This window comes from Streptosporangium sp. NPDC000509 (assembly GCF_042898365.1).
Lineage (GTDB): Bacteria > Actinomycetota > Actinomycetes > Streptosporangiales > Streptosporangiaceae > Streptosporangium.
Map to the genome: position 1 here is coordinate 57,028 of NZ_JBIAYX010000030.1, position 44,900 is coordinate 101,927.

General features: G+C 70.4%; 38 protein-coding genes and 1 pseudogene (1 of these 39 running past the window's edge). 19 read left to right on the forward strand and 20 right to left on the reverse strand.

The genetic code is table 11. The annotated features are described in order from the left end of the window. The 4 genes in view from ACFY3D_RS37385 to ACFY3D_RS37400 are tightly spaced (at most 33 nt apart) and all read right to left on the reverse strand, a layout consistent with a single transcriptional unit that may run on beyond the window. Positions 1-395 carry the 5' portion of a hypothetical protein gene (locus ACFY3D_RS37385; protein WP_362898210.1) on the reverse strand. It extends 235 nt beyond the left edge of the window, so 395 of the gene's 630 nt are visible here — the first part of the coding sequence; its start codon is at positions 393-395; its stop codon lies off the left edge, out of view. Beyond that, complete coding sequence (locus ACFY3D_RS37390; RefSeq protein ID WP_389988986.1) at positions 382-2,139, reverse strand: VWA domain-containing protein; 1,758 nt, start codon at positions 2,137-2,139, stop codon at positions 382-384. The genes ACFY3D_RS37385 and ACFY3D_RS37390 overlap by 14 nt, the downstream gene beginning before the upstream one ends. Then, complete coding sequence (locus ACFY3D_RS37395) at positions 2,136-3,302, reverse strand: toxic anion resistance protein (RefSeq protein ID WP_389988988.1); 1,167 nt, start codon at positions 3,300-3,302, stop codon at positions 2,136-2,138. The genes ACFY3D_RS37390 and ACFY3D_RS37395 overlap by 4 nt, the downstream gene beginning before the upstream one ends. Before the next feature lie 33 nt (positions 3,303-3,335). After that, a complete protein-coding gene (locus ACFY3D_RS37400) occupies positions 3,336-4,448 on the reverse strand; it encodes a hypothetical protein (protein WP_389988990.1) in 1,113 nt (370 codons plus the stop codon). A gap of 211 nt (positions 4,449-4,659) precedes the next feature. Here ACFY3D_RS37400 and ACFY3D_RS37405 point away from each other — a divergent pair, with 211 nt between their 5' ends. Together ACFY3D_RS37405 and ACFY3D_RS37410 are read left to right on the forward strand one after the other, a co-directional pair. Next, entirely contained in the window at positions 4,660-5,520 is an 861-nt protein-coding gene (locus ACFY3D_RS37405) for a 3-methyladenine DNA glycosylase (RefSeq protein WP_362898202.1), read from the forward strand. Positions 5,521-5,907: 387 nt separating this feature from the next. Then, positions 5,908-7,356 carry an endo-1,4-beta-xylanase gene (locus ACFY3D_RS37410; RefSeq protein ID WP_389988992.1) on the forward strand — a complete coding sequence of 483 codons (1,449 nt, stop codon included), beginning with the start codon at positions 5,908-5,910 and terminating at the stop codon, positions 7,354-7,356. 126 nt (positions 7,357-7,482) lie between these two features. On the opposite strand, the gene ACFY3D_RS37415 is transcribed toward ACFY3D_RS37410, so the two are convergent. Then, positions 7,483-8,670 carry an endo-1,4-beta-xylanase gene (locus tag ACFY3D_RS37415; protein WP_350941702.1) on the reverse strand — a complete coding sequence of 396 codons (1,188 nt, stop codon included), beginning with the start codon at positions 8,668-8,670 and terminating at the stop codon, positions 7,483-7,485. A gap of 880 nt (positions 8,671-9,550) precedes the next feature. Here ACFY3D_RS37415 and ACFY3D_RS37420 point away from each other — a divergent pair. Further along, entirely contained in the window at positions 9,551-11,203 is a 1,653-nt protein-coding gene (locus ACFY3D_RS37420) for a cellulose binding domain-containing protein (RefSeq protein WP_389988994.1), read from the forward strand. A gap of 114 nt (positions 11,204-11,317) precedes the next feature. Here the strand turns inward: ACFY3D_RS37420 and ACFY3D_RS37425 are convergent, their stop codons facing one another. Next, entirely contained in the window at positions 11,318-12,229 is a 912-nt protein-coding gene (locus tag ACFY3D_RS37425) for a polysaccharide deacetylase family protein (RefSeq protein WP_389988996.1), read from the reverse strand. A gap of 670 nt (positions 12,230-12,899) precedes the next feature. Between ACFY3D_RS37425 and ACFY3D_RS37430 the strand changes: the two genes are divergently transcribed. Further along, on the forward strand, positions 12,900-13,892 hold the full coding sequence (locus ACFY3D_RS37430) for a glycoside hydrolase family 11 protein (RefSeq protein ID WP_389988998.1): 993 nt from the start codon (positions 12,900-12,902) through the stop codon (positions 13,890-13,892). 187 nt (positions 13,893-14,079) lie between these two features. Here ACFY3D_RS37430 and ACFY3D_RS37435 read toward each other — a convergent pair whose 3' ends face one another. Beyond that, entirely contained in the window at positions 14,080-16,920 is a 2,841-nt protein-coding gene (locus ACFY3D_RS37435; RefSeq protein ID WP_389989000.1) for a carbohydrate-binding protein, read from the reverse strand. Between the two features lie 897 nt (positions 16,921-17,817). Between ACFY3D_RS37435 and ACFY3D_RS37440 the strand changes: the two genes are divergently transcribed. The 3 genes from ACFY3D_RS37440 to ACFY3D_RS37450 all read left to right on the forward strand — a co-directional run bounded on the left by ACFY3D_RS37440 (position 17,818) and on the right by ACFY3D_RS37450 (position 20,215). Continuing rightward, entirely contained in the window at positions 17,818-17,955 is a 138-nt protein-coding gene (locus ACFY3D_RS37440) for a hypothetical protein (protein WP_389989002.1), read from the forward strand. 211 nt (positions 17,956-18,166) lie between these two features. Further along, positions 18,167-19,825 (forward strand): MFS transporter, encoded by a 1,659-nt coding sequence (locus ACFY3D_RS37445; RefSeq protein ID WP_389989004.1) that lies wholly within the window; start codon positions 18,167-18,169, stop codon positions 19,823-19,825. 192 nt (positions 19,826-20,017) lie between these two features. Further along, positions 20,018-20,215, forward strand: a complete 198-nt coding sequence (locus tag ACFY3D_RS37450) for a 4-oxalocrotonate tautomerase family protein (RefSeq protein ID WP_350941691.1) — start codon at positions 20,018-20,020, stop codon at positions 20,213-20,215. Between the two features lie 62 nt (positions 20,216-20,277). On the opposite strand, the gene ACFY3D_RS37455 is transcribed toward ACFY3D_RS37450, so the two are convergent. Then, complete coding sequence (locus ACFY3D_RS37455) at positions 20,278-21,042, reverse strand: SDR family NAD(P)-dependent oxidoreductase (protein WP_389989007.1); 765 nt, start codon at positions 21,040-21,042, stop codon at positions 20,278-20,280. 154 nt (positions 21,043-21,196) lie between these two features. On the opposite strand from ACFY3D_RS37455, the gene ACFY3D_RS37460 reads away from it, so the two are divergent. From ACFY3D_RS37460 to ACFY3D_RS37490, 7 genes are all read left to right on the forward strand, one after another. Next, positions 21,197-21,970 (forward strand): enoyl-CoA hydratase/isomerase family protein, encoded by a 774-nt coding sequence (locus ACFY3D_RS37460; protein ID WP_389989009.1) that lies wholly within the window; start codon positions 21,197-21,199, stop codon positions 21,968-21,970. A gap of 117 nt (positions 21,971-22,087) precedes the next feature. Then, on the forward strand, positions 22,088-23,518 hold the full coding sequence (locus ACFY3D_RS37465; protein ID WP_389989011.1) for an aldehyde dehydrogenase: 1,431 nt from the start codon (positions 22,088-22,090) through the stop codon (positions 23,516-23,518). A gap of 50 nt (positions 23,519-23,568) precedes the next feature. Further along, the gene (locus ACFY3D_RS37470; RefSeq protein ID WP_350941687.1) at positions 23,569-23,985 is read left to right on the forward strand and encodes a RidA family protein; all 417 of its coding nucleotides are present in this window, start codon (positions 23,569-23,571) and stop codon (positions 23,983-23,985) included. Further along, positions 23,982-25,550 (forward strand): amidohydrolase, encoded by a 1,569-nt coding sequence (locus ACFY3D_RS37475; protein ID WP_389989013.1) that lies wholly within the window; start codon positions 23,982-23,984, stop codon positions 25,548-25,550. Before ACFY3D_RS37470 ends, ACFY3D_RS37475 begins: the two co-directional genes overlap by 4 nt. Positions 25,551-25,571: 21 nt before the next feature. Continuing rightward, on the forward strand, positions 25,572-26,093 hold the full coding sequence (locus ACFY3D_RS37480; RefSeq protein WP_389775800.1) for a 3-hydroxyanthranilate 3,4-dioxygenase: 522 nt from the start codon (positions 25,572-25,574) through the stop codon (positions 26,091-26,093). Further along, entirely contained in the window at positions 26,090-27,703 is a 1,614-nt protein-coding gene (locus ACFY3D_RS37485) for a class I adenylate-forming enzyme family protein (RefSeq protein ID WP_389989015.1), read from the forward strand. Before ACFY3D_RS37480 ends, ACFY3D_RS37485 begins: the two co-directional genes overlap by 4 nt. Next, the gene (locus tag ACFY3D_RS37490) at positions 27,700-28,719 is read left to right on the forward strand and encodes an amidohydrolase family protein (RefSeq protein ID WP_389989017.1); all 1,020 of its coding nucleotides are present in this window, start codon (positions 27,700-27,702) and stop codon (positions 28,717-28,719) included. The genes ACFY3D_RS37485 and ACFY3D_RS37490 overlap by 4 nt, the downstream gene beginning before the upstream one ends. On the opposite strand, the gene ACFY3D_RS37495 is transcribed toward ACFY3D_RS37490, so the two are convergent. Genes ACFY3D_RS37495 through ACFY3D_RS37510 form a run of 4 tightly spaced genes read right to left on the reverse strand, consistent with a single transcriptional unit; the run spans position 28,691 to position 33,104 of the window. Next, positions 28,691-29,512 carry an IclR family transcriptional regulator gene (locus ACFY3D_RS37495; RefSeq protein WP_389989019.1) on the reverse strand — a complete coding sequence of 274 codons (822 nt, stop codon included), beginning with the start codon at positions 29,510-29,512 and terminating at the stop codon, positions 28,691-28,693. The two genes, ACFY3D_RS37490 and ACFY3D_RS37495, sit on opposite strands and share 29 nt — an antisense overlap. Positions 29,513-29,542: 30 nt before the next feature. After that, on the reverse strand, positions 29,543-30,925 hold the full coding sequence (locus ACFY3D_RS37500; RefSeq protein ID WP_389989021.1) for an MFS transporter: 1,383 nt from the start codon (positions 30,923-30,925) through the stop codon (positions 29,543-29,545). After that, positions 30,922-31,920, reverse strand: a complete 999-nt coding sequence (locus ACFY3D_RS37505; RefSeq protein WP_389989023.1) for an NADPH:quinone oxidoreductase family protein — start codon at positions 31,918-31,920, stop codon at positions 30,922-30,924. The genes ACFY3D_RS37500 and ACFY3D_RS37505 overlap by 4 nt, the downstream gene beginning before the upstream one ends. After that, on the reverse strand, positions 31,917-33,104 hold the full coding sequence (locus ACFY3D_RS37510) for a CaiB/BaiF CoA transferase family protein (protein WP_389989025.1): 1,188 nt from the start codon (positions 33,102-33,104) through the stop codon (positions 31,917-31,919). The genes ACFY3D_RS37505 and ACFY3D_RS37510 overlap by 4 nt, the downstream gene beginning before the upstream one ends. A gap of 129 nt (positions 33,105-33,233) precedes the next feature. Here ACFY3D_RS37510 and ACFY3D_RS37515 point away from each other — a divergent pair, with 129 nt between their 5' ends. Next, on the forward strand, positions 33,234-34,118 hold the full coding sequence (locus ACFY3D_RS37515) for an alpha/beta fold hydrolase (protein WP_389989027.1): 885 nt from the start codon (positions 33,234-33,236) through the stop codon (positions 34,116-34,118). Continuing rightward, positions 34,102-34,944: an alpha/beta fold hydrolase gene (locus ACFY3D_RS37520; RefSeq protein ID WP_389989029.1), complete on the forward strand. Its 843-nt coding sequence runs from the start codon at positions 34,102-34,104 to the stop codon at positions 34,942-34,944. The genes ACFY3D_RS37515 and ACFY3D_RS37520 overlap by 17 nt, the downstream gene beginning before the upstream one ends. 12 nt (positions 34,945-34,956) lie before the next feature. On the opposite strand, the gene ACFY3D_RS37525 is transcribed toward ACFY3D_RS37520, so the two are convergent. Genes ACFY3D_RS37525 through ACFY3D_RS37535 form a run of 3 tightly spaced genes read right to left on the reverse strand, consistent with a single transcriptional unit; the run spans position 34,957 to position 38,239 of the window. After that, entirely contained in the window at positions 34,957-36,507 is a 1,551-nt protein-coding gene (locus ACFY3D_RS37525) for an ATP-binding cassette domain-containing protein (RefSeq protein WP_389989031.1), read from the reverse strand. Further along, positions 36,504-37,310, reverse strand: coding sequence for an ABC transporter permease (locus ACFY3D_RS37530; protein ID WP_389989033.1), 807 nt, complete (start codon positions 37,308-37,310; stop codon positions 36,504-36,506). Before ACFY3D_RS37530 ends, ACFY3D_RS37525 begins: the two co-directional genes overlap by 4 nt. Further along, on the reverse strand, positions 37,307-38,239 hold the full coding sequence (locus ACFY3D_RS37535; RefSeq protein ID WP_389989035.1) for an ABC transporter permease: 933 nt from the start codon (positions 38,237-38,239) through the stop codon (positions 37,307-37,309). Before ACFY3D_RS37535 ends, ACFY3D_RS37530 begins: the two co-directional genes overlap by 4 nt. A gap of 146 nt (positions 38,240-38,385) precedes the next feature. Between ACFY3D_RS37535 and ACFY3D_RS37540 the strand changes: the two are divergent. Then, positions 38,386-39,578, forward strand: a pseudogene (locus ACFY3D_RS37540) (RNA-guided endonuclease InsQ/TnpB family protein); the annotation flags it as partial. Between the two features lie 39 nt (positions 39,579-39,617). Here ACFY3D_RS37540 and ACFY3D_RS37545 read toward each other — a convergent pair. The 4 genes from ACFY3D_RS37545 to ACFY3D_RS37560 form a co-directional block, all read right to left on the reverse strand. Next, the gene (locus tag ACFY3D_RS37545; RefSeq protein WP_389989037.1) at positions 39,618-40,808 is read right to left on the reverse strand and encodes a hypothetical protein; all 1,191 of its coding nucleotides are present in this window, start codon (positions 40,806-40,808) and stop codon (positions 39,618-39,620) included. Continuing rightward, a complete protein-coding gene (locus tag ACFY3D_RS37550) occupies positions 40,805-42,364 on the reverse strand; it encodes an ABC transporter substrate-binding protein (RefSeq protein WP_389989039.1) in 1,560 nt (519 codons plus the stop codon). The genes ACFY3D_RS37545 and ACFY3D_RS37550 overlap by 4 nt, the downstream gene beginning before the upstream one ends. 245 nt (positions 42,365-42,609) lie before the next feature. Next, positions 42,610-43,158, reverse strand: coding sequence for a hypothetical protein (locus ACFY3D_RS37555; protein ID WP_389989041.1), 549 nt, complete (start codon positions 43,156-43,158; stop codon positions 42,610-42,612). A gap of 124 nt (positions 43,159-43,282) precedes the next feature. Continuing rightward, positions 43,283-44,251 (reverse strand): hypothetical protein, encoded by a 969-nt coding sequence (locus tag ACFY3D_RS37560; protein ID WP_389989043.1) that lies wholly within the window; start codon positions 44,249-44,251, stop codon positions 43,283-43,285. Between ACFY3D_RS37560 and ACFY3D_RS37565 the strand changes: the two genes are divergently transcribed. Together ACFY3D_RS37565 and ACFY3D_RS37570 are read left to right on the forward strand one after the other, a co-directional pair. Next, the gene (locus tag ACFY3D_RS37565) at positions 44,235-44,444 is read left to right on the forward strand and encodes a Scr1 family TA system antitoxin-like transcriptional regulator (protein WP_389989045.1); all 210 of its coding nucleotides are present in this window, start codon (positions 44,235-44,237) and stop codon (positions 44,442-44,444) included. The genes ACFY3D_RS37560 and ACFY3D_RS37565 overlap by 17 nt on opposite strands. Then, positions 44,396-44,647 (forward strand): hypothetical protein, encoded by a 252-nt coding sequence (locus ACFY3D_RS37570; protein ID WP_389989047.1) that lies wholly within the window; start codon positions 44,396-44,398, stop codon positions 44,645-44,647. Before ACFY3D_RS37565 ends, ACFY3D_RS37570 begins: the two co-directional genes overlap by 49 nt. Here the strand turns inward: ACFY3D_RS37570 and ACFY3D_RS37575 are convergent. Next, positions 44,625-44,900, reverse strand: a 276-nt coding sequence (locus tag ACFY3D_RS37575; RefSeq protein WP_389989049.1) for a VOC family protein, incomplete at its 5' end; no start/stop codon positions are given. The two genes, ACFY3D_RS37570 and ACFY3D_RS37575, sit on opposite strands and share 23 nt — an antisense overlap.

The window sequence follows — 44,900 nt, forward strand, 5'->3', positions numbered from 1 at the left end:
CTGATCGTCTGCGACACGATGTGCAGGTGGTCGGGCGAGGAGGTGAGCGTGTCCGCCCGCCGGAGGATGTCGCGCAGCACCTCGGCGAGCGCGCCGACCCGCCTCACCACGTCGTCGGGGAACCGGTTCCCGTCGACCTTGGCCGACAGGGCGGCGAGGTCGGTTTCCAACTGCCGGGACTCCACCTCCGCGTGCGAGATGGTGAGCCTCACCCGGTCGGCCGGGGCCAGCAGCGCCCCGACGCCGTACAGCCCGGCGACCACGACGGGCCAGAACGTCCCGGCGACGCCGAGGAAGACCAGGACCACTCCGACCAGGGCGAGGACGCATCCGGTGATGTTCCTGGTCGACCCGGCGTAGGCGAGGATCCGCCTCAGCGGGCTACTGGTAGCCACGGATCTCCTTGAAGGCCGCGGCCAGCGACCCCTGCCGGGCGTCGAAGGTCGCTCCGCCGGTGAGTTCGGCGATCCGTTTCATCTCGTCGACGTCGCTGTCGCCGAAGAGCACGACGAACGTCCGGAACTTCACGGGCAGTGCGGCGTAGTAGTCGGCGAAGTCGTTGTAGGAGGCGCCGTCGGTGTTCTCGCCGTCCGTCATCAGCACGATCGAGGTGAAGTCCTCCGACGGCGACGACCGGATCTGCTCGTAGGCGGCCCGCAGGCTGTCGAAGATCGCGGTCCCGCCCTCGGCCCGCAGCCCCTCGCCGTACGAGCGGATCTGCCGGAGCACCGGTTCGGGGTCGCGGTCGGGCAGCGTGAAGGTCCGCGGGCTGCCGGGGGCCGTGTTGAACGGGATCATCGTCACCGTCTCGCGGTCGTGGAAGCGCGAGAACGACCCACTGGCGGAGGTGTCGGCGCCCGACAGCGCGGTCAGCGCCTGCTTGAGCGCGTCGATCCGCCCTCCTGCCATCGAGCCGGAGGTGTCCAGCACGAACAGGGTCCGCGAGGGCCTGCGCACCTGGTTGAGGTAGGCGCCGATCAGTCTGTCGGCCGCATCGCGCCGGTTGGGGAAGGGCAGCTCCACCGGCGACGCGGTCCCGAAGCGCGCCTCCGGCCTCACCTCGGGGACGATGGGCCTGCGATGGGTGGTGGTCATGATCTCCCGCTGGATCTCCGGCGTGCGCAGCCAGGCGGCGAGCTTCCCGTACAGCTCCTTCTTCTCCGGGGGTGCGGAGCTCAGGAGCGTGAGCGGGTAGTCGGCCGTCACCACCCCGTCGCCCGGGTAGACCAGCGTGAGCGGCTCGGAGAGTTTTCCCGAGGCGTTGAGGCCGAGCAGCACGGACTCGTAGTTCACCAGCCCGTCCACCCCGCCCTCCCTGGCGTACGCGTCCGCGAGCCAGCCGGAGGAGCCGGAGGTGAGCGTCTGTGCCGAGAAGAACTCCTTCAGCCTGGGGGTCACCGCGTCGATCTGGGCCTCCTCCAGGGCCTCGCCCGCGTCGGAGAGCGCCGCCGTCACGCCGACCAGCGCCGAGAATCCGGAGTTGGACGCCGCGGGGCTGGTCATGCCGAAGGTGAACCTCCCCGCGCGTGCGGCCGAGGCGATGTCGTTCCAGGTCACGGTCTTGCCGTCCCAGCCGAGTTCGCGGGCCTTGGACGCCTTCAGCCCGAGCAGCACGGGCGAGACCATGATCTTGGTCTGGGTCGAGAGCCGCGCGGACGCCCCTTCGATCAGCGACAGGTAGCGGTTGGAGGAGAACCAGGTCGCGTCGTACCGCCCGTCCGCGCCGCCGCCCGCCACCTGGTCGGCCCCGTCGAGCGTTCCGGCGTACGACAGGGCGACCCGCACGCCGACGGCCTCCCCGGCCCGCCTGAGCAGCGGTTCCAGGTCGCCGACCTCGCTTCCCGCGAGGACGCGCAGCACGTCCGGGCCATCCGCGGCGGTGCCGGGGGTTTCTGTGGTGCCGGTCCCGCCGCACGCGACCGACGCCGTCAGCAGGACGAGCACGGCGAGCGCCCACCCGAGCCGGCGGGCACCCGCCCGCGCGCCGGGTGCCCGCATGACACGGCGGGAGTCGCGCGGCGTCGGCGAGGTGGGGCGGGAGTCGCGCGGGGTGCCGGGTGCGGGTCCGTCCAGGTGGGGGGTACGTGGGATGCCGGGTGCGTGTCCCGCCGGGCGGGGGCCGGGCGCCGAGCCCTTCATCGCGGAAGCTCCTGCTCGTCGCCGCGCCGGGAGCGCTCCAGGTACGTGCGCGCGTGGTCGAGTTCGACGGTCAGGCTGTCCACGGTGATCGCCATGTTCTCCACGGCCTTGGCCTTGAACGTGTCGATCGTGTCCATGGTGGCGTAGATGTTGTCGAACGCCCTGCGCAGCGCGTCCATGTCGACCGTGGTCGACGCCGCCTGGGTCTGGATGTCGGCCGCCTGGGTGCGCAGCATCTCGCTCGTCGCCACGATCAGGTCCGAGGTGGTGGCGTTCAACGCGGTGATCTGGTCGAGCACGAGTTTCTGGTTGGCGAGGGCCTGGGCCACGGTCACCGCCGTGCGCAGCGCCGCGATCGTCGTCGTGGTCGCCCGGTCCACGCCTTTGATGAGTTCGAGGTTGTTCCTGCGGATCAGGTCGAGGGCGAGATACCCCTGGGCGGACACCGCGAGCTGCGTGAGCAGGTCCTGGTGCTTCTGCCGGATGCCGAACAACGCGTCCGAGCGCAGGGCGGTGGCCTTCTCCGGCTCGGCCGCCTCGACGTACATGATCTTTTCTTCCACCGCGGCGTCGAGGGCGGCGGCGAGCAGGGCGTACTCCTGCAGGCGCTTCATCGACTCCCACAGGTTGGTCTTCTCGCCCTCGATGGCCGCGTTGTCCTTGCGCAGCTCGTCCTGTCCGGACGTGAGGGCGCGGATGATGTCGTCGAGGTGTTTCTGCGCCGATCGGTACTTCGCGAAGTAGTCGCGCAGCCTGTCGCCGAACGGGATCAGTCCCAGCAGCTTCCTGGCCGGGGCGGACGTCTGCTTGGGGTCGAGGTCGACGATCGTCCGGCGCAGCGCGACGAGTTGTCCCGCCACCGCCGCCTGCGCGTCCCGGCCCTCGCCCTTGACGGAGGCCAGCGCGGCCACCGGCCGTTTCAGCATGCGGTTCGCCACCTGGGAGGAGGCCCGGATCTCCGAGTCGCCCATGGAGGTGATGTCGTGCACCTTCCGGGTGAACTCCGGCGACCTGGGGTCCAGGCCGCTCAGCTCCTCGGCGAAACCGCGGGCCTTCTCCGCGAGTTCCGCCTCCCGCCCCTCCGGGACCGGCAGCATGGTGGCGGCCTTCTCCGTGGGCACCTTGGCCACGGGTTCTGGCGGGCTGAGCACGAGATCGCTCACGGTGGTCTCTCCTCGAAGCGCTGGGAAGGTGAGTCAGGGGGTGGACGAGGGGACCGCTCCGGACCGGTAGCGCGTCTCGATCGCGGAGATCATGCCCTCCAGCCGCTCGTGGTCGGGGGGTTCCACCACGTCGACCAGGCCGGGAGGCAGCGGCGCGTTCACCTTCGCCACGAGGTCGTCGAACGCCTTGGCGGCGGCGGTGCGGAAGCCGTACCGGGCCGCGAGGCGTCCGAGTTCGGGGTCCTCCTGCAGGAGCCTGCCGACCTCGGTGCCCTGCGCGCTCAACGGTACGAGGGTGTGCTTGCTCAGGACCGTGGGCGAAGGGTAGAGCAGCCGCATGTCAGGACGGATCGAGCCGTCCCCGGCGAACAGCCGCGAGGCGTACTGCGCCTCGTAGATCATGACCATGGGCGTCTTCCCCATCCCCAGGGACAGGTAGTCCTCGAACGGCGCCTCGGTGGAGGTCTCGGAGTATCCCTGGTCGAGGAAGAGGGGGGCGACGGTCCCGGCGACCCTGGCGCCCTGCTCCTCGGAGGTGACCACGTCGTCGCCGTTGGCCACGTAACCGGCGATCGAGAGATACATCGCCGCGGAGTTGGAGGTGCGGATGTCGGTGGTGGTGAGCAGCACGCGTTTGCGTGCCGGATAAGCAGTATTACCCGGTAGTCGGTCCCAGCGAGTGCCTTTAGCCACCATATCCAGATATTTCCGGATATCGAGCACCTGGTAACCCTGCCCCGAGTCCCGTACGACGCCCGCCTTGGTGAGGACCTCCACGATCGGGGTGAAGGTGGCGACCGCCATGGGGGAGGAGAACGGCGCGAACGTGCGCGCGACCCCCCGGTCACGCCTGATCTTCTCGGCCGCCGGAGCGCTGGACGGGAACGCGAAGCCGTATTTCCCCAGGTCCACCGAGGTCGCGATCTGGCGCGACCCGGCGGTGTCGACCTCCACCCGGAGGCCGTGCCCGGCGAAGACCGCCCGCACCATCGGATCGTCGAAGAACGGCTTCTTCTCCGACCCGATCACCCCTCTGACCAGGGTGAGCTCCCGCGTCTCCGCGCCGCCACGGTTGCCCACCACGATCGCCGCCACCACGGCGGCACCGAGGAGCAGCGCCAGCCCGACACCGATCCAACGCTTCATGTGATTCCTCGAAGGCTTGCCCCGTATCGCCATTAATAGCGGCTGTAATCGAATTATGTGATTAATGACGACAGTGCGAAGCGCGGTACCCACAGTTGTATTGACAATTCATCTTCCGTTCACCGATGCGCCGTTCGGTGGGCGCTCACCGTCGCCCGCACCCGGATGGGGGGACGGACGGGCACCGTCCGCTCGCGCGTACCATTCAGCGGTGGAGGTTCTGGAACCGGAGGAGTGGCGGGCTCGGGCGGAGGCCCACCGCCGGCGGATCGAGGTGTGGGCGGAGCCGCACCTGGCGCGCCGGGCGCGGGGCGAGGCCCATCCCATCGAGGACTTCCTGTTCACCTACTACGGGCACCGGCCGGCACGGTTGCGCAGGTGGCATCCGGGCGCCGGGGTGCTTCTGAAGGGGGCGCGCGATGTGGGCCGCGGCTACCTCGACACCCCCGAGGGAGCGACGCTCGACACCGCGACGCTGATGAGCAGGCGCGGCCCCTCCGTCGAGTGGATCATGCGGCTGCTGGCCGCCACCGCGTCACGGCCGGGATACTTCGGCTGCTTCGGCCTGCACGAGTGGGCGATGGTCTACAAGGCCACGGAGGTGCGGCACGACTCCTGGCCACTGCGGCTCAGCGGGGAGGAGATCGCGCAGGTCGTGGAGGAGCGGGGTGTGCGGTGCGGCCACTTCGACGCGTTCCGCTTCTTCACCCCCGAGGCGCGTCCGCTCAACGCGCTGTGGCCGACGAGGGAGCGGCAGCCGGAGCTGGAACAGCCGGGCTGTCTGCACGCCAACATGGACCTCTACAAGCATTCCTACAAGCTCTCGCCCCTGGTCCCCTCGGAACTCGTGGCCGACTGCTTCGAGCTGGCCAGAGAGATCAGGACCCTGGACATGCGCGCCTCCCCGTACGACCTCACCGCGCTCGGCCATCGGGCGATCCGGATCGAGACGTCCGAGGGACGGGCCGAGTACGCCGCCGAGCAGCGGGGATTCGCCGAGCGGGCGAGGCCGCTGCGGCGACGTCTGCTCGACGCGTGCGAACGGCTGCTCGCCGCCGGCCGCCCTTCCTGATTCGCGGGGGCGGGAACGAGGATCTCCCGCCCTCGCGATCTTCGAGCGCGAGGGCCTCGCACTGAAACTTACATTCACCGTGTCTCGCCTCGCTGCGATGGGACCGCAAGGTTTCAGGAGGCAGGGACAGAGGTTGTGAGCATGGCCAGGGCGTATACGCCGAGCGGGGATCCGAAACTTTCTGTGCAGCCTTGACGTATTTCGGTGAGGTTTCCACACTGAGTCCCCAAGGCGTCCTCCTACGGCCAGGTCGGTGGCGCGCGCAGCAGGGCCGTCGCCTGCGACGCCCTGTGGTGTGCCTTTCCGGCCTTTCCGGCAACGGGCGTGACGTCGAACTCACGGGGATGTCCCCCGTGTTTCCCGTGATGCATTTATGGAGGCTCAGGCATGGGCACAAATGCCATCCCCCCACCCGGAGCCCGGCGACCCCTCGGTGGTCTCCGCCGGACCCTGGTCGCCGGTGCCCTCGGCACCCTCGTGCTCGGCACGTTCGCGGCGGTGACGGTGCCGGGTTCGGCCGGCGCATCGAGCTCCGCGAGTGCCGCGGCGACCACGCTCGGCGCGGCGGCCCAGCAGAGCGGGCGATACTTCGGCACCGCGATCAGCGCCGGCAGGCTCGGTGACTCGCAGTACACCACGATCGCGAACCGTGAGTTCGACATGATCACCGCCGAGAACGAGATGAAGATCGACGCCACGGAGCCGAACCAGAACCAGTTCAGCTTCGGCAACGCCGACCGCATCTACAACTGGGCGGTGCAGAACGGCAAGCGGGTGCGCGGGCACACGCTGGCCTGGCACGCCCAGCAGCCGCGCTGGATGGAGAACATGTCCGGCAGCGCGCTGCGCCAGGCGATGATCAACCACATCAACGGTGTGATGAACCATTACAAGGGCAAGATCTACGCCTGGGACGTGGTGAACGAGGCCTTCTCCGACAGCGGCGGCGGACGACGCGACTCCAACCTGCAGCGCACCGGCAACGACTGGATCGAGGTCGCCTTCCGCACCGCGCGCGCCGCCGACCCGGCCGCCAAGCTCTGCTACAACGACTACAACATCGACAACTGGACCTGGGCCAAGACCCAGGGCGTCTACAACATGGTCCGCGACTTCAAGGCGCGCGGCGTGCCGATCGACTGCGTCGGCCTGCAGTCGCACTTCAACAGCGGCAGCCCGTACAACAGCAACTACCGCACCACCATCCAGAGCTTCGCCGCCCTCGGCGTGGACGTGCAGATCACCGAGCTGGACATCCAGGGCGCCTCCCCGCAGACCTACGCCGCGGTGGTCAACGACTGCCTGGCCGTGCCCCGCTGCAACGGCATCACCGTGTGGGGCGTCCGCGACCAGGACTCCTGGCGCTCGGGCGACACCCCGCTGCTGTTCAGCGGCGGCAACAAGAAGCCGGCCTACAACGCCGTCCTGGACGCGCTCAACGCCGCGACCCCGAACCCCACCCCGTCGCCCACTCCCACCGTGACCCCGACCCCGACCCCGACGCCCACCCCGACCCCGACGCCGACTCCCACCCCGGGTACGGGGGCGTGTACGGCGACGGTCGAGACGACCAACAGCTGGCCGGGAGGGTTCCAGACGACGGTGACCGTTCGCGCGGGTAGCTCGCCGGTCAACGGATGGACCGTGCAGTGGGCCTGGCCGGGCGGGCAGAGCATCAGCAGCCTGTGGAGCGGCCAGCACACCGTGTCCGGTTCCAACGTGACCGTCCGCAACGCCCCCTACAACGGTTCCATCGCGGCGGGTCAGTCGACCACCTTCGGCTTCACCGGCAACGGCACCGCGGCCACCCCCACGGCCACCTGCACCAGTCCCTGATCCGATCCCGGTTCGGGCCGGGCCGCGCTATTCGCGGCCCGGCCCGTTCGTCTCGTCACCGAGTCCTCCACGGGAGGCTCGGCCGAGAAACGGCGGGGTGTCCGTGCTCGGACACCCCGCCTTCGCTCATCGCCGGGGCTTCTGCGGGATCCTCGGCAGGACGTTGGGCGGTCCGGTGAACGCCAGGTCGGCCTTGACGACGTTGTAGGCGAGCTTGGGCCGGTAGGACTCGTCGTACAGGGTGGCCAGGCCCTCCGGGGGGTCGGAGAACCAGCCGGGCACCCAGGAGTGCCTGTCGGTGAATCCCCAGACGGTGTAGGCCAGACAGTGCCGGTTGGCGAGGCATGCCTGCAGGAGCACGCTGAAGTTGGCCGCCGACGCCTGGAGGCGGGGGTTGACCTCGTTGGAGTCGCCCGCACGCACACCGTCGGTCATCTGGCTGCGCACGTCCACCTCGGTGAACGCCGTGGCGAGCCCGAGGTCGGAGAAGGCGTCGAGCACCTCCAGCGCCTGGAAGGCGTTGAAGTTGCCGTACTGGGTGCCGAGATGCCCCTGGCTGCCCACGCCGTCGATGGGGACGCCGCTCGCGCGCAGTTGCCTGACCATGTTGTAGACGTACCAGGTCTTGTCCGAGGCGCCGCGATCGCCGAACGCCTCGATGTTGTAGTCGTTGTAGAACAGCAGCGCGCCCGGGTCGGCCGCGCGGGCCCAGCGGAAGGCGTCGGCGATGTAGCCGGGGCCGAGGTGCTGCGCCCAGAAGCCCTTCAGGTGGATCGACGACGGGCTGTCCCACGGGTCGCTGGCCGCCTCGTTGACGACGTCCCACTGCCAGATCTTGCCCTTGTAGCGCTTGACGACGGTGGTGATGTGGTCGCGCAGGATGTCGCGGAGCTGGGTCTTGCTGATCGTCCCGTCCTCGACGCCCTTGGTGAGCCAGGTCGGCAGCTGGTTCTGCCAGACCAGCACGTGCCCGCGGACCTGCTGCTTGTTCTTGCGGGCGAATTCGATCAGCTCGTCGGCCGGCCCCCAGTTGTACACACCCCGGGTCGGCTCCAGCGACTCCCACTTCATCGCGTTCTCGGCGGTGACGGTGGAGAACTGCGAGGCGGTGAGCGCACGGTACTGCGGATCGCTCGCGTCGCGCAGCACGTCCATGTCGACGGCGGTGCCGATGGCGAGGTTGTGGCGGGCGGCGAGTGCGCGCAGGCTCTGCTCGGCGACCTTGGGGGGCCGCTCCTTCGCCTGCACGGGGACGGTGTTCAGCGCACCGGCCAGCATGAGCGTGGTGGTACCGACGATCAGTAAACGCTTCATCGAACTCCCTCGGAATCGGCCCCCGAAATTTTCGGTCAAATGGCGAAAACAATCGTATTAAATCTTTCCTCAAGGAGAAAGGTCAATGCAGGAACCCTGAAACATTTCAAAAGCCATCCAGCGGTTGGATGGATGCCCGGTGGCGATGGCGCGAACGGCATCCCGGTCGCCCGGTCCTGGACGGCCGGTGCATCATGACCGGGCGTACCCCAAGGCGTCATCGTCGGCTTCTCTGTCCCGCACCAGCGCCTCCGTCGTCAAACCTGGCTCGCCGCCGTCTTTCGGACCCGGCCGTACGTCAACGGGCCGGAGTCCGGGCATTGTGGGAAGTGAAACTTTCAGAATCGCCGGTCTTTCGGCGGTCAAGCGGCACCGCTGAACAACCTCGACCACGCAAGCCGAATTTTCGCCGATGAAGAGGCTGATATCTTCTGCGGCGGGAATGTGGTTTTCGCGGGCCACCGCATCCACACGGAAGCGAGAGGCTCGAAACTTTCAGTCACCTCCTTGACGCCTTTGGGGTCTTTTCCCACACTTGGGTGCCGGGCTGGACGCACCGCTTCACTCGATTGTTAGCGCGAACACACGGTGGTCGCCCTTCTCGGACCGACGCCGGCCGTCACGGCGATCACGCTGGGGCCGACGGCGGCCGAAAAGGGGAACTCCCGTCGGCGAGCCAGGTACGCAGCGGGACGAACAGCCATGGAAAGCATTGAGCCGTCTCAGTCAGACCAGCTTCACCTGCTAGAAGCATCCAGATGGCACGATCTCGGGAGGGTCCGTGATACGGATCGTCATGTCAGCCGCTCTTCTCGGCACATCACTGGTGGCCGTAGCCGGGCAGGTCGCAGCCGCGCCTGTGATCACCGTTTCAGACAATGTGCGTTATCAGGAGATGGACGGCTTCGGCGTCTCCACGGCGTTTCGCCGGGGTGAACTGCTGCGTAACCTGTCGACGGCGCAGCAGAACGACATCTTCCGCCTGTGGTTCGACCAGGAGACCGGCGCGGGGCTCAGCATCCTGCGCCTGGGCATCGGCGCCTCACCGGCCGGCAGTCCGTACGACAAGATGGTCTCCATCCAGCCGCAGAACCCCGGTGGACCTGACGCGCCACCGAGATACGTGTGGGACGGCGACGACGGCGCCCAGGTGTGGGTGGCCAAGGTCGCGCAGTCGTACGGCCTGAAGCGTTTCTACGCCAACGCCTGGAGCGCCCCTGGCTACATGAAGGACAACGGAAGCGAGAACGACGGCGGCACCCTCAAGCCCGAGTGGAGGGCGGCCTACGCCCGGTACCTGGCGCAGTACACGAAGTTCTACGCGCAGGAAGGTATCAAGATCACGGACTTGGGGTTCACCAACGAACCCGACTACACGGCGACCTACGAGTCCATGCGCTTCACTCCGGCCCAGGCCGCCGCCTTCGTCAAGGTCCTCGGCCCGGTCGCGACCGACGTCAAGATCGCATGTTGCGACTCCTTCGGCTGGGAACAGGCCAAGGCGTACACCAACGCCATCGAGGCGGACCCTGAGGCCCGCCGATGGGTGTCCACCTACACAGGTCATACCTACGCCAGCCAGATAACGAGCCCGCAACCCGGGAACAAGCGCAGCTGGATGTCGGAATGGGGCCCGGACGGAAGCAGTTGGAACGAGAACTGGGACGACGGGAGCGGCCAGGACGGCTTCACCATCGCCCAGAGCATCCATCAGGCTCTCACCGTCGGCAACGTGAGCGGTTACCTCTACTGGCTGGGGGGCTCTTCGGGAGCCACCCGGGCGCTGATCCAGATCGACCCGGCAGCGCGGACCTACCGCGTGTCCAAACGGCTGTGGGCGATGGCGGCGTACAGCCGGTTCATCCGGCCGGGCGCGGTCCGGCTCGGCACGTCGACGAGCAACTCGTCGCTGAGGGTGTCGGCGTTCCTCAACTCCGACGGTTCGAAGGTCGTCGGGGTGCTGAACACCGGTAACTCGGCCGTCACCTGGGACGGACTGCAGGGCGGCACCACCGCCTACGTCACCGACAACTCCAACTCGCTCACGCGCGCCACGGTCACGGACGGCGCCGTCACCCTCAGGCCGCGCTCCCTCACGACCGTCGTGATCGGCGGGCCCACCCCGACCCCGACGCCCACGCCGACCCCGACGCCGACGCCCACGCCCACGCCCACGCCGACCCCGACCCCGACGCCCACGCCCACGCCCACGCCGACCCCGACGCCGACGCCCATCCCCGGCGGGTGCACGGCGACGATCCAGACGGTGAACGCCTGGGGCGGCGGTTTCCAGTCCAATGTCACCGTGCGTGCCGGCTCAAGCGCGATCAACGGCTGGACGGTGAGCTGGGCCTGGCCCGGCTCACAGTCCATCACCCAGCTGTGGGGAGGCATACGGTCCGGCTCGGGAGCGGCCGTCACCGTCCGGAACGAAACCTGGAACGCCGGCCTCGCCGCCAACGCCACCACCACGTTCGGATTCACCGCCAACGGAACCGCCGCCACACCGGTACTGACATGCGGGGCCCCCTGACCTGACGACGGCGCGCCCCACTCCCCCCGCGTGAGGGGAGTGGGGCGCCCCCTCGTCCGGTTCGCGGCACGGTGGCGGTGCCGACACCGCCCCGCGGGGCCGGACACGAAAGTGTCAGCCCACCCGGCAGGAGACCGTCGGCCAGGTCCAGTCGCCGCCGTGCTGGACGGTGAAGCCGAAGGTGTTGCCGCTGCCGTTGGGACGCATCGTCATGACCTTGCCGCTGCCGTCCCAGGTCGGGCTGCCGTTCCAGGTGGCGGTGATCCGCTGCGCGTTGCGCAGGGTCACCGTGACGATCCAGCTGCTGCTCCCCGAGACGTTGACCGACAGGTTGAACCGGTCGCTCCACTGCTGGCCGGCGGTGATGCCGGCCGTGCAGCTGCCGGTCGGCGGGTTGGTCGGGGTGGTGCCGCCGTCAGGTGCCACGGCCCTGCCGGTGGAGGGGGAGATCATGCCGGCGCACAGGTTGCGGCTTCTGAGGTTCGCGGCGATCTGCGGGATCGCGTTGAGCGTTGTCGCGTACTGGTCGTGCATCAGGATGATCTGACCGTTCTGCAGCCGCCCGGCGGCCTGCACGATCTGGGCCGTACTGGCGCCGTTCCAGTCCTGGGAGTCGACGTCCCAGATGATCTCGGTGAGGCCGAGCTGCTGCGCGACCGATCGCAGGGTGGCGTTGGTCTCCCCGTACGGAGGCCGGAAGAGTTTGGGGGCGGTCCCCGTGGCCTGCTGGATCGCCTGCTGGGTCCGCTGGAGCTCCGACTGGATCTGGGAGCTGCTCATGTTGACGAGGTGGGGGTGGGTGTAGCTGTGGTTGCCGATCCACATGCCGGCGTCCTGCTGGGCGCGGACCAGGGCCTGGTTGTTCTGGGCGTTCTGCCCGGTGTTGAACATGGTGGCCCGCAGGCCGTTCTGCTTCAGGGCGTTCAGCAGGTTGGCGGTGTTGCCGGGGTTGGGACCGTCGTCGTAGGTGAGTCCGACATATCCGGCACTGCAGTCGGCGGCCTGCGCCGCGGGTGATGAGGTCACGGCGAACACCGTTCCGAGAACCACGAGGAGACTCATGACGAGTGAATTCCGGACGCGTGAGCGGCGTCTCCGGCCTCCACTGCCGATGGTCGCGTTTTCGATCATTCTGTTCCTCCACTGGAACATCGATCGGTGAGAACGGACACCGTACGGCTGCGGCGTAACACGTACGGAACGCACGGAACCGCGGTTCCGTCGTCACTCGCCCCGGGTGAGGCGAGCAGGGCCTGTTTGGTGAGTCATTCTGTGGATTGTTACGAAACCTGTCAAGGAAGCATCGAAACGTTTCGGAATCGCCGCCTTGTATTTGATCATCAGGGAGAAGCTTTCATGGAGCAATCCGGCCTCGCTTGATGACGCAATCTCTGCTACCAGGCAAAACGTTCTATCGGCAAAGCTCTAGCAAGATCAGATTTCCGATATGTTTCTGAAACTTATTGACAGTTCGGCGGAGGCGAACCCACACTCTCACCATCGACAGCCCGAAACGCTGCCGATCCGGGTCACTCGCCGCGCGGCCTGGTCCTCCGGCCGTCGACCGTACGACGGCCGGCCAGCCCTGCCGCGTTGTACGACCCCAACGCGTGGTGGACGTCCCCTCGGCCACCGCGAGCCCCGCCGGGTCGTATCACGCTGCCTGCCCCAGCCCTCACGAGGAGGAAGCACGCACATGAACGATGCCCCCCGCAAGAGGCGCGGACGCGGTCGCGTCAGGCTGCTCGTCGGCCGTGCCTGCGCCGTGGCCCTGGCCATCGCCGTGGCGGTACTGCCCGGCCCGGCCCACGCGGCCGTCACCACCAACCAGACCGGCGACAACGGCGGCTACTTCTACTCGTTCTGGACCGACAGCCAGGGCACGGTCTCCATGGAGCTGGGGTCCGGCGGAAACTACAGCACCTCGTGGAGGAACACCGGGAACTTCGTCGCCGGCAAGGGCTGGCGCACCGGCGGGCGCAGGGCCGTGAACTACTCGGGCAGCTTCAACCCGTCGGGCAACGCCTACCTCACCCTCTACGGATGGACGAGAAACCCGCTCGTGGAGTACTACATCGTCGACAACTGGGGCAACTACCGGCCCACCGGCACGTACAAGGGCACGGTCACCAGCGACGGCGGCACGTACGACATCTACCAGACGACGCGGTACAACGCCCCCTCCATCGAGGGCAACAAGACGTTCAACCAGTACTGGAGCGTCCGGCAGTCGAAGAAGACCGGCGGGACCATAACCTCCGGCAACCACTTCGACGCGTGGGCCCGTAACGGCATGAACCTGGGCAGCCACGACTACATGATCCTCGCCACCGAGGGATACCAGAGCAGCGGAAACTCCAACATCACGATCGGCGGCTCCTCCGGCGGCGACAACGGCGGTGGCAACAACGGCGGCGGCAACGGTGGCTGCACCGCGTCGCTCTCCGCGGGCGAGCAGTGGAGTGACCGCTACAACCTCAACGTCTCGGTCAGCGGTTCGAACAACTGGACCGTGACGATGAACGTCCCGTCCCCCGCGAAGATCCTCTCCACCTGGAACATCAGCGCCAACTACCCCAGCGCCCAGGTGCTGACCGCGAGGCCCAACGGTAACGGCAACAACTGGGGTGTGACGATCCAGCGCAACGGTAACTCGACCTGGCCGACGGTCTCCTGCAGCGCGGGCTGACCTCGTGACGACGGCCGCGTAGCGCCGTACCTGATTTTCCGACCGGATGTGCGCTCACCCGGCTCAGGCGGGTCCGGTCGGAAAACGGTGGCCCCGTTTCCCCTGGGGGGGTGAGGCGGGGCCACCGCCATATCCGGACCCTCGTCTCCGGCGGGGCGGAACCGGGGAACCGGCTCCGCCCCGTTGATCAGCTTCCGTAGACCTCGAAGGTGAACAGGGAATAGCCGTACACCGTGGCCCGGGTGGTGCCGTGGATCCGCACGTACCTGGCGGAGGCACTCAGGCCCGTGTGGTCGTCCTCACCGCCGTTGCCGCCGGTCACCGATCGGGCATTGGTCCAGGTCGTGCCGTTCGTCGAGGTCTGGATCTGGTACGCGGAGCCGTAGGCCGCCTCCCACACCAGACGCACCCTGTTGATCGTGTACGTGGCGCCCAGGTCGACCTGGATCCACTGCGGATCGGAGAACGCGCTGGACCACCGGGTCGTCGCCGACGCGTCCACTGCGGCGGAGGCGGGGTAGGTGGCCGACTCCACGCTGGAGGCCGTCGCCGGCTTGTTCAGCGCGAGGTTCGTCGACGTCGTGCCACCGTTGAAGGTGAAGGAGTCGATGTCGAACAGCGACCCCGTCCCCCCGGTGAAGACCAGGAACAGGTTCGTCGTCCCCGAGGGCGGTGTCACCGTGCCGGTGACGTTGACCCAGTTCTCCCAGCCGCCGGTCGGCGCGACCGTGGCCGTGCCGATCACCGTCCCGGTCGCGGAACCGGCCCGCAGGGTGAGCGTGCCACCGGCGCCCGCCGACGCGACCCGGGCGGTGAACGACGTGACCCCGGTCAGGTTGTACGGCGTGAACGAGATCCAGTCCCCGCTCTCGACGTGCCCGACCGCGTTGCCGCCGTTCGCCGACGGCTTGGCCACGATCTGCACACCCTGCTGGGCACTGTAGTGCTCGGCCTGGCGGGTCCGCGGCTGCAGGACGGCCTGCGGCGCGTGGACGGCCGTGGTCGAGCCGGCCGGGGTGTACTCCGCGTCGAAGACGCCGAAGATGTTCGCGTTGGCGTCGTGCTCACCGTCCACGGGAGTCTGGATGGTGCCCGAGCAGCCGGTCGCGCTGGTCATCTGGTGGCCGTGACTGTCGTGGCCGAGAATGTAGTTGATCTTCACCCGGGAGCAGTCGACGGTCGGGGAGTTCGGATCGGTGACGCTGATCTGGAACGGGATCGCGTCGCCGAAGGTGAACACCCGCCCGTTGAGCGGCAGGTTGAGGGTGACCGTCGGCTGCCCGACGCTGATGACGGTGCTCGCCGTGGCGCTGCGACCGGTGTTGTCGCTCACCGTCAACGTCGCCGTGTACGTGCCGTTGGCCGTGTAGGTGAACGACGGGTTGGCCGCGGTCGAGTCGGTGCTGCCGTTCGTCGTGAAGTCCCACGCGTAGGTGATCGGGTCGCCGTCCGGATCCGTCGTCCCTGCCGAGCTGAACTGCACGGTGAGCGGCGCGTTGCCGGCCTTCGGGGTGGCGTTGATCACCGGGATCGGCGCCTGTCCGGTGCCCGAGTTGTACTCGATCCTGTACACGGCCGAGTTCGCGTCGCCGCCGAACCAGCCGGTGCCGTAGTCGAGCACGTACAGCGCGCCGTCCGGCCCGAACTCCATGTCCATCACCTGGGTGCCGGTCCAGGCGGGGAAGGGCTCGATCGCGCCCACCCCGCCGCCCGAGGCGAGGGTGACCGTCTTGATCCACCGCCGTCCGAACTCGCCGATGAACACCTTGCCGTTCATCGACGCCGGGAACTTCACGTCGGAGGCGAGCCCGGCGTCGTAGTTGTAGACCGGGGCGTTCATCGGCGACCAGCTTCCGCAGCACAGCTCCGACCGGTCCTGGCCGACCCCGTACGGCAGCCAGGCCGCGCGCGAGGCCGGGAGCTGGGTGATGCCGGTGTTGTTGCGCGAGGTGTTCACCGGCCCGCCGGCGCAGTTGAACGCGGCGCCCGAGGGGCCCGAGGGGAACGTGAAGTCGATGTACGGCACGTTGAACTGCGAGCAGTACGGCCAGCCGTAGAAGCCGGGCTGAGTGATGCGCTCGAACGAGACCGACGCCGCCGGGCCACGGGTGGCGCTCGCGGTGCCCGCGTCCGGCCCGTAGTCACCCAGGTAGACGATGCCGGTGGCCTTGTCCACGTTCATCCGGAACGGATTGCGGAACCCCATCGCGTAGATCTCCGGCCGGGTGTTCGCGGTGCCGGGCGCGAACATGTTGCCCGAGGGGATCGTGTAGCCGCCGGCCGCGCTCGGCTTGATCCGCAGCACCTTGCCCCGCAGGTCGTTGCTGTTGGCGGAGGTGCGCTGCGCGTCGTAGGCGGGGTTGCGGTCGGTCCGCTCGTCGATCGGCGTGTAACCACTGGAGTCGAACGGGTTCGTGTCGTCACCGGTGGACAGGTAGAGGTTCCCGGCCGCGTCGAAGTCGATGTCGCCGCCGACGTGACAGCACATGCCCCGGCTGGTGGGAACGTCGAGGACGGTGACCGCGGAGGCCGCGTTGAGGGTGTGGTCGGCGTTCACCGTGTACCTGGCGAGCCGGTTCACCCCGTTGAACGGGGCGAACTGCGCCGCCGTCCCCGAGGCCGGCGCGTCACCGGCCGGGGTGGACAGCGGCGGCGCGTAGTAGACGTACACCCACCGGTTCGACGCGAAGTTCGGGTCGGCCTTGATGCTCTGCAGGCCCTCCTCGTCGTGCGTGTACACCGGGATGGTGAGCGCCACCTTGGTGTTGCCCAGCACGTCGGTGTAGCGGATCGTGCCGTCGCGCGAGGTGTGCAGCACGCCCCGGTTGGGCAGGACGGTGAGGCCCATCGGCTCGCCGGTCTCCGCCGCACCCTTGGCGAGCGTCACCTGGGTGTAGCCGGGCGCCGCGAGCGCCACCGCGGTCGAGGCGGTGTTCTCGGTGGTGTTCGGTGCGGCCTGCGCCGGTGGGGGAGCCAGGCTGAGGGCTGTCGCCAGTACGGCGACGCAAGAGACGAGTTTTCTTAGCATGATCGGCGGTGCTCGCTTCCTGTGGTACGAGTCCATGCGGGCGTGCGCCGATCACGCCGGCGACGCGGAGAGGTGGGGAATCCCTCGGCGACGTCGCTCGGACAAACTGTGACTGCTATTGGTAAAACAGTCAATAAGCTGCTGTCAGGAAATGTGAGGCAGGTCACTTTCGAGCACTGCGTGATCGAAGTGCGCCGTTCGGTGAGCATGGGCGAGCGCGTCGAGAGCATCACGAAGATGGCCGTCGCCGGTGACCACGGCGCGAGGAAACGGGGGGCGGAACCGGATCGGCAGGGGAGGAAACGAGGGGGTGGGACCGGGACGACAGGAGGGGAAACGGGGAGGTGGGACCGGGTCGGCAGGAGCGGTCGGCGTCCGCCCCCGCCGACCCGGCTATCCCCCTGTGACGGCGGCACGGCACCCTCGGGTGCCGCGTCGGCCGTCAGCGGGTCATGGTGGGAGAGATCGGTAGCAGCATGACGACCTCCAGGCCGTTCGAGGGGGGTGAGTGGGCGAGGGGGCCGGCTCCCGGTCACTCCGATTTCGGCCCGACGACCGCGCGCCCGCGCGGCGGTTCGATCCGCCCACCGACCTCGGCCTCGGGTGGTGCCCCTTGCCGTGCGGGGGGCGAAGATCGAGATGCTGCGTTCTCAATCGCCGCACCTCCCGAACTTTCGCCAACTTCGCGGCTCATTCTGGTGTGAGCTTAAAATGTTACGTACCGACTGTCCAGATGTTACGGCCGAACCCGTAGAACTTTTGTTGTTTTCCGACGGAAGTTCAGTGCCATCAATGGAAACTCCACCCGCGCGAACACAGAAAACCGCAGGTGCAGGAACAACCGCCGAGTAGTGACTACAAGTCCTCATCCCCCTGCGAGGGGTCGCAACGTGACGCATGATGTTGCGCATCTCGGTGCCGCTGGATCTGATCGGCGCGCGCCCTCGGCAGTCGACGGCGTCGGCGCGTATCCGCGCCGACGCGGGGCTGCCGGCGCGCGTAGACCGTGACTGGCGGTCGGCGCGGGCGTTCTGACTGCGGTAGGGCCGCCTCATCGGCTCGATGACGTCCTCGTCGGGGTCGCGGAGGCAGCGGTAGCGGATCTTGGCGGGTACGACTTTCAGCTGGTATTCCCACACACCGGAAATCTGGTGGTCGTTTCCGTCGTCGCTGGTCCTACGGTCACTCCAACCCGCCGTCATGCCCCCGAGGCGGAGGGAAACATCCCAGCTGGAGGAAACCGTCGATGAACAAACAGGAATTCAAGGTCGTCGGCGCGTCGGCCGTCGGCACGGCGTTCGAGTGGTATGACTTCTTCCTATACGGCGCACTCATCCCCGTGATCGGCAGCAAGTTCTTCAGCGACTACGGTTCGTCGGCGCAGACCGTGTTCGCGCTGCTGACCTTCGCCGCCGGGTTCGTCGTCCGCCCGATCGGCGCGCTGGTGTTCGCGCGGATCACCGACCTGGTCGGCCGCAAGATCGTGTTCTTGATGACGCTGGTGCTGATGGGCGTCTCGACGGTCGCCGTCGGGCTGCTGCCCACCGCGGACGAGATCGGCATCCTGGCCCCGATCCTGCTGGTGACCTGCCGCATCCTGCAGGGACTCGCGGTCAGCGGCGAGTTCGGCGCCGCGGTCACCTACGTCTCCGAGTATGCTCCCGCGCGACAGCGCGGCTTCTTCGTCGGCTGGCTCACCGGTACCACGGCGCTCGCCTTCAGCATGTCTCTGGGTGTGCAACTGCTGGTGCAGGCCATCGTGGGCGTGGAGGCCTTCGAGGCATGGGGCTGGCGGGTGCCGTTCCTCATCTCCGTCGTGCCGCTCGCGCTCTCCGTGTGGATCCGTACCAAGCTGCACGAGAGCCCGCTGTTCCTGAAGATGAAGGAGGAGGGCACCCAGACCAAGGCGCCGCTGCGCGAGGCGTTCGGCTCGCGGGCGCGGGTGCGCATGGTGGCGATCGTGTTCGTGATGGCCGCGACGCAGTCGTTCATCGGCTACCTGTCCACCGTGTACATGGTGACCACGATGAAGACCTACCTCAAGGCCGACTCGTTCACGATCAACGCGATCTTCATGGTGGTCATGCTGATCGGGTTCTTCCTGTGCGTCCTCGCCTGCTGGGTGTCCGACAGGGTCGGGCGGCGACCCGTGCTGTTCGCCGGGCTCGGGCTGGCCGCGCTGCTCACGTTCCCGATCACCGGTTCCATCGTCTCGACCACGAATCCGGATCTCGCCCGGGCGCAGGAGAACGTGTCGGTCACCATCCAGGCCGACCCGGCAGAGTGTTCCTTCCAGTTCAACCCCGCGGGCACCGCCACCTTCACCTCCGACTGCGACCGGGCGCGGAACGTGCTCCAGAGCAACTCGGTCATCTTCGAGCGGCAGGACACCACCGGCCCCACCAAGGTCCTCGTGAACGACACCGAGGTCTCCGGCGGTCCGCAGCTGACGGATGACCTGTCGGCGGCGCTCAAGGCGGCCGGGTATCCGGTCGACGGATCGGGCGGCACGCTCAAGATCGCCGGTATTGGGGACTTCTTCGACGGGCCCGTCCTCACCGTCGCGCTGCTGCTCCTCGCACTGGTCGCGTTCGCGCAGATGGCCCAGGGGCCGGCCGCGACGGCGATGGCGGAGGTGTTCCCGACCCGGGTGCGCGCCACCGCCCTCTCGATCCCCTACCAGCTCGGCGTCGGCGTGTTCGGCGGCCTGCTGCCGGCGACGATGGTCGCGATCGGGGCCGAGGTGGGCAGCATCACCACCGCCCTGTGGTATCCGGTCGGCGCGATGGCGCTGGGCCTGCTGATCCTGCTGTTCACCCTGCCGGAGACCAAGGGCGTGGACCTCGCCGAGGTGCGGCTGGACGGCGACACGGCCGAGGAACCCGTCGCACGCAAGGAGGGCTGACCGCCCCGTCCGGACCGGAGGCGCACGTAAGGAGGGCTGACCGTCCCGCCCCGACCAGAGTCGCACGTAAGCGGCGGCTGACCATCTCGTCCCGACCGGAATCGTACGTAAGGGCGGCTGACCGTTCCGTCCCGACCAAAGCCGCACGCGAGAAGGACTGACCGTCCCGCCTCGACCAGAAAGGAAGACATCATGCCGATCGTCGACATCTCACTGCTGACCGGCCGTACCGAGCCCGAACTGCGCGAGATGATCTCGGCCGTCCACGACGCGGTCGTGCGCAGTCTCGGGGTCCCGTCCGAGTCGGTGCGGGTCCTGGTACGCGAGCTGCCGCCGACCCACTGGGCCGTGGACGGCGAGACGATCGCGGAGCGCAGAGCGCGCTCGTAGAGAACCGGAACGGGCCGGGGCCGATGTCGGCCCCGGCCCGTTCCGCGTCGTCGCTGTCGCCGTCAGTCGCGGAAGTGCGTGCTGGTCCAGCCGCCGTCCACCGGGACGGTGAGGCCGGTGACGAACGCCGCCTCGTCGGACGCGAGGAACGCGACCACCCGTGCGACGTCGATCGGCTGCCCGACCCTGGGCAGCGGGCGCGACCGGGTCACCAGGTCGTCGAAGACGCCCGCGGCGATCTTCGCGCGGGTGGCCGGGGTCTCGATCAGACCCGGCGCCACCGCGTTGACCCGGATGTCGCGCCGGCCGTACTCGGCGGCCATCTGGCGGGTGAGGCTGGAGACCGCGCCCTTGGCCGCCGAGTACGGCGCGGACCCGGCGACCCCGATCAGCGCGAACGCCGAGGACGTGTTGACGATCGCCCCGCCCGCGTCGCCGAACGCGATCACCGCGCGGCGGCTGAGCGCGAACGTCGTGCCGAGGTTGGCCCGCAGGAAGAAGTCGAAGTCCTCGTCCGTGGTGTCCGCCGCCGAGCGGTCTCCGGCCTTGCCCGCGATGTTGGCGAGCACGTTCGGCGCGCCGACGGCCTCGGCGCAGTGGTCGAAGACCCGCTCCGCCGCGCCCGCCGCGGCGAGGTCGACGGCCAGCACGGCCACCTCGTCGCCCGCCGCCGCCACCTCGTCCCGCAGGTCCAGCAGGCCCTTCTCTTCGCGGTCCACGGCGAGCACCGCCGCGCCGCGGGCGGCGAACAGCGCGGCGGTCGCGCGTCCGATACCCGACGCCGCCCCGGTGACGATCGCCGTCTTGCCGCGCAACTGCTCGTTCACGAATTTCCTCCAGAACCTCGATGTGCACCCGGTGTGCACGGAGCGTCATGCGCTCCGATCATGCGTGGTGGCACGGTGCCCGGCCACCTGCGGAGTTCCGCTCAATGAGAACCGGTCCTGGTCACCGGGCCTCTCGTCCGGTCAGCTCTGAGCCATGGACGTACGTGGACTGCGGGTGACCTTCCCCGCCGAGGGAGTCGCGCTGCTGGAGCTGGACCGGCCGCATCGCCGGAACGCGCTGGACCGCACGCTGCTCGACGGGCTGCCCGAGGTGCTGCGCGAGCTGGACGGTGACGCCGCCGTCCGGGTCCTGGTGGTGACCGGGCGCGGCGGCGCGTTCTGCGCGGGCGGCGACCTGGACGTGATCGGCGACCTGGGGAACGAGTCGCCGCAGGACGCGCGGGAGCGCATGACCCGCGAGTTCCGGATAGCCGGACTGCTGCTGGAGTTCCACGCGCCGACCGTCGCCGCCGTGGACGGCGCGGCCGTCGGTGCGGGGATGGCCCTCGCCCTCGGGTGCGACCTGCGGATCGGCTCGCCGGGCGCGGTGTTCGCCAGCCCGTTCATCAAGATGGCGCTGGTCCCCGATTTCGGCGTGTCGTGGCTGCTGGCGCGGGCGGTCGGCGCGGCGCGGGCGACGGAGCTGGCATTGTCCGGGCGGAAGGTCGCGGCGGAGGAGGCCGTGCGGATCGGCCTGCTCGACGTTGTCGTGGCCGACCCGCTCGCGCAGGCGCTCGATCGCGCCGGGCAGCTCGCGGCGGCGCCCCCCGAGGCGGCGAGGGCGACCAAGCGCCTGATCGCCGCGGCGGTCGACGGCGGGTTCGCGGAGGCGGTCGACCGAGAGATCACCGAGCAGATCCGGGCGGTGCGCTCGCCCGAGTTCGGGCGGCGGTGGGCGGAGTGGTCGCGCGCGGTGCGTGGCCGCTGACCGTGTTTCCCACGGAAGCTTCCCACCGTGTTTCCCACCGAGTGGAAAGCGCCCGTTGAGCGTGCGCCGGTCGCACGCCGAGAGTTTACGACACAGCGACGAAGAGGAGGACCGGCAGTGGAATCGTTCGGGCACGTCATCGCGGGTGAGGAGGTCGCCTCGGCCGACGGGACGACGTTCGAGTCCGTGGACCCGTGGACTCGGGAGTCGTGGGCCACGGTGGCTCTCGGCTCGGCCGGCGACGCCGAGCGCGCCGTACGCGCCGCGCGCTCGGCCTTCGACGAGGGCCCGTGGCCGCGGATGAGCTTCGCCGAGCGCGGCGAGATCATGCACCGCCTCGCCGACCTGGTGGAGAAGCACGTCGACGAGCTGGCGGCGGCCGACACCGCGGACATGGGCAAGCCGATCACCCAGACCGCGGGCCACGACGTCCCCCGCGCGGCGCGGAACTTCCGGTTCTTCGCCGACCACGCCCAGATCACCCCCGCCGAGACGTTCCCGATGCCGACCGGGCATCACGCCTACACCCAGTACGATCCCGCGGGTGTGGTGGCCGCCATCGCGCCGTGGAACTTCCCGCTCATGATGGCGAGCTGGAAGGTCGCGCCCGCGCTGGCGTGGGGGAACACGGTCGTGCTCAAGCCCGCCGAGCAGTCGCCCGCCTCGGCCACCATCCTGGCCCGGCTGGCGATCGAGGCCGGTCTGCCGCCCGGGGTGCTCAACGTCGTCCACGGGTTCGGGCCGAATTCGGTGGGCCAGGCGCTGACCGAGTCGCCGCTGGTCGACCGGATCACCTTCACCGGCGAGTCTGCCACCGGCCGGCTGATCTCCAGGGCCGCGGCGGCCAACCTGACCCCGGTGAGCCTGGAGCTGGGCGGCAAGGGCGCCAACATCGTCTTCGCCGACGCGGACCTCGACCAGGCGGTCGACTGGTCCATCCGGGCGATCTTCAGTAACAGTGGGCAGGTCTGCCTGGCCGGCAGCCGGCTGTACGTGCAGCGCGAGGTGTACGACGAGTTCCTGGCCAGGTTCACCGCCGCGGCCGACGCGCTCGTGCTCGGCGACCCGAAGGACGAGGCGACGCAGATCGGCCCGCTGTCCTCCCAGGAGCACTTCACGAAGGTGGCCGGCTACCTCGACATCGCGACGGAGGCCGGTGCGCGGCTGCACACGGGCGGTCTGGGCGAGGGGTGGGTCGTGCGGCCGACCGTGGTGGTCGGCGCGGGGCAGCGCGACCGGGTCACCCAGGAGGAGATCTTCGGGCCCGTCGTGGTCGTGCTCCCGTTCGACGACGAGGTGGAGGCGGTGACGGCGGCCAACGACACGCCGTACGGCCTGAACGCCATGCTGTTCACCCAGGACCTCTCCCGCGCCCACCGCGTCGCACGCGCGCTGCGGGTCGGCACCGTCTGGGCGAACTGTTTCTTCGTCAGAGACCTCCGCGCGCCCTTCGGCGGCGCGAAGAACTCCGGCGTCGGACGCGAGGGCGGCACGTACAGCCGGGAGTTCTTCACCGAACCCAAGGCCGTCATCATGGAGATCTCGTGACGGGGGCCGCCTCACCGCGACCCGCGCGTCCGATTCGCAAGGAGCAGACAATGACCGACATCCGAGCCGTCAGCACCCGCAACGCACCCACCGTGGGCTTCTCCACGGGTACGGCCGCACCGCTCTCCCAGGCGATCGTGCACGGCGACACCATCTACTGTTCGGGCACCGGGCCGCTTGACCCGGAGACCCGCACCATCGTCTCCGACGACTTCGCCGAGCAGGTCAGGCAGACGCTCACCAACCTGGTCGCGGTCGTCGAGGCGGCGGGCGGTGGCCGGGAGTCCATTCTCAAGTGCACCTGCTTCGTGCGGGACGTGGCGAACTTCCCGGTGTTCAACGCCGTCTACCGCGAGTTCTTCGAGGGCGCCCCGCACTTCCCCGCGCGGACCACGGTCATCGCGACCCCGCACCGCACCGGCGTGCAGGTCGAGGTCGAGTGCGTCGCCGCCGTGATCCGGCGATGACCGACCTGGTCCTTCTCGGTGGCCGGGTGCACACGCTGGACGCGCGTGGCACGGTCGCCGAGGCGGTCGCGGTGACCGGTGGCCGGGTGTCCGCGGTCGGCTCGGACGCCGACGTCGAACACCTGGCCGGCCCGTCCACCAGGGTGGTACGGCTCGCGGGCCGCGCCGTGATCCCCGGGCTGATCGACTCGCACTGCCACTTCGAGAACGCGGGCATGGACGGGTACACCGTGTCGTTCGCGGGCGTCCGCACGCTGGACGCCGCGCTGGACCGGATCGCCACCCTCGCCGCCACCCGCGAGCCCGGCGCATGGGTGCTGGGACAGCCGTGGAATCCGGCGCTCCAGCTCGCCGAGGGCCGCGGGCCCGACCGGCGCGAGCTGGATCGCGCGGCGGGCGGACGCCCGGTCTATCTGCCGGAGGGCCACGCCGCGACGGCCGGCACCGCCGCGCTGGAACGGGCCGGTATCGACCCGGAGGGGCACGACGGCCGGTTGGTCGAGGGGGCCATGCACGCCGTCGCCCGGGTGGTGCCGGCCTGGTCCCGCGAGGAGCGGGCCGCCCAGCTCACCGCCGCCATGCGAGCGCTCAACCGGTGCGGCGTCACCTCGGTCGTGGCGGGCGCGCTACCGCCGGAAGACGTCGAGGCGGTGCGCGGGCTGGCCGTGGACGGACGCTCGACGCTCCGCGTGGCCGCGATGGTCACGCCGACCGGTGAGCTCAATCCGTCGGTCGAGGTCGCGGACTGGGAGGCGGCGCTGGCCTTTGGCCCGCCCGCGCCCATTGGCCATCACTACCTCACCCGAGGTATAAAGCTGCAGGTGGACGGTGGTATGACACTCGGTACGGCGGCCACGCGCGAGCCGTACCGCACCCGTCCCGGCTATCACGGCGAGCTGATCGCCGACCGCGACCGGCTCGCCGAGCTGGTCGGTGCGGCGCACCGCGCGGGCTGGCCGGTCGGCACGCATGTGGTGGGCGACGCCGCGATCGACGTCGCGCTCGATGTCTACGCGGCCACCCGGCATCGGGCCCTCCTGCCGGACGTGCTCATCCACGCCAGCCTGATCCGGCCCGACCAGATCGCCCGCGCCCGCGCGCTGGGCGTCCAGGTGGCCGCGCAGATCCCGTTCCTGTGGCGCAACCGGGCGGCCATCGCCGGTCACCTCGGCGACGCCCGCACCGAGGCCGCCGTGCCGCTGCGCGACCTCGTGGACGGCCTCGGGCTCGACGGTGTCGCGGCCGGCACCGACTATCCGATCAACGCCCTCGACCCGTTCCAGAACATCTACGCGATGACGACCAGGCGCGACGCGGCCGGCGACGTCGTGGGGGGCGCGCAGGCGGTCACCCGGGCGGAGGCCCTGCGCCTCTACACCACGTCCGGCGCCGCGCACACCGGGGAGCAGGAGGTGAAGGGCCGGCTCACCGCGGGCGCGCTCGCCGACCTGGCCGTGCTCGGCGCCGACCCGCTCACCGCGTCCGACGAGCAATTCCGCGCGACCGAGGTCCTGATGACCGTCGTCGGCGGCCAGATCGTGTACGACACCGGCCTGCTCGGCTGAGCAGAACCTCAGGAGGTAACCATGCACCCCAGCCAGATGCCCATCGTCGAGTTGCGCAAGGCGGCCGATGAGCTGCGGGAGAGCGGCAAACGGGTCAAGGTGCTGTGGCAGGAGAGCGAGTCGCTCGCCTTCCTCGCCCGTGGCCGCGAATACCGCAGCGAGTTCCACCTCAACCCGAGCGACGAGGTGATGTTCATGGTGGAGGGCTCCATGGACCTGCACTACCGCAAGCCGGAGGGCGGCTCGGACATCGCGGTGATCCCCGAGGGCGGGACCATTTTCACCCCGACCGGGATCGCCCACTCGCCCCGGTTCGCGCCGGACGCGTTCGTGCTGGTCATCGAACGGCTGCGGCGGCCGGGCGAGCTGGACCGCTTCCGCTGGTTCTGTCCCGCCTGCGATGAGTTCCTCCACGAGGAGGCCGTCCACGTGAGCGACTACCGCACCGACCCGGTGGCGGGCGCCTACCAGCGGTTCTACGGCGACGTCGTGGCGAGGACCTGCAAGTCCTGCGGCACGGTCATGCCGGACGAGCGGTTGTGACGGCGATCGGCGACCTGGTGCTCGACGCGCTGCGCGCGCGTCCCGACCACGTCGCGTTTCTGCACGGAGGCGCCGGGCTGACCTACCGCGAGGCGGAGCGGCTGGTGCTTGGCGTGGCGGACACGCTGGCCGGGGCCGGCCTGCGGCCGGGTGACACGGTGCTGCAGATCCGGCCCAACGACCCGCTGCAGTGGCTGGTGAACGCCGCCTGCTACGTGGCGGGCCACCGCTCGGCCGCGCTGTCGCCGGGGGCGCTGCGCGGCGCGGCACTCGCCGAGCGGCTGGACCTCGTCGCGCCGGACGCCGTGCTCGCCGAGCCGGGCGACCCGGATCTGGACGCGTGGTCGCGGGCACGTCCGGAGGTTCGCGTGCTGACCGATCGCGACCTGACGGCCACGGTGACGGCCGCCGGGGAGCCCGGCGTCGCCGTACGCGCGCCCGCGCCCGCGAGCGCGGTGGTACGGCTGGCGTTCACCTCCGGCACCACCGGTCCGGTCAAGGGCGTCGAGCTGTCCGGCGGTGCGCTGGGCACGGTGGCGACCGTGCTGCGCGACACCCTTCCGTGGCCGGAACGGCCGCGCGTGCTCTGCCCGGAGTCGGTGTCCGGCGGCTTCGGCAACATGGTGCTGCCGACGCTGATGCTGGGCGGGACGTTCGTCGTCCCGGAACGTCCCGGCCCTGAGGCGCTGCTGGAGGCCGCCGTCCGGCACCGTCCGACCGTGCTGATGGCGATGCCGCCCGCGCTGCGCGCGCTGCTGGCCCACCCCGGCGCCGCCGGGCACGACTGGTCGTCCCTGGCGCTGGTGGTCTACAGCGGGGCCTCGCTCACCGGCGAGGAGATCGACCGTGCGCACGCGCTGTTCGGCGAGGTGCTGTGCGGGGTGTTCGGCCAGGTCGAGGTGCCCAAGACGATCGCGTGGACCCGCCCGGCCGACCACCTGGACCCGCGCTCTCGCTCCTCGCTCGGCGTGCCGTTCCCCGGGACCGAGGTCCGGGTGTGCGGTCCCGATGGCGGTGACCTCCCGGCGGGGCAGCCGGGGGAGCTGTGGGTACGGGGTCCGACCACCGCGCGCGGCTACGCCTTCCCTCCGGGCACGCCGTTCGAGAACGGGTGGCTGCGCACCGGCGACGTCTGCCGGCGGGACGCCCACGGTCGCCTTCACCACGTCAACCGCGTCCAGGATGTGCTGCGGATCGGAGACGCCTACGTGTGCCCGAGCGATCTGGAGGCCGTCGTGTCGCGACACATCGGGCATCCGGCGGCGGTCGTCCCGACCGGTCCTGGAGGTGTCGCCGTTCTGGTCGAGGGCGTCGCGCCGCCGGACACGGGGTCGCGGGATGCGGCGTCGCGGGAGACGGCGTCGTTGGGGACGGTGTCGCGAGACACGACGTCGCTGGACACGACGTCGCTGGACACGACGTCGCTGGACACGACGTCGCTGGACACGGCGTCGCCGGGTACGGCGTCGTGGGACACGGTGGAGAAGGCCGTGCGCGACGCGCTGCGCGACGCCCCCGTCGTGATCGACGCGGTCCTCCCGGCCGAGCGGCTGCCCCGCGACGTCATGGGACGGCTCGACCGCGCCCGGCTCGCCGAGGTGGCCGGATGAACGACACCACGCCGGTACCCGTTCCGGTGATCGACGTGCACACCCACGCGTTGCCGATGTCCTTGCTGACCTGGCTGTCCGGCCGCGGCCTCGCCGACCTGTCCGACCTCGCCGCGGGCGTGGTCAGGATCGACCCGCTGGTGTCCGGGATACCGAAGGGCGCGCCGATCCCGCTGTCGCCCGCCCAGTACGACGTCCCCGAGCGGCTGGCGGACATGCGCCGGATGGGCGTCACCCGCCAGCTCGTGTCGGTGCCGCCGTTCGTGACGTGCGCCGACGTCGCCGACGAGCGGGACGTCCTCGCCGTGGTCCGCCGAGGCAACGACGCGCTCGCCGACCTCCTCGCCGGGCACCGCGGGGTGCTCGACCCGCTCGGGTACGTGCCGCTCGGCACGCCGGCCGCACCGGACGAGGCCCGCCGCTGCCTGGACGAGCTGGGGTGCGCGGGCATCGCCGTCGGCACCCGCGGCCTCGGTGCGGAACTGGACGATCCGGTGCACGAGCCGCTGTGGGAGCTCCTCGCGGACCGCAGGGCTTTCGTCTTCCTGCACCCCAACAGCGCCCCCGGCGGCCCGCGGCTCGCCGACTACTGGCTACCTCAGCTCGCGGGCTTCCCGATGGAGACCGCGCTCGCCGTCTCGCGGCTCGTGCTCGGCGGCGTCCTGGAAAGGCACGACCTGTCGCTGTGCCTGGCACACGGCGGCGGGTGCCTGCCGTCCCTGCTCGGCAGGCTGGATCTCGGCTGGTCGCGCAAACCGGTCGCCAGGACCACGCCGCGTCCGCCGAGCGACTATCTGCGCCGCCTCCACTACGACACCGCCACCTTCTCGACCCCGCTGCTGCGACGGCTCGTCGAGGACTTCGGCGTGGACCACGTGCTCGTCGGCACGGACTATCCGTTCGAACTCGCCGACACCGACCCGCTCGGTACGGTCGCGGAGCTCGGGCTCGCGCCGGGGAACGCCGCCGCCGTCCTGGCGGGGACGGCTACCGCGCTGCTGACCGGATCGGAGTGACGGTGCCGGGCTGCCCGCTCGTGTAGCCCTTGACCAGCTCACGGGAGATCGACTTCGCCGCCAGCCGCAGCGCGGGCTCCACCGCCGCCAGTGACCGCGTGCGGGTGACGGTGTGCGAGACGACGGAGAGCGCCGCCACGACCTTGCCGTCGGGTCCGTGGATGGGGGCCGCCACGGACACGGTGCCCAGCGACAGCTCCTCGGCGCACCGGGCGATGCCGGTCGCGCGGATCTCCTGCAGCGACCGCATCAGCAGGCCGGGCATGACGATCGTGTGCGGGGTGTAGCGCTTCAGCCCGGCCGTCAGCACGGCCTGCTGCAGTTCGCGCGACGCGTGGGCCAGCAGTATCTTGCCGACCCCCGTGGCGTGCAGCGGAGAGCGCCCGCCGACGCGGCTGACCACGTCGACCGAGCGGTGCCCCCACACGCGTTCGACGTAGAGGACCTCGTCACCGTCGAGCACCGCGAGGTGGACGTTCTCCCCCGTGGTCTCGTAGAGATCATGGATGAACGGCAGCGACACGTCCCGCAGCGTGCGCGGTTGCGGGCACAGCGAGCCCAGCTCCCACATGCGCAGCCCGATCCGGTAGACCCCGTCGCGCTCCTTCTTCAACGCCCCCAGCTCGACGAGTTCGGCCGCGATACGGTGCACCGTCGAGATCGGCAGCCCGGTGAGGGCGGTCAGCTCGACGAGGCGGAGCGCGGGCCGCTCCGGTGAGAAGGCGTTGAGCAGGGCGAAGACCCGGCTGGACACCGTCCGGCCGGGCTTGTGGGCGTCTCGGGGTGCGCTCATGGGGACAATCGTGGGTCGAGTCATCGCGGATCAGCCGTCCGGTGCATGGGATAGTACCTCATCGTTTCGAGATCGCCGCAGGTCAAGGGCGAGTATGACGATCACGGCCGTCGCGACGGCGGTCATCGCCACCGCGAGCGCACGCAGGTCGACGGGCATGGCGGGGTCGCCGGGGGCGGACGCGCCGACCAGCCCGACCGCGAGGATCGCGCCGACGTAGCGGGCCGACTGGAACAGGCCGCCGACCACACCGGACATGCCGGCGGGGGCGCGCTCGTACATCAGCCGCTGCAACCCGAGGTTGCACAACCCGTACGGCACGCCGAGCACCACGCCGTCGACCACGACGATCCACGCGGGCGTCGCCGTGTCGAACGTGGTGATCGCGGCGACGCCGGCCAGCAGCAGTCCGCCGCCGGCCAGCAGGGTGCGCCCTACGCCGAGCCGGCGCATGACGGGACCGCCGAGCACGGTCGCCACGACGCTGGTCGCCGCGATCGGCATGATCAACAGTCCGGTGTGCGCCGCGTCGAACCCGAGCGCGGTCTGCAGCCACGGCGGCAGCCCGTAGAACGCACCGTAGTAGGCCAGGTTGAACAGCGTGAACGTGCCGAGCACCGGCACCAGCCCGGGTGCCGCGGCGAGCGCGCGGACGTCCACGAACGGCTCGGCGGCACGCCGTTCCCAGCACAGGAACGCGGTCCCGGCGACGATCACGCCTGCCAGGCCGGGAACCGAGACCTTCGGGAGGGCGAGCATCAGATCCAGCAGGCCGATCACCGTCCCCGCGAACAGGACGACCCCCACCGGATCGATCGCGCGGACCAGGCCTCCGCGTGCGGGCCGCCGCTCCTCGGGGCCGATCGCGCGCCAGGCGAGCACCAGCGCCCCCAGCATGACCGGCAGGTTGACCCAGAAGACGGCCTGCCACCCGGCCCAGGACGTCAGCAGTCCGCCGAGCACCGGGCCGACCGCCCCCGCGGTCGTGTTGACCGTCGCGACGGTGGACAGCCGCGTCGCGTCACCGTGCCGCCTGATGACGACCATCGCGCACGGGAACGCGACCGACACACCGGCGGCCTGCACGCACCGGCACAGCACGAGCAGCGGCAGCGACGTGGCCGTGGCCGCCACCGCGGAGGCGACGGCCGCCACCGCCATCCCGGCCACGAACAGCCTGCGCGGGCCGACGCGGTCCGCCACCCGGCCGAGCACCGGCTGGCAGACACACGCGGTCAGATAGAAGACGGTGACGACCCACGTCGTCGTGGCCAGCGGCTGGGCGAGATCGCGCTGGATGGGCGCGAGCGCCACCGCGATCATCGAGGAGTTGAGCGGGGCGAGCAGGGTGCCCGCGAGCAGCGCCGCCAGCGCCGTCCTCGCCCTGCGGTCCGGCCGGACGGTGTTCGTCATCCCGCGGGGCCACCCGCCCGCAGCAGAAGCTTGCCCCGGACCCGGCCGTCGGCCAGTTCACGCAGGGCACGCGGCCCCTCCTCGAGCGGGAGCACATCGTGCACGTGGTGGCGCAACCGGCCGGCCGCGGCCCAGTCGAAGATCTGCCGCAGGTTCCGCTCCTGGGCCGCCCGGTCCCGCCGGACGAACTCGCCCCAGAACACCCCGACCACCGAGGAGCCCTTGACCAGCGGGATGTTCAGCCCGACGCGCGGGATGCCGCCGGAGGCGAACCCGACCACGAGGTACCGGCCGCCCCACGCGACGGCGCGCACCGCCGCCTCCGCCACCGCACCGCCCACCGGGTCGAACACCACGTCCGCGCCCGCCCCGCCGGTCAGCTCCTTGATCGCGGTCTTGGCGTCGCCGTCGCCGCCGTAGCAGAAGGTCTCGTGCGCGCCGTGCCGGCGGGCCGACTCCGCCCGCTCCGGCGTGGAGGCGCCCGCGATCACTCGGGCGCCGAGCAGGTTTCCCACGTCCACGGCGGCGGAGCCGACCCCGCCCGCGGCGCCGAGCACGGCGAGCGTCTCGCCCGCGCGCAGCCCGGCCCGCTGGACGAGCGCGTGGTAGGCGGTCGAGTAGGCCACCAGGATCGCCGCTGCCTGCCGGTCGGTGACGCCGCCGGGCACCGTGGTGACCCGGTCCGCCCGGACCAGTACGGCGTCGCGGGCGCACCCGTACTCCTCGTTGCCCGTCACGCGGTCGCCGGGCCGCACGGACGTGACCCCCTCACCGACGGCCACGACCGTTCCCGCGTACTCGCTGCCGGGAGAGAACGGCGGCTCCGGCCTCACCACGTGCGTGCCCGCGATGATCAGCGTGTCGTGGAAGTTCAGCCCGACGTGGCTGACCGCGACCACCACCTCGCCCGGTCCCGGGTCCGGCGTCGCCACGTCGGCCAGCTCAAGATCCTCGGGCGCACCGAGCCGGGTACAGACCAGCGCGCGCCCGTTCACTCGCCGCCCCCGGGGGCGGACACGACGCCCGCGGCCAGGAAGCCGTCCACCTCGGCGGCGGAGAATCCCGCCGCGCGCAGCACCTCCACGGTGTCCGCGCCGAGTTCGGGGGGTGTCGTGCGCAGGCCGGGCAACTCGCCGTCGTAGCGGACCGGGTGCCGCAGCACGGTCGCCCGCTCCTCGCCCACCGGGAACTCGGCGAGCAGTCCCTCCGCGGCCACCTGGGGGTCGTCGCGCACGTCGTCGTAGGTGGCCACCCGCTCGAACCAGAATCCGCGCGGCTCCAGCCGGGAGGCCACCTCCGCGTAGGTCATCCCGGCGAGCACCCCGGCCACCGCCGCGGTGTACTCCTCCCGCTTGGCCCGCCTGGCCCCCTGGTCGTAGCCGGCCAGCGCGGGGGAGCCGAGCGTGTCGCCGAGGTCGTCCTCCGACCCGTTCAGCGCGATCACCATCGACGCGTCCAGCAGCCGGTACACGCCGTAGGGGGCGTCGATCGACCAGCACGCCGACTCGGCGGGGCGGCGGACGTCCGCCTCGGTCCTGCGGCCGGAGTAGTACAGCGCGAGCGACTCCGCCTGCAGGTCGAGCCCCGCGCCGAGCAGGCTCGACTCGACCCGCGTGCCCTCGCCGGTGGTCAGCCTGCGCGCGTAGGCGGCCAGGACGCCCATCGCGAGCAGTGCCGCGCCGTGCTGGTCCACGACGGGCGTGCCGGCCGCGGTGGGGCGGTCGCCGGTGACGTTCACCAGTCCGGTACGTGCCTGCACGAGCAGATCCACCCCCGGACGCCCGGCCATCGGGCCGCGAGATCCCCAGCCGCTGGCCGAGGCGTAGACGATGTCCGGCTTGATCGCGCGCACCGCCTCGTACCCGAGGCCGAGCCGTTCCAGGGCGCCGCCCCGATAGTTCTCCAGCAGCACGTCGGCCCGCTCGATGAGCGGCCGGAGCACGGTGAGGGCATCCGGGTGCTTGAGGTCGACGGCGATCGAGCGTTTGTTCCGGTTGACCGACAGGAACGTCACGCTGCGCCCGGCGACCCGGATCCCCGCGCTGCCGACCCTGCGCTCCCACGACCCGCCGGGCGGCTCGACCTTGACGACGTCGGCGCCGAGGTCGGCCAGATACTGCGAGGCCGCGGGCCCCTGCACGAAGTGCGAGAAGCTCAGCACCCTCATCGAGTCGATCATGTACCCTCCCAGCAGCGGTTACCCGGCAGTGCGACCGTAGGAACGCACGGCTCCAGCCCCAATGTCGCGTTCCCGCTGGGTGGGAACGCCCCCATATCAGGCGGGCCCCGGTCCGGCACCATGGTCGCCATGGCAAGAGGGTTCTCTCCGATCCGCGTCCGGCTGCCGGGCCATGTGATCAACTGTGTGGTCGCGGGACAGGGGCCCGCGGTGCTCCTCCTTCACGGGTGGCCGCAGACCGCCCACGCGTGGCGCGAGGTGGTGCCGCTGCTCGCCGGCCGGTACACCGTCGTCGCCCCCGACCTGCCCGGCTTCGGGGCCGGTTCACGACCGGACGGCGGGTACGACAAGCGCACGGTGGCGAGCACCCTGGCCCGGCTCATGGCCGCCCTCGGGCTGACCCGCTACCACCTCGTCGGCCACGACGTCGGCGGCCAGGTCGCCTACCCGCTCGCCGCGCTGCACCCGGAGTCGGTGCGCAGCCTGACGTTCGTCGAGGCGGGCATCCCCGGCCTCGGCGGGAGCCTCGCCGCGGCGAACCCGCTGACCGGCGGGTCCTGGCACTTCGGCTTCAACATGGTGCCCGACCTGCCGGAGTTCCTGCTCGCCGGTCGCGAGCGCGGCTACCTGGAGTTCATGTTCCGCCGTGACACGGTGGGCCTGTACGTGACCGAGGCGATCGACGACGCGGCCATGGACGTCTACGCGCGCGCCCTGGCCGCCCCCGGAGCGGTGCGCGCCACCATGGGCTACTACCGGGCGCTGCCGACCGACATCGCCGACAACCGGGAGCTGTGCGCCGCCGGACCACTGCGGGTGCCCACGCTGGTGGTGGGCGCGCGGCAGGGCGTCGGGCTCGGCTGGCTGGACACCGTCCAGGAGGCCGTCGCGGATGTGTCGGCGCACTGGGTGGAAGAATGCGGCCACTATGTGCCCGAAGAGCGCCCCGCCGAGCTGACGCGGCTGCTGACGGAGATGTGGCGGGAGGTCGAGTCGCGTGAACGAGACGAGTGACGTGGTGCTGATCCACGGGGCCTGGCACGGGGCCGGGCACCTCGTGGCCCTCGCCGAGGCGCTGACCGCCACGGGCCGCCGCGTCCTGACGCTCGACCTGGTGGGCCACGGCACCCGGGCCCGCTTCCCGGCGAGCTACCTCGGCGGAGACGTCGCCGCGCTGCCCACGGAGGTGTCCCCGCTCGCGGGCCTGAGCCTCGACGACGTGGCGGCGGACGTGGTGGACAGGTTGCGCGGGTTCGCGGCCCCGCCGATCGTCGCCGCGCACAGCATGGGCGGGACGATCGCCACCCGGGTCGCCGAACTCGCCCCCGAGCTGGTGGCCGGCCTGGTGTACGTCACCGCGTTCGTCCCCACCTCGCTGGGTCCCGCGGGCGCGTACCTGGCCCTGCCGGAGGCGCGGAGCGCGCTCGGAGGCGGTCTCTACCTGGGCGATCCCGCGGTCGTCGGCGCGGTGCGAATCAACCCGCGCAGCACCGACCCCGCCTATCAGGACGAACTGCACGCCGCCTACTTCAGCGATCTCGACCGCCCCGGCTTCCAGGCCATGGCCGCACTCCTCACCCCCGACCAGCCGATGGCGTTCCTCACCACCCCGACCGGGGCCACGGCCGAGCGCTGGGGGACCGTGCCGCGGACCTACGTTCGCACCACCCGCGACCGCGCCCTGCCCGTCGCACTCCAGGACGTGATGATCCGGCACGCCGACGAGCTGGCCCCCGCGACCGAGTTCGTCCAGGTGACCCTCGACGCGGGGCACGCGGTCTTCGCCGGCGCCCCGGCCGAGGTGGCGGACATCATCCGCCACGCCCCGGTACGACGGTGACGACCACGCCCGTCACGCCGAGGGGCGGCCCACCGGCGGCCCGCCGGGGATGGCGGCCAGCAGTTCGCGGGTGAACGGCGCCTCGGGGGCGGCGAGCACCTCGGCCGTCGGGCCGGACTCGATGATCCTGCCGTCCCGCATCACCGCGAGCCGTCCCGCGGCGGCGGCCACCACGGCGAGGTCGTGCGAGATGAGCAGATAGGCCGTCCCGTGCCTGTCCTGGAGCCGGCGCAGCAACGCGAGGATCTGGGCCTGGGTCACCGCGTCCAGGGCGGACACCGGCTCGTCGAGCACGATCAGGTCGGGCGACGGCGCGAGCGCGCGGGCGATGGCGACGCGCTGGCGCTGCCCGCCGGAGAGCGCCGAGGGCCGCCGCCGGACCACCTCGGGGGGCAGGGCGACGTCCTCAAGCAGCCGTCGCACCCGTTCCCCGCGCTCCGCCCGGGTGCCGATGCGCAGCGCCCGCAGTGGCTCGGCGATGATCCGGCCCACGGTCATCAGCGGGTCGAGCGACGCGTACGGGTTCTGCGCGACGAACTGCACGCGGCCGGCCCTCACGGGCGCGTCGTCCAGCAGTACGCCTCCGCTCGTCGGCTCGACGAGCCCGGTGATCATACGGGCGACGGTGGACTTGCCCGACCCCGACGCGCCGACCAGCCCGAGCGTGTCGGCTCGGGCCAGCGTGAACGAGGCGCCCTCGACCGCGACCGTGCCGCCCGGGTACACCTTGCGCAGATCGCGGACCGTGAGCAGCGGCTCTCCCGTGATCGGCGCGGGTCCGGCCGACGGCCTCGGGGCCGAGTCGAGCAGCAGCCGCGTGTAGGCGGCCTCCGGGGCGCCGAGCACCCGCCCCACCGGGCCTTCCTCCACGACGCGGCCCTCGGTCATGACGGCCACGCGGTCCGCGCGGTCCGCGGCGACGCCGAGGTCGTGAGTGATCAGGAGAACGCTGGTGCCGTCCCTGGCCGCGATCTCCCGAATGAGATCGAGCACGGTCTTCTGCACGGTGGTGTCGAGCGCGGAGGTCGGCTCGTCGGCGATCAGCAGCGCGGGCCGCCCGACGAGCGCCATGCCCAGCAGCACCCGCTGCCGGAAGCCTCCGGAGAGCTGGTGCGGATGGCGGTCGAGCACCGCCGCCGGATCGGGGACGCCCACCCGGCCGAGCGCGTCCCGGAGGGAACCCTCGCCGGGCCGAGGGGTCCCGGTCAGCCGCAGGGCCTCGGCGAGCTGGGCGCGTACGGTCATCAGCGGGTTGAGCGCGGTCCCCGGATCCTGGGGCACGAACGCGATCCGCCGTCCGCGCAGCCGCCGCCACGCCCGCTCCCGCAGGCCGTCCACCCGCTCGCCGTCGAAGGTGATCTCGCCGCCGGTCACCCTGGCCGTGTCCGGCAGCAGACCGGCCAGCGCGTGCGCGAGCGTGGACTTGCCCGACCCCGACTCGCCGACCACCGCCACGATCTGCCCGGCCTCCACCGTCAGGTCGGCGCCGTTCACGGCCGTCAGGCCGCGCCCGGACGACCCGTAGCGGACGGTCAGGCCGCGTACGGCCAGCAGGGGTGTCATCGTCTCTCCGATCGCGTGCGCAGCACGTGTCCAAGGTGGTTGACCGCGAGCACCACGGTGACGATGACGAGACCGGGTACGGTCGTCAGCCACCACGCCGAGGCAAGGAACGGGCGCCCCGCGGCGATGAGCGAGCCCCACTCGGGCGTCGGCGGCGGAGCCCCGAAGCCGAGGAAGCTCACGGCGGCGACGGTGAGGACGGCGTTGCCCAGTTCGAGCGTCGCCAGCGCGGCGAGCGGCCCCGCGGCATTGGGCAGGATGTGGGTCAGCAGCACGGTGGGACGCCCGGTCCCGCACACCGCCGCGGCCTCGACGTACCCGGACCCGCGCACCCTGATGACCTCGGCGCGCATGATCCGGGAGAACACCGCCGCGGCCGACACGCCGACCGCGACGGCCACCTCGCGCGTGCCCGGCCCGAGCACCGCCACGACCACGAGGACCAGCAGGAACGACGGCACGGCGAGCAGCACCTCCACCGCGCGCATGACCAGGTCGTCCAGCCGCCCCCGCGCGGTTCCCGCCACCAACCCGATCGCCGAGCCGGCGACGACGGCGATGCCCACCGCGATGACGGCGGCCTGCAGTGAGGGAGCCGCCCCGTGCACGACCCTGGACAACACGTCCCTGCCCAGCTCGTCCGTGCCGAGCAGATGGCCGTCCCCCGGCGGGAGCAGTCGGTTCGTGAGATCGCCGCGCAGCGGGTCGGCGGAGGAGAACAGGGCGGGCGCGAACGCGGCGGCCACGGCCGCCAGCAGCACGAGCGCCGACGGTACGACGCCGAGCCGCCGCGCGAACCTCACGCGGCACGCTCCCGCAACCGGGGGTCCACCAGCGGATACGCCACGTCCACCACGAGCGTCAGCAGCGTGACGACCGCCGTGGCCACCACGACCAGACCCTGCAGCATGGGCAGATCCCGCGTCGTGACCGCGGACTCGATCAACCGGCCGAGCCCGTTGCGCGCGAAGACCGTCTCCACCACGACCGACCCGGAGACCAGCCAGCCGGCCAGCAGCGCGATCATCGTCAGCGCGGGCATGGCGGCGTTGCGCAGCGCGTGCGCCGTCACCGCCCGCGCCCGCGACGCGCCCTTGGCCCGCGCGGTGTCGACGTACGGCTGCCGCATCTCGGCGGTCAGCCGTTCGAGAAGCACCTGCGCCACGAAAGCCGACGACGGCACCGCCAGCGTCACGGCGGGCAGCACCAGACCGGCGAGCCCGTCCTCGCCCCGGGCGGGAAACAGCGGCAGGCCGAACGAGAACGCCTGCAACAGCACCAGGCCGAGCCAGAAGGTCGGGACGGACAGCGACAGGCCGGGCAGCGCGCCGAGCAGGCGACGCAGCCACAGATGCCGGGTGTGCGCGGCCGACCAGGCGATCAGGAAACCGAGCGGAAGCGCCACCAGCAGCGCGCCCCCCGCCAGCGCGAGGGTGCGCGGCGCCGCCTCGATGATCGTCGCGCCGACATCCCGCCCGGTCTGGAACGACGTGCCGAGATCGCCGCGCAGGGCGCCGAGCAACCCGTCGAGATAACGCTCGACCGCCGGGCGGTCCAGACCGTACTCGGCCCGCAGCGCGGCCACCCGAGCCTCGTCCACCCCGTTCTCCGGCCCCATCATGATCCGCACGGGATCGGCGGGGAGGACGTTGAAGGCCGCGAAGGTGAGCGTGTACGCCGCCAGCACCACGGCCGCCGCCTGCGTGAGGCGCCGCGCCACGAACCGGGTCATCGGATACCTCCGTGGAGACCCACGCCTTCAGGCGGGGGAGGAGTCGGACCTCTGCGGAGCAGGACAAGGACCGGCGATTCGCCGTCGCGCGGACGGTCGTACCGAACCCGCACGATCTTTGGCCGGTCGTGGCTAACATCTGGGCCGTGGCGCAGATCGTGAAGCGGGCCTACAGGTATCGCTTCCACCCGACCCCCGAGCAGGCCGACGAGCTGGCCCGGACGTTCGGTTGTGTGCGTCTGGTCTACAACAAGGCCCTGGAAGAGCGAAGTCGCGCCTACAGTCTCGACGGGCGCCGCGTCTCCTATGTGGAGTCGTCGGCGACGTTGACCGAGTGGAAGCGCAGTGGTGCCTACGATTTCCTGTCCGAGGTGTCGTCGGTGCCCCTGCAGCAGGCGCTGCGCCACCTTCAGGCGGCGTTCACCAACTTCTTCGCCCGGCGCGCCAAATATCCCACCTTCAAGAGCAGGAAGAAGGCGCGGGCATCGGCCGAGTACACCCGGTCGGCGTTTCGCTGGCGGGAGGAGGAGCTGACGCTGGCGAAGATGGACGCGCCGCTGGCCGTCGTGTGGTCGCGCCCCCTTCCCCCGGGCGCGCAGCCGTCCACGGTCACCGTGAGCAGGGACGCGGCGGGTCGCTGGTTCGTGTCCCTGCTGGTCGAGGAGACGATCAGCCCTCTGCCGCCGGTCGATCGGAACGTGGGGGTGGACGCGGGCCTCACCGCACTGGCCACGCTGTCGAGTGGGAAGAAGATCGTCAACCCCCGGCACGAGCGGACCGACCGGCGCAAACTCGCCAAAGCCCAACGGGCACTGGCCCGCAAGCAGAAGGGGTCGAACAACCGGGCCAAGGCGAAACTCAAGGTCGCCAAGATCTACGCCCGCATCGCCGACCGGCGCCGCGACCACCTGCACAAGGTCACCACCCGGCTTGTTCGCGAGAACCAAGTGATCGCCGTGGAGGACCTGACCGTCTGCAACCTGGTGAAGAACCACAGCCTGGCCCGCGCGATCTCTGATGCCTCCTGGCGTCGGATGCGCTCGATGCTGGAGTACAAGGCCCAGTGGTACGGGCGGACCGTGGTGGCGGTGGACCGATGGTTTCCCTCCTCCAAGCTGTGCTCGGCGTGCGGAGCTGTGCAGAGCGCGATGCCGCTCGGCCTCCGTGAGTGGACCTGCGTCTGCGGCGCGGTCCACGACCGGGATGTCAATGCCGCGAAGAACATCCTCGCCGCCGGGCTGGCGGAGAGGTGAAACGCCTGTGGAGCTGGTATAAGACCTCAACGAGAGTCCTCTCGGGCGGGCGACCGGCATTGAAGCAGGAACCCTCACGGGCGACCGTGGGAATCCCCCTCGTTCACGAGGGGGAGGAAGTCAACTCAGCTCCGGATGTCCAGGAGGATCCGCTGCCCGCCGACCTCCTGGCCGCTGTAGAGCACCACGTTGCCCGGCCGGAGCCTGCCGAGCAGCGCGAGGGTCAGCGCGCGCTGCCCTCCGGTCGGGATGACGCCGCCCTCGGGCACCGCCACCTCCCCGTCCTGCCGCAGCACCGCGCACCCAGACCACGCGTCGATCGACGGGGCCGCGGCCGGTGAGTCCTCCGAGGCGGCCGGGCGGGCGGCGTAGCGATGGCCGCGCAGCGCGCGCCCGAGGTCGGCCGTCCACTCGTGGCCGTCGAACCCCACCGTCAGGCTGAGCGTGCGGGTCGCATCCGGCCCCGGCGGGCCGGGCACCAGCCGGTCGGTCAGGCCGACCACCTCGACATCGCCGATAACGCGTGCCGGGACGGACAGCGTGCCCGCGGACTCACCGTCCTCCCGTTCCTCGACGAAGTACGCGGTGTCCTCCTCGACCAGCATCCCCTCGCGCACGCCGAGCAGGTACGCCGGGCCGAGAAGTTCACCGTCGAGGGCCACCGGCGGCAGGACCGTCGCGCCCCCGTGCTGGAACCCGTAGGCCCCCTCGGCGTACCCGCCCGTCAGGGCCTCGGCGGCGAATCGCACGATCGCCGCGTGAGCGATCCGCCGGGTCATCACCTGGACGACGAACCGGTCGCGGGCGTCCTGGAGCCTGGTCAGACCGTCGGCGTCGGCGAGCACCCGCACCCGCGACGGGTCGGTGAACGGGATGAGGGCGTCCCGCAGCAGCACGAGCTGCCACAGCCACTCGTTGTAGAGGTTGCGCGCGGCGTGCAGGCCGGGACCGCCGATGAGCCGTTCGACCACCGGTGGAATCCAGGCGTACCCCACGCAACTGCTGTGGATGTCCGACGGGCCGGGCGCTCCCGTGCCGGGCACGGTTCTCACCAGGTCCAGGACCACCTCGGACACCGCGACGGCGTTCTCCCGCAGCTCGCCCCGCACGTCCCGGTCGGCGAGCCCGATGTCCAGCCGCAGCGTCCCGTAGGGACCGGACGTGCTCAGGGTGGCCTGGAGCCCGGCGACGAAGTCGGCCCTGGTGGCCTCGCCGCCGCCCGCGGCGGCGACCGCCGACTCCAGCAGCGTGCTCGCGGCGGCGACGAAGGCCGCGGGATCCACCGCACGGCCTCCGGCGAAGTCGTTCCATGTCATGCGCCTACCTCCGCGTCCTGGAAGATCGGCCGCCCCGACGCGTCGAGGCGGACCCCTGTCACCCGCTCCGCGAGCCCCACCGACGACGCCTGCTCGAAGAGCGGGATGCCGTGGCCTTCGGAAAGGATCGCCTTCGCCGCGGCGTCCACGGCGTCGGCGCGTTCGGCGGGATCGAGCACCGTGGCGATCCGGGCGATCGTGCTGTCCACCTTGTCCGGCCGAGTGCGCCGCAGCGGGTTCGCGCTCTTCACCGGGTACACGCTGGCGAGGACCGAGGGATCTCCCCTGGTCACCGCCCAGGAGACGAAGTCGTAGTCACCTGAGCCCTGCCGCGCGCTGTTGGTGGCGTCGTCGAGCGGCGTCGGTCGTAGCTCGATCCCGGCCTCGGCGAGCTGCTGGGCCATGAGCTGGTACACCGAGCCGTAGGGCTCGTTGGCCGAGTAGACCAGGTCGAACGACAGCCTTTGCGACCCCTTGGCGCGCACACCGTCCGGGCCGAGCCGCCAGCCGGCCGCGTCGGCCAGCCGGGCCGCCTCGTCGGGCGCGAACGCCAGGTCGGCGGAGCGGTCGGCGTGGCCGGGCGTCGTGCCGGCGAGCACGTCGGTCGCCGGGCGTTCGCCCGCCGCGAGCAGCGGCGCGAACCGTGACCGGTCGAGGGCGGCACTGATCGCCCGCCGTACGGCGGGATCGCTCAGCGCGGGCCGTGACTCGTTCGGCAGCAGCGTGAACACGATGCCGGGCCGGGTGGCGGACAGCAGCCGAGGGCCACGGCCGCCGAAGGACCGCTGGTCCTGCTGGAGCACCTGCAGGTCGGCGTCGAGCTGCCCGGAGAACAGGCTGCCGTGCCTGGCGCTCGGGTCGGTGACGATGGCGAAGGTCAGCGCGCGTACCCGCGGGACGCCCTGGTGGGCGGCGAGCGTGCTCGCCCAGGCGTATCCGGTGCGCGCCGAGAGCCGTACCTCCTCGTTGAGCGAGACCTGGCCGAGCACGAACGGCCCGGAGCCGACGAGCGCGCCCGCGCAGCGCTGCTGCGGGGTCTTCCCGAGCGTGCCCGGGGAGAGCATGCCGAGCGTCGCCATCGAGGTGGCCTGGAGGAACTGCGCGTTCGAGGTGCCGAACCGCACCTCGACGGTCCTCGCGTCGGGCGCGGAGGCTCCCTCGTAGGAGGCGAGGTAGCCCGAGCCGAGCGGGGACCGCGCGCCGAGCTCGGAGACGTCGTCGAGGTTGGCGACGACCGCGGCGGCGTCCAGCGGCGCGCCGTCGCTGAACGTCACACCGTCACGCAGGGTGAAGGTGAACCGCTTGGCCTGCTTGTCGACCTTCCACGAGGTCGCGAGCCACGGCACGATCTCTCCGGTGCGCGGGTCCTGGTCGGTGAGCGAGTCGACGAGCTGGCGCGACACCTGGAGGTTGGAGGTCTGAGGGGTCTGGTGCGGGTCGAGACAGCTCACAGGCGCGGCGAGCCCCACGGTGAGGGAGTCGTTGGCGGGCCTTTCGGCGTCCGCGGTCGCGCAGGCGGTGAGAAGTACGGCGCAGCACGCGAGTACAGAGGTCAATCGAGACACGGGCACCAGTCTGCGAGCCCGCACCCGAGATCCCGGGGTCCCCGTTCTCACTCCGTGGAAAGCGGCGGGGTTTTCACTCAGCGGAACCCATCCGTGGCACCCCGGTGGGAGGGTGCCACAGCCGGGATGCCGGCTACTACACCATCACTCCCGGATCGACGCCTCCGCATTGGAGTCGCAGGCGTTCCCGGTGTGCCGGAGAGCGCTGAGGGCCCGGAGAAAATAGAACAGTTCTGTCATCCATTGGACGCGGTGGGTCCAGGCGGCCGGGTCCGCGCCTGTGCCCTCTGGCGCCAACGCTCGCCGAACGCGTCCCGGAACCGGTGGCCGGTAGGCGGCCCGAAGGTATCCGACCAAACCTGAATCGCATGAAACTCAACCGATTCGAATGTGCGGTTGGCCTCGTCTCGCCCTCGGGCGCACACCCTGATTCTGTAGTCGCCCTCCCCTTTGAAATTCAGTGGAGGAAAGTCCTCTGCCCCGCCGCCGAAAAGCTGCTCCAAAAACAGTGATTTCTCTGCGTGGAAACTGACGTCGACAACCTCGTCCCAGGCCTCAAGATCAAGTGGTGGCTCCGACTCGTGAAGCTCCAGACGCAGGTGGATGTCCCCGTCGTCCAGCCCGGTCAGAACGGCGAGAGACCCCGTATAGACATCCACCAATCCGTTTCCGCCGCTCACCATCGAGTGCTTGACGTTCACCGAGTGTTGGACGAGGTACTGATTTTTGCAGGCCCTGATGGTCCCCTCGAATATTCGGGGAGCGGCGCTGCGGCCGGCTGTCATGTCTCTCCTGTGACTGCGGACGTCGTCTCTGGGGGCAGCTTATAGCGGTATGGTCGCCCGCCGGATCGGCGGACGACCGTACTTCATGCGACCGGTTTCAGGAGCCGGGCCCTGGTCGGGGTGGTCAAGGAACGGTGCTGAGAAAGAGCGACTCGGCGCCGTCGGTCTGGGTGCTGTCTATCCCATGGGCGCCGGAGTAGTTGTGCTGTTCGTTGTGCGCCCAGTCGGAGATAGGGGCGCCACCGACATCCAGATGATGGAAAGATCCCCCGGAGACTCCGAAGCGGAAGACGCGGTTCGGATCGTTGCAGTAGTCGCTGTACGGCGAGTAAATGGTGCCGAGTTGTTTCTTGAGCGTGTTGTTGAAGAAGACGTTGTTGGGTCCGGAGGAGCCTGACCACTTCACGGCCTTGAGCCCGGCGGCCCACCAGATCGGGAACCAGTTGGAGTTGTCTGGTCCACTGTTTCCCTCGTCGCCGCAATTGTCCTTGCAGTTGGCGGGGCGATGTGCATAGGGCGTGGAGACATGGTTCGGTTCGAACAGGTTATTGCGTTCCCAGCCGCCGTGCAGGTTGAGATCGGAGTCGAAGCTGTTGCCGATGACCACGTTGCCGGACGCGGACCATTGGAAGGTGAAGTGGCGTAAGTCCCGAGTGGTGTTTCCGGCGTACAGGGAGTCCCAGACACGGGAGCCACGGAAGTAGCCGTTGCCGCCTTTACCTTTGTTCCAAGAGCCTTCCAGATGATTGCCAGTGACGGTGAGATTCTTGGCTTCCTCGGTAACGATCGGATGAGAGCCGACCATTTCTCCGTGGACACCTCGCACGAACCCGTTGACGGCCCACTTGAAGACGATGCCGTGCGCTCGCTGAATCAGCGTGGCGGCGACATCCCTCACGCCGGGATGCTCTGTACCCTCGGCGGCGTCGAGAACGGACAAGCCCAGCCGCACGCTGAACACCGTCAGGCCAGGCGCGGGAACAAGCCGCTGGTAGCGGTCCACCAGCACGGCCAGGTCGTCATCGACCGGCTGGTGGGCAGCACGACGGGACAGCACGGTCAGGCACGCCGTCACCGTGTTGGAGGAGAGCATTCTCCGCGCTCCCATCGGTGGCGGTGAGGTGATGGTCGCCCAGCTCGGTCACCTGCTCACCGCGAGCGCGATGCCGTCCGTGTCGCTCGGCATCATCCCCCTCGGGCCGACCGCTCCCGCATGTGGCCCACGGAGTCGTTCTTCATGTTCGACGACGATGAGGTCACCGTGGAACCGGTGTCGGGGCATCTGAGGATCACGCAGCTCCACGAGATCGCCATGTACGGCAAGGTGTTCACGAAGATGGCGGAGCTCGCGGTGTACGGCAAGGCGGCCCGCAACCTCATCACGTCGGCGGTGGCCGCCCTGAACGACCGACTGGCCCCTGCTGTGCAGCGACCCATTACTGGGTTACGCCCCCTCGTCTGGTCTGTCAGGCGTGGTCGTGGAGAGTGACCTGGTAGCCGTCGGGGTCGGCGAAGGTGAATGTCCGGCCGAAGGGGCCGTCGATCGGCGCGGAGACGATGGTGTGACCGTCGGCGACGAGAGCATCGTGAATGGCCTGGACGTCTGTGGCGTGGAGCCAGATCGCGGCACCGATGCCGGGCTGAGCAACGGATGCGAGATCGGTGCCGGGAACGACGTCGCGGAGTGCGAACGCGATCGGCTTCGTCTCGAAGACGACGGCGTGCGGAGGTCCGGCCTGCGA

Bases quoted from the DNA above. Each gene is read 5' to 3' on its own strand.
- ACFY3D_RS37400 (WP_389988990.1), bottom strand. From the start codon at position 4,448: ATGAAGCGTTGGATCGGTGTCGGGCTGGCGCTGCTCCTCGGTGCCGCC.
- ACFY3D_RS37450 (WP_350941691.1), top strand. From the start codon at position 20,018: ATGCCGATCGTCGACATCTCACTGCTGACCGGCCGTACCGAGCCCGAA.
- ACFY3D_RS37470 (WP_350941687.1), top strand. From the start codon at position 23,569: ATGACCGACATCCGAGCCGTCAGCACCCGCAACGCACCCACCGTGGGC.
- ACFY3D_RS37460 (WP_389989009.1), top strand. From the start codon at position 21,197: ATGGACGTACGTGGACTGCGGGTGACCTTCCCCGCCGAGGGAGTCGCG.
- ACFY3D_RS37515 (WP_389989027.1), top strand. From the start codon at position 33,234: ATGGCAAGAGGGTTCTCTCCGATCCGCGTCCGGCTGCCGGGCCATGTG.
- ACFY3D_RS37570 (WP_389989047.1), top strand. From the start codon at position 44,396: ATGTTCGACGACGATGAGGTCACCGTGGAACCGGTGTCGGGGCATCTG.
- ACFY3D_RS37390 (WP_389988986.1), bottom strand. From the start codon at position 2,139: ATGAAGGGCTCGGCGCCCGGCCCCCGCCCGGCGGGACACGCACCCGGC.
- ACFY3D_RS37555 (WP_389989041.1), bottom strand. From the start codon at position 43,158: ATGACAGCCGGCCGCAGCGCCGCTCCCCGAATATTCGAGGGGACCATC.
- ACFY3D_RS37440 (WP_389989002.1), top strand. From the start codon at position 17,818: ATGATGTTGCGCATCTCGGTGCCGCTGGATCTGATCGGCGCGCGCCCT.
- ACFY3D_RS37475 (WP_389989013.1), top strand. From the start codon at position 23,982: ATGACCGACCTGGTCCTTCTCGGTGGCCGGGTGCACACGCTGGACGCG.
- ACFY3D_RS37435 (WP_389989000.1), bottom strand. From the start codon at position 16,920: ATGCTAAGAAAACTCGTCTCTTGCGTCGCCGTACTGGCGACAGCCCTC.
- ACFY3D_RS37535 (WP_389989035.1), bottom strand. From the start codon at position 38,239: ATGACCCGGTTCGTGGCGCGGCGCCTCACGCAGGCGGCGGCCGTGGTG.
- ACFY3D_RS37490 (WP_389989017.1), top strand. From the start codon at position 27,700: ATGAACGACACCACGCCGGTACCCGTTCCGGTGATCGACGTGCACACC.
- ACFY3D_RS37500 (WP_389989021.1), bottom strand. From the start codon at position 30,925: ATGACGAACACCGTCCGGCCGGACCGCAGGGCGAGGACGGCGCTGGCG.
- ACFY3D_RS37495 (WP_389989019.1), bottom strand. From the start codon at position 29,512: ATGAGCGCACCCCGAGACGCCCACAAGCCCGGCCGGACGGTGTCCAGC.
- ACFY3D_RS37445 (WP_389989004.1), top strand. From the start codon at position 18,167: ATGAACAAACAGGAATTCAAGGTCGTCGGCGCGTCGGCCGTCGGCACG.
- ACFY3D_RS37415 (WP_350941702.1), bottom strand. From the start codon at position 8,670: ATGAAGCGTTTACTGATCGTCGGTACCACCACGCTCATGCTGGCCGGT.
- ACFY3D_RS37480 (WP_389775800.1), top strand. From the start codon at position 25,572: ATGCACCCCAGCCAGATGCCCATCGTCGAGTTGCGCAAGGCGGCCGAT.
- ACFY3D_RS37525 (WP_389989031.1), bottom strand. From the start codon at position 36,507: ATGACACCCCTGCTGGCCGTACGCGGCCTGACCGTCCGCTACGGGTCG.
- ACFY3D_RS37545 (WP_389989037.1), bottom strand. From the start codon at position 40,808: ATGACATGGAACGACTTCGCCGGAGGCCGTGCGGTGGATCCCGCGGCC.
- ACFY3D_RS37560 (WP_389989043.1), bottom strand. From the start codon at position 44,251: ATGCTCTCCTCCAACACGGTGACGGCGTGCCTGACCGTGCTGTCCCGT.
- ACFY3D_RS37430 (WP_389988998.1), top strand. From the start codon at position 12,900: ATGAACGATGCCCCCCGCAAGAGGCGCGGACGCGGTCGCGTCAGGCTG.
- ACFY3D_RS37410 (WP_389988992.1), top strand. From the start codon at position 5,908: ATGGGCACAAATGCCATCCCCCCACCCGGAGCCCGGCGACCCCTCGGT.
- ACFY3D_RS37510 (WP_389989025.1), bottom strand. From the start codon at position 33,104: ATGATCGACTCGATGAGGGTGCTGAGCTTCTCGCACTTCGTGCAGGGG.